The sequence below is a fragment of the Streptomyces litmocidini genome (genome assembly GCF_014649755.1).
GTDB classification, from domain to species: domain Bacteria; phylum Actinomycetota; class Actinomycetes; order Streptomycetales; family Streptomycetaceae; genus Streptomyces; species Streptomyces litmocidini.
In genome coordinates, this window is record NZ_BMTQ01000010.1 from 1 (window position 1) to 57,671 (window position 57,671).

General features: G+C 72.6%; 46 protein-coding genes and 1 pseudogene (1 of these 47 running past the window's edge). 22 read left to right on the forward strand and 25 right to left on the reverse strand.

Translation table 11 applies throughout. The features are described from left to right. The first annotated feature begins 413 nt into the window (after positions 1-413). The 3 genes from IE180_RS21315 (at position 414) to IE180_RS21325 (ending at position 4,782) form a co-directional block, all read left to right on the forward strand. Positions 414-1,685: a PP2C family protein-serine/threonine phosphatase gene (locus IE180_RS21315; protein WP_190158521.1), complete on the forward strand. Its 1,272-nt coding sequence runs from the start codon at positions 414-416 to the stop codon at positions 1,683-1,685. Between the two features lie 446 nt (positions 1,686-2,131). Beyond that, the gene (locus IE180_RS21320) at positions 2,132-3,151 is read left to right on the forward strand and encodes a DUF389 domain-containing protein (protein WP_190158522.1); all 1,020 of its coding nucleotides are present in this window, start codon (positions 2,132-2,134) and stop codon (positions 3,149-3,151) included. 434 nt (positions 3,152-3,585) lie between these two features. After that, positions 3,586-4,782, forward strand: coding sequence for a globin domain-containing protein (locus IE180_RS21325; protein WP_190158523.1), 1,197 nt, complete (start codon positions 3,586-3,588; stop codon positions 4,780-4,782). Between the two features lie 624 nt (positions 4,783-5,406). Here IE180_RS21325 and ppdK read toward each other — a convergent pair. Next, the gene (gene ppdK / locus IE180_RS21330) at positions 5,407-8,109 is read right to left on the reverse strand and encodes a pyruvate, phosphate dikinase (RefSeq protein ID WP_190158524.1); all 2,703 of its coding nucleotides are present in this window, start codon (positions 8,107-8,109) and stop codon (positions 5,407-5,409) included. 932 nt (positions 8,110-9,041) lie between these two features. Between ppdK and IE180_RS21335 the strand changes: the two genes are divergently transcribed. The 3 genes from IE180_RS21335 to IE180_RS21345 all read left to right on the forward strand — a co-directional run bounded on the left by IE180_RS21335 (position 9,042) and on the right by IE180_RS21345 (position 11,657). Beyond that, positions 9,042-9,755: a molybdopterin-dependent oxidoreductase gene (locus IE180_RS21335; protein ID WP_229860723.1), complete on the forward strand. Its 714-nt coding sequence runs from the start codon at positions 9,042-9,044 to the stop codon at positions 9,753-9,755. Continuing rightward, positions 9,739-10,407 (forward strand): cytochrome b/b6 domain-containing protein, encoded by a 669-nt coding sequence (locus IE180_RS21340; protein WP_190158525.1) that lies wholly within the window; start codon positions 9,739-9,741, stop codon positions 10,405-10,407. Before IE180_RS21335 ends, IE180_RS21340 begins: the two co-directional genes overlap by 17 nt. A gap of 380 nt (positions 10,408-10,787) precedes the next feature. Further along, a complete protein-coding gene (locus IE180_RS21345) occupies positions 10,788-11,657 on the forward strand; it encodes a universal stress protein (protein ID WP_190158526.1) in 870 nt (289 codons plus the stop codon). A 216-nt stretch (positions 11,658-11,873) separates the two neighbouring features. Here the strand turns inward: IE180_RS21345 and IE180_RS21350 are convergent, their stop codons facing one another. Then, on the reverse strand, positions 11,874-12,599 hold the full coding sequence (locus IE180_RS21350) for a response regulator (protein WP_190158527.1): 726 nt from the start codon (positions 12,597-12,599) through the stop codon (positions 11,874-11,876). 389 nt (positions 12,600-12,988) lie between these two features. On the opposite strand from IE180_RS21350, the gene IE180_RS21355 reads away from it, so the two are divergent. Together IE180_RS21355 and IE180_RS21360 are read left to right on the forward strand one after the other, a co-directional pair. After that, a complete protein-coding gene (locus IE180_RS21355; RefSeq protein WP_190158528.1) occupies positions 12,989-13,315 on the forward strand; it encodes an STAS domain-containing protein in 327 nt (108 codons plus the stop codon). A gap of 143 nt (positions 13,316-13,458) precedes the next feature. Then, the gene (locus IE180_RS21360; RefSeq protein ID WP_190158529.1) at positions 13,459-13,923 is read left to right on the forward strand and encodes a pyridoxamine 5'-phosphate oxidase family protein; all 465 of its coding nucleotides are present in this window, start codon (positions 13,459-13,461) and stop codon (positions 13,921-13,923) included. 165 nt (positions 13,924-14,088) lie between these two features. Here IE180_RS21360 and IE180_RS21365 read toward each other — a convergent pair whose 3' ends face one another. After that, positions 14,089-15,813, reverse strand: a complete 1,725-nt coding sequence (locus tag IE180_RS21365) for a sensor histidine kinase (RefSeq protein WP_444545783.1) — start codon at positions 15,811-15,813, stop codon at positions 14,089-14,091. A gap of 249 nt (positions 15,814-16,062) precedes the next feature. Further along, positions 16,063-16,338, reverse strand: coding sequence for a hypothetical protein (locus tag IE180_RS21370; protein WP_190158530.1), 276 nt, complete (start codon positions 16,336-16,338; stop codon positions 16,063-16,065). A gap of 217 nt (positions 16,339-16,555) precedes the next feature. Here IE180_RS21370 and IE180_RS21375 point away from each other — a divergent pair. Both IE180_RS21375 and IE180_RS21380 read left to right on the forward strand, forming a co-directional pair. Beyond that, a pseudogene (locus IE180_RS21375) lies at positions 16,556-16,984 on the forward strand (zinc-binding dehydrogenase); the annotation flags it as partial. A 163-nt stretch (positions 16,985-17,147) separates the two neighbouring features. Continuing rightward, positions 17,148-17,795 carry a CBS domain-containing protein gene (locus tag IE180_RS21380; RefSeq protein ID WP_229860725.1) on the forward strand — a complete coding sequence of 216 codons (648 nt, stop codon included), beginning with the start codon at positions 17,148-17,150 and terminating at the stop codon, positions 17,793-17,795. Between the two features lie 252 nt (positions 17,796-18,047). On the opposite strand, the gene IE180_RS21385 is transcribed toward IE180_RS21380, so the two are convergent. After that, the gene (locus IE180_RS21385) at positions 18,048-20,447 is read right to left on the reverse strand and encodes a phosphoketolase family protein (protein WP_190158532.1); all 2,400 of its coding nucleotides are present in this window, start codon (positions 20,445-20,447) and stop codon (positions 18,048-18,050) included. Between the two features lie 1,049 nt (positions 20,448-21,496). Here IE180_RS21385 and IE180_RS21390 point away from each other — a divergent pair. Continuing rightward, positions 21,497-22,864 carry an MFS transporter gene (locus IE180_RS21390; protein ID WP_190158533.1) on the forward strand — a complete coding sequence of 456 codons (1,368 nt, stop codon included), beginning with the start codon at positions 21,497-21,499 and terminating at the stop codon, positions 22,862-22,864. A gap of 63 nt (positions 22,865-22,927) precedes the next feature. Here the strand turns inward: IE180_RS21390 and IE180_RS21395 are convergent, their stop codons facing one another. The 6 genes from IE180_RS21395 to IE180_RS21420 form a co-directional block, all read right to left on the reverse strand. Then, positions 22,928-24,823 carry a helix-turn-helix domain-containing protein gene (locus IE180_RS21395; protein WP_190158534.1) on the reverse strand — a complete coding sequence of 632 codons (1,896 nt, stop codon included), beginning with the start codon at positions 24,821-24,823 and terminating at the stop codon, positions 22,928-22,930. A gap of 68 nt (positions 24,824-24,891) precedes the next feature. After that, positions 24,892-25,731: a 3-hydroxybutyrate dehydrogenase gene (locus tag IE180_RS21400; protein ID WP_229860726.1), complete on the reverse strand. Its 840-nt coding sequence runs from the start codon at positions 25,729-25,731 to the stop codon at positions 24,892-24,894. Positions 25,732-25,786: 55 nt separating this feature from the next. Next, complete coding sequence (locus IE180_RS21405; RefSeq protein ID WP_190158535.1) at positions 25,787-26,269, reverse strand: NUDIX hydrolase; 483 nt, start codon at positions 26,267-26,269, stop codon at positions 25,787-25,789. A 60-nt stretch (positions 26,270-26,329) separates the two neighbouring features. Then, complete coding sequence (lnt, locus tag IE180_RS21410; protein WP_190158536.1) at positions 26,330-27,928, reverse strand: apolipoprotein N-acyltransferase; 1,599 nt, start codon at positions 27,926-27,928, stop codon at positions 26,330-26,332. A gap of 93 nt (positions 27,929-28,021) precedes the next feature. Next, positions 28,022-28,594 carry a hypothetical protein gene (locus tag IE180_RS21415; RefSeq protein ID WP_190158537.1) on the reverse strand — a complete coding sequence of 191 codons (573 nt, stop codon included), beginning with the start codon at positions 28,592-28,594 and terminating at the stop codon, positions 28,022-28,024. 143 nt (positions 28,595-28,737) lie between these two features. Continuing rightward, positions 28,738-29,532: a glutamate racemase gene (locus IE180_RS21420; RefSeq protein WP_190158538.1), complete on the reverse strand. Its 795-nt coding sequence runs from the start codon at positions 29,530-29,532 to the stop codon at positions 28,738-28,740. Between the two features lie 58 nt (positions 29,533-29,590). Here IE180_RS21420 and IE180_RS21425 point away from each other — a divergent pair, with 58 nt between their 5' ends. Both IE180_RS21425 and IE180_RS21430 read left to right on the forward strand, forming a co-directional pair. After that, a complete protein-coding gene (locus tag IE180_RS21425) occupies positions 29,591-30,772 on the forward strand; it encodes a glycosyltransferase (protein WP_190158539.1) in 1,182 nt (393 codons plus the stop codon). Between the two features lie 421 nt (positions 30,773-31,193). Further along, entirely contained in the window at positions 31,194-33,200 is a 2,007-nt protein-coding gene (locus tag IE180_RS21430; protein WP_373302804.1) for an ATP-binding protein, read from the forward strand. Positions 33,201-33,278: 78 nt separating this feature from the next. On the opposite strand, the gene IE180_RS21435 is transcribed toward IE180_RS21430, so the two are convergent. From IE180_RS21435 to IE180_RS21445, 3 genes are all read right to left on the reverse strand, one after another. Then, a complete protein-coding gene (locus IE180_RS21435; RefSeq protein ID WP_373302812.1) occupies positions 33,279-33,503 on the reverse strand; it encodes a sigma factor-like helix-turn-helix DNA-binding protein in 225 nt (74 codons plus the stop codon). An 87-nt stretch (positions 33,504-33,590) separates the two neighbouring features. After that, positions 33,591-34,289, reverse strand: a complete 699-nt coding sequence (locus IE180_RS21440; protein WP_190158541.1) for a class F sortase — start codon at positions 34,287-34,289, stop codon at positions 33,591-33,593. Positions 34,290-34,404: 115 nt separating this feature from the next. Beyond that, positions 34,405-35,238 (reverse strand): DUF4397 domain-containing protein, encoded by an 834-nt coding sequence (locus tag IE180_RS21445; RefSeq protein WP_190158542.1) that lies wholly within the window; start codon positions 35,236-35,238, stop codon positions 34,405-34,407. A 627-nt stretch (positions 35,239-35,865) separates the two neighbouring features. On the opposite strand from IE180_RS21445, the gene IE180_RS36620 reads away from it, so the two are divergent. Next, positions 35,866-36,309, forward strand: a complete 444-nt coding sequence (locus tag IE180_RS36620; RefSeq protein WP_268255481.1) for a peptidoglycan-binding domain-containing protein — start codon at positions 35,866-35,868, stop codon at positions 36,307-36,309. On the opposite strand, the gene IE180_RS21455 is transcribed toward IE180_RS36620, so the two are convergent. Together IE180_RS21455 and IE180_RS21460 are read right to left on the reverse strand one after the other, a co-directional pair. Next, positions 36,276-36,746, reverse strand: coding sequence for a UBP-type zinc finger domain-containing protein (locus tag IE180_RS21455; RefSeq protein ID WP_308434430.1), 471 nt, complete (start codon positions 36,744-36,746; stop codon positions 36,276-36,278). The two genes, IE180_RS36620 and IE180_RS21455, sit on opposite strands and share 34 nt — an antisense overlap. Continuing rightward, a complete protein-coding gene (locus IE180_RS21460) occupies positions 36,689-37,072 on the reverse strand; it encodes a DUF6479 family protein (RefSeq protein ID WP_190158544.1) in 384 nt (127 codons plus the stop codon). The genes IE180_RS21455 and IE180_RS21460 overlap by 58 nt, the downstream gene beginning before the upstream one ends. 781 nt (positions 37,073-37,853) lie before the next feature. Here IE180_RS21460 and IE180_RS21465 point away from each other — a divergent pair. From IE180_RS21465 to IE180_RS21485, 5 genes are all read left to right on the forward strand, one after another. Then, a complete protein-coding gene (locus IE180_RS21465; RefSeq protein ID WP_190158545.1) occupies positions 37,854-40,016 on the forward strand; it encodes a SpoIIE family protein phosphatase in 2,163 nt (720 codons plus the stop codon). A 604-nt stretch (positions 40,017-40,620) separates the two neighbouring features. Continuing rightward, a complete protein-coding gene (locus IE180_RS21470) occupies positions 40,621-41,574 on the forward strand; it encodes an ABC transporter ATP-binding protein (RefSeq protein ID WP_190158546.1) in 954 nt (317 codons plus the stop codon). Further along, a complete protein-coding gene (locus IE180_RS21475; protein ID WP_190158547.1) occupies positions 41,571-42,368 on the forward strand; it encodes a DUF2705 family protein in 798 nt (265 codons plus the stop codon). Before IE180_RS21470 ends, IE180_RS21475 begins: the two co-directional genes overlap by 4 nt. Before the next feature lie 35 nt (positions 42,369-42,403). After that, on the forward strand, positions 42,404-43,000 hold the full coding sequence (locus IE180_RS21480) for a TetR/AcrR family transcriptional regulator (protein WP_190158548.1): 597 nt from the start codon (positions 42,404-42,406) through the stop codon (positions 42,998-43,000). Between the two features lie 289 nt (positions 43,001-43,289). Next, the gene (locus IE180_RS21485) at positions 43,290-43,538 is read left to right on the forward strand and encodes a hypothetical protein (RefSeq protein ID WP_190158549.1); all 249 of its coding nucleotides are present in this window, start codon (positions 43,290-43,292) and stop codon (positions 43,536-43,538) included. A gap of 286 nt (positions 43,539-43,824) precedes the next feature. Here the strand turns inward: IE180_RS21485 and IE180_RS21490 are convergent, their stop codons facing one another. Next, positions 43,825-44,868 carry a zinc-dependent alcohol dehydrogenase family protein gene (locus IE180_RS21490; RefSeq protein WP_190158550.1) on the reverse strand — a complete coding sequence of 348 codons (1,044 nt, stop codon included), beginning with the start codon at positions 44,866-44,868 and terminating at the stop codon, positions 43,825-43,827. A gap of 108 nt (positions 44,869-44,976) precedes the next feature. Between IE180_RS21490 and IE180_RS21495 the strand changes: the two genes are divergently transcribed. Both IE180_RS21495 and IE180_RS21500 read left to right on the forward strand, forming a co-directional pair. Then, a complete protein-coding gene (locus tag IE180_RS21495; RefSeq protein WP_190158551.1) occupies positions 44,977-45,939 on the forward strand; it encodes a LysR family transcriptional regulator in 963 nt (320 codons plus the stop codon). 272 nt (positions 45,940-46,211) lie between these two features. Beyond that, a complete protein-coding gene (locus IE180_RS21500) occupies positions 46,212-47,087 on the forward strand; it encodes a MurR/RpiR family transcriptional regulator (protein WP_190158552.1) in 876 nt (291 codons plus the stop codon). A 99-nt stretch (positions 47,088-47,186) separates the two neighbouring features. Here IE180_RS21500 and IE180_RS21505 read toward each other — a convergent pair whose 3' ends face one another. From IE180_RS21505 to IE180_RS21535, 7 genes are all read right to left on the reverse strand, one after another. Beyond that, entirely contained in the window at positions 47,187-48,140 is a 954-nt protein-coding gene (locus tag IE180_RS21505) for an ABC transporter substrate-binding protein (RefSeq protein WP_190158553.1), read from the reverse strand. Positions 48,141-48,225: 85 nt separating this feature from the next. Beyond that, positions 48,226-49,089, reverse strand: coding sequence for a MurR/RpiR family transcriptional regulator (locus IE180_RS21510; RefSeq protein WP_190158554.1), 864 nt, complete (start codon positions 49,087-49,089; stop codon positions 48,226-48,228). A gap of 107 nt (positions 49,090-49,196) precedes the next feature. Beyond that, complete coding sequence (locus IE180_RS21515) at positions 49,197-50,489, reverse strand: cyanophycinase (RefSeq protein WP_190158555.1); 1,293 nt, start codon at positions 50,487-50,489, stop codon at positions 49,197-49,199. A 132-nt stretch (positions 50,490-50,621) separates the two neighbouring features. Further along, a complete protein-coding gene (locus IE180_RS21520; RefSeq protein ID WP_190158556.1) occupies positions 50,622-51,839 on the reverse strand; it encodes a M20 family metallopeptidase in 1,218 nt (405 codons plus the stop codon). Next, positions 51,836-52,600 carry an amino acid ABC transporter ATP-binding protein gene (locus IE180_RS21525; RefSeq protein WP_308434431.1) on the reverse strand — a complete coding sequence of 255 codons (765 nt, stop codon included), beginning with the start codon at positions 52,598-52,600 and terminating at the stop codon, positions 51,836-51,838. Before IE180_RS21525 ends, IE180_RS21520 begins: the two co-directional genes overlap by 4 nt. Beyond that, complete coding sequence (locus IE180_RS21530; protein WP_190158557.1) at positions 52,597-53,559, reverse strand: amino acid ABC transporter permease; 963 nt, start codon at positions 53,557-53,559, stop codon at positions 52,597-52,599. Before IE180_RS21530 ends, IE180_RS21525 begins: the two co-directional genes overlap by 4 nt. Positions 53,560-53,561: 2 nt before the next feature. Further along, positions 53,562-54,506 carry an ABC transporter substrate-binding protein gene (locus tag IE180_RS21535; RefSeq protein ID WP_190158558.1) on the reverse strand — a complete coding sequence of 315 codons (945 nt, stop codon included), beginning with the start codon at positions 54,504-54,506 and terminating at the stop codon, positions 53,562-53,564. A 310-nt stretch (positions 54,507-54,816) separates the two neighbouring features. On the opposite strand from IE180_RS21535, the gene IE180_RS21540 reads away from it, so the two are divergent. Continuing rightward, positions 54,817-56,244 carry a pre-peptidase C-terminal domain-containing protein gene (locus tag IE180_RS21540; RefSeq protein ID WP_229860728.1) on the forward strand — a complete coding sequence of 476 codons (1,428 nt, stop codon included), beginning with the start codon at positions 54,817-54,819 and terminating at the stop codon, positions 56,242-56,244. 97 nt (positions 56,245-56,341) lie between these two features. Here the strand turns inward: IE180_RS21540 and IE180_RS21545 are convergent, their stop codons facing one another. Continuing rightward, positions 56,342-57,671, reverse strand: partial view of an aspartate ammonia-lyase gene (locus tag IE180_RS21545; RefSeq protein ID WP_190158559.1) — the 3' portion only. 68 nt of this gene lie beyond the right edge of the window; only the last 1,330 of its 1,398 coding nucleotides appear in the window; its start codon lies off the right edge, out of view; the stop codon is at positions 56,342-56,344.

A 57,671-nucleotide genomic window follows, 5' to 3' on the forward strand; every position in this document is an offset into this window, starting at 1 on the left:
CTCACCGGCGACCCCGCCGACGCCGCCGGCGTCGGCCTCACCCTCGAACCCACCGGAGGCTCCCCCCGGCCCACCACCGACCCCCTGCTGCTGATGGCCCTGCCCACCTGACCGGCCCCCCCGACCACCGGGGTGCCCGCACCGAACGGTGATCGAGGTTCCCCACCGGCACGGCTCCCCCGCCGGAGGCACGTCGCCTCCCCAGGTACCGCCCACCACCTCGGCCGCGCAGCGAGGCCGCCCGACCACCCGAACCAGCAGGCCCCCGCCCTCCGCTCCCCCGTCGATCCCGATCCGTCCGCTCGTCCGCGTCCGGAGCGAGGCGGGCAGGCCCCGGCCGAGGGTCGAACGGCCCGTACCGGCGCACCACGACAGGCCCACAGCCCGCGCACGTGCCATGGTGGAAGCAACCCATGACCGACGAGAGCCGCAGGTACGCGGCAGGTGACAGCGTGAACGGACCCGGGCACGACTACCACGCCGTCTTCCAGGCCCTTCCCGCCGGTGCGGCACTGCTGACGCCGGACCTGGTGTACGTGGACGTCAACGAGGCATATCTTCTCCTGTCCGGCCGGACCCGGAGCCAGCTCATCGGCCGTTTCCTGTTCGACGTCTTCCCCGACAACCCCGGCGACCCCGCCGCGACCGGCACGCGCAACCTGTACGTCTCACTGCGCCGGGTGGCGGCCACCGGCGAACGCGACACGATGGCCCTGCAGCGCTACGACGTGGAAGACCCTGAAAGACCCGGGGTGTGGCAGGAGCGGTACTGGAGCACCATCAACGTCCCCGTCCTCGCCCCCGACGGCAGCGTGGCCCTGCTGCTGCACCGGGTCGAAGAAGTCACCGAACTCATCCGCGCCCGCGGCGGCCGGTCGGGCGGGGACCGCGCGCGGGTCATGGAAGCCGAGCTCTACACCCGCGCCCGCGAACTGCAGGAGGTCAACGAGCGCCTGCGCAAGGCCCACGCCCGCGAGCGCGAGGTCGCCCTCCACCTGCAGGAGGCGATGCTGCCCACCCCCCGGCCGCTCGGCCACCATCGCGCCGCGGTGCGCTACCGGCCCGCCATGGGGGCGCTGAACGTGTGCGGCGACTGGTACGACCTCGTCGACCTGCCCGACAGCGGCCGCACCGCTGTCGCAGTCGGTGACGTCGTCGGCCACGGCCTCCGCGCCGCCGGCGTCATGGGCCAGCTCCGCAGCGCCCTGTCCGCGGCCTCCCGGGTGGCCACCGGCCCCGCGCAGGCCCTGGAGGTCCTCGGCCGGTACGCCCGCTCCGTCGACGACGCCGAATCCACCACCGCCGCATCCGTCTTCATCGACTGGAACACCCACACCCTCACCTACAGCAGCGCCGGCCACCCCCCGCCCGCCCTGTGCCGTCCCGACGGCGAGGTCGCCTTCCTCGACCAGGCCACCGATCCGCCGCTCGGCGCCCGGCCCGAACACGGCCCCCGTCCCCAGGCCCAGACCGCGTTCACCGACGGCTGTGTGCTCGTCCTGTACACCGACGGGCTCGTCGAACGCCGCCACGAGGACATCGACACCGGCCTCGCCCGCCTCGCCGACTCGATCGCCCGACACCACGCGGCTGACCCCGACGTCCTCGCCGACGCCCTCCTGGCCGACCTGATCCCCCCTGCGGGTCTCACCGACGACACCGCCTTGATCGTCATGCGGCTGTGACGCAGGCCTGCGGGCCGTACGGGCAGCGAAACCCGCCCTCTCGCCGTACGGGGCCCACGGCGCTCCGGACGCGCGACGCCCTGGGAGCGTTCCCGGACTCCGCGCCCCCTCACTCCCCGGTAGCCCCGGGGCGCCGACGTACTCGCGGGGCCCACGATCGAACCGTACGACATGACGCCTCCCGTGAGAGGGACCGCGCTGAAGGACTCGCATCCTCAGGAAAGGTGACGGATGGCGTTTCGGGTCCTCCGTACGGGCGCGTTCGCGGGTCCGGCCCCCGTGCCTCCGGTGGTCGCGTCCGGTCCGGTCGGGGCCCTGCCGACCGGCCTCGTGCGGAAACGCCTCTGCGGGGCCGTGCCCCCGCATGGCGGCGTGACACGGCCGGACCGCGCCCTCGACGATAAGGACCGGCACACGCACCACACCCCAGGAAGGGGCGGTTCCCCTTGAGCAGCGTCGACGCGGCCGCTGCCCGGCGAATGGCGGACTCGCTGTTCATCGAGCGCGCCTGGCACAGTCCGAGTTCGTCCCGCTTCTGGGTCCTGCTCGTGCTGGCGTCCGTCATCGCGGGTGCCGGCGTGGTCGGGGACTCCACCGCCACGGTGATCGGCGCGATGATCGTCGCCCCGCTGATGACACCGATCCTCGGGACCGCGCTGGCCCTGGTCCTGGCCGACCGCCCGCACGTCGTGCGCAGCGCGCTGCTGGTACTGGGCGGCGCGGTGGCGGTGGTGTGCATCGGGATGCTGCTGGGCTGGATCGTCTCGTCCCCGGACGCCTTCGCCTCCAACAGCCAGGTGTCCTCCCGGATCAGCCCCCGCCTGATCGACCTGCTCGCCGCCCTGGCGACCGGAACCGTCGGCGCGTTCGCGCTGGTGCGCACCGACATCTCCGACGCCCTGCCCGGCGTCGCCATCGCCATCTCGCTCGTGCCGCCGCTGGCCGTCACCGGCCTGCTGCTCACGGTGCACCGGTACCACGACGCCGGGCAGTCCGCACTCCTCTTCGCCACCAACGTCGCCGCCATCGTCACGACCGGCACCCTCGTCTTCCTCGCCTACCGCGTCCGGGACGCCGCCCGCGCGGCGGGGCTGGCCGTGGGCGCCTTCCACGGCCGGACCCTCGCCGCGATCGCCGTGGTCCTGCTCCTCGTCGCCGTCCCCCTGACCACCGGGACGATCTCCGTCGCCCGCGACCGCTCCCTGGCGGCTGACGCCCGGCCCGTCGCGGACCGCTGGGCCTCGGCCGGCGCCTGGCAGGTCGCCTCCGTCGACGCCCGCAACGGCGTCGTCCTCGTCGACGTCCTCGGCCTGCCGCCCCAGCCCGCCCCCACCGCCCTGCGCGCCGCCCTGGACCGGGCGGGCATGAGCGATGCCGACCTTCAGCTGCGCCTGGTCGGCGGACGCACCCACTGGTGCCCCGCGGGCACCACCACCTGCACGGTGGAGAAGACCCGCACCGGCTGAGACCGTCGAGGGGCACCGCGTCACTCGCCTGCCCGGCCTGGCGGGTCGGCCGGTGGGTGATCAGCAGGCGATCGGGCGGGCGAGTGCCGGTCTCGCGGGGGGGGCGGGCGGAGCGGTCGGAGTCCAGGCCGGCGATCACGAGGTCGGGTCTCGGCGCAGCTCTCGCGGCGGCCGGTGAACCGCTGCGGCGGCCGAGGCTGCCTGAACTCGCCGGAGGCACGGCCCGAGCGAGCCCGACTCGGTCGTCGTGTCCCGCGCGGGGGCCGCTGGTCCCGGCTCGTGCGGCCCGGACCGGACCGGAAGGCCCTGACCACCGGGACCATGGTCCCGCGTCCTGCGTGCGAGAGGGGCGAAGCGGTCGTGAGCTGTTAGACCAGAGGGTGCCTGCCGCTGCCCAGCGGCGACTCTTCTCCGCTTCCTCTCTCAGGAGTGTCATGCTGTCTGCCGAGTCGGCCTCGCTGATCCGGGCCACCCTGCCTGCCGTCGGCGGGGCACTGGATGAGATGACCACCCGCTTCTACGCCACGATGTTCGCCGAGCACCCCGAACTGCTGGACGGGATGTTCAACCGCGGAAACCAGGCCAGCGGCGCACAACGCCGCGCGCTGGCCGGGTCGATCGCCGCCTTCGCCGGAGCGCTCCTGGCCGACCCCGGCACCCGACCGGACGCCCTGCTCGCCCGCATCGCCCACAAGCACGTGGCCGTCGGCGTCACCGAAGACCAGTACACGATCGTGCACAAGTACCTGTTCGCCGCCATCGCGGACGTCCTGGGCGAAGCGATCACCCCGGACGTCGCGGCCGCCTGGGACGAGGTCTACTGGCTGATGGCCGGGGCCCTCATCGCCCAGGAAGCGCGCCTCTCCGTCGAAGCACAGGTACGCCCCGGACACCCCTGGCGGCAGTGGACCGTCGTCGAACGCCGCCAAGAGACCCCCGACACCGTCTCCTTCCTGCTGCGCCCCGCCGACGGCGCCCCCGCTCCTCGCCCCCGGGCCGGGCAGTACGTCAGCGTGCGCGTGCGGATGCCCGACGGAGTGCACCAACTCCGCCAGTACAGCCTCTCCTCGGCCCCCGGCGACCAGCTGCGCCGCATCACCGTCAAGCGCGTGACCGGCGGAGGAGCCCCCGACGGCGAAGTGTCGAACCTGCTGCACCGCACTGTCGAGACCGGTGACGAGCTCACCCTTTCCGCCCCCTTCGGTGACATCGTGCTGGACGATTCGGACACGCCGCTGGTACTGGTCTCCGCCGGTATCGGCTGCACCCCGATGGTCTCCATGCTCGAGCACCTGGCGTCCGTCACGCCCACCCGCGCCGTCACGGTCCTGCACGCCGACCGCTCACCCGCCGACCACGCGCTGCGCGCCGACACCCGTCGGCTGATCGACACGCTGCCGGATGCGCGCGCCACGTTCTGGTACGAGCACGGCGCGGTGGAAGAGCCCGGCTCCGAGGCGGGGTTGATGGACCTCGGTGCGCTCGAACTGTCCGCCGAGGCGAGCGTGTACCTGTGCGGTCCGCTTCCCTTCATGCGCGAGGTCAGGGCGCAACTGCTGCGCGGCGGAATCCCCGCCCGCAACATCCGTTACGAGGTCTTCGGCCCCGATCTGTGGCTGGCCGACGCCTGACGACCGCCGACCGCCACGGGACGGAGAACGGTTCCACCGCCGACATCGCCCGTGTCGTGGCCTCCGTGCCGGGGGACGAAGGACTGGAGACGGGCCCGCGGCCGCCCTCGGAGGTGGCGGACGCGGCGCCCTGCGAGGCGGTTGTGATCGGCGGTGCCCTCTACGTCGTGCGGCGTCGTACCGACGCCCGCGGCCGCTGCGCGGGACGGGAACCGGATGTTCGGCTGCTGCCCGATCCGGGCGGACCCGGAACGCCGGCCGTGATCACGGCGGGATCCCTCCTCGACGGCCGGCTGCCCGCAGATGCTCGTCCGGCTGGGCCACGGCCCTGGGGTTCCCGCGCCCCGCCGTCCGGTGCGAGACGCACTCGTCCTCGCCCGAGGCGTCACGACCGGTGCGTCACCGGTGGTGGTCGACGATGTGACGCCCGGTCACCCGGCCGGGCGTCGGAGGTCCGAGCGCCCCGGGCCCTACGCCCGCGGGCGGGGAAACCGGTCTGCGGCCGGTCGGGCATGACAGCCCACTCCCTTCGCCTGCGGTGAGTCCGGCGGCTCGGGCTCCCGGTCGTGCACCCGTGCGTTCTCACGCCAGGCACCGGTCTTCTTGCCGCACGACGAAGAAGGGTCAGCGACTGTCCCCGCCTGTCGTCGTCGGCAGGGCGGCGCGCCCGGCTTCAAGACGTGCGACGGGGACGCGGAAAGGCGAGCACGAGACGTAGTCCAGGCCGGCGTCGTGGAAGAAGTGGACGGACTCGGGATCTCCGCCGTGTTCTCCGCACACCCCGATCTTCAGCTCCGGCCGTGCGGCGCGCCCTTCGGCGACCGCGATCCCGACCAGTCGGCCCACGCCTTCGCGGTCGATCGTCTCGAACGGGGAGGTCGGGAAGATTCCCTTGTCGAGATAGGCCGAGAAGAAGGCGGCCTCGACGTCGTCGCGGGAGAAACCCCAGGTCGTCTGGGTCAGGTCGTTCGTGCCGAACGAGAAGAAGTCCGCGTCCTCGGCGATCCGGCCGGCGGTGAGAGCGGCCCGTGGGAGCTCGATCATCGTGCCGACCGGGCAGTCCACGGTGATGCCGCTGCCGGCGGAGACGCGCTCCAGCACGTTCTCCACTTCCGCCCGCACCAGCCGGAGCTCCTCCACCGTGTCGACCAGCGGCACCATGATCTCGGCCCGGGGGTCGCCGCCGGCCCGTCTGCGGGCCACGACGGCCTCGGCGACGGCGCGTACCTGCATGGCCACGAGCCCGGGAACGACGAGGCCGAGCCGTACGCCGCGCAGCCCCAGCATCGGGTTCTCCTCGTGCATCCGGGTGACCGCCGAGAGCAGGTCGATCTCCCGCGGATCGGGCGTCCCGCCCAGGGCCTCCTGCCGGGCGAGGCGTACGGACAGCTCGGTGAGGTCGGGCAGGAACTCGTGCAGGGGCGGATCGAGGAGCCTGATGGTCACCGGCAGGCCGTCCATCGCCTCCAGGATGCCGATGAAGTCCTGGCGTTGCAGCGGCAGGAGGGCGTTCAGGGCCGCTTGCCTCTCGGTGTCGTCGCGCGACAGGATCATCGCTTCGACCAGAGGACGGCGCTCTCCGAGGAACATGTGCTCGGTGCGGCACAGACCGATGCCCTGAGCCCCGAACCGCCGGGCGCGCGCGGCGTCCTCGGGTGTGTAGGCGTTGGCCCGCACCGCCATGCGCCGGGCCTGGTCCGCCCGTCCCATCAGCCGGTGGACATCGTGCACGACCTGGGGGGCCGACGTCCCGGGCGGGCGCCCTCCGTCCTCGAAGTACCGCATCACCGCAGAGTCCACGAGGGGCACGGCGCCCAGGTACACCGTGCCCTCGGACCCGTCCACGGAGACCACGGTGCCTTCCCGCACGGTGACCGAGGACGTCGAGAAGAGCCGCTGCCGGGGGTCGACGGTCAGGCCCTCGGCTCCGCACACGCAGACCTTGCCCATGCCCCGGGCGACGACGGCCGCGTGGCTCGTCTTGCCGCCGCGGCTGGTGAGCACGGCCTCGGCGGCGATCATGCCGGGCAGGTCGTCGGGGGTCGTCTCCTGGCGTACGAGGACGACCTTCTCCCCGTCTGCGGACCGGCGGACCGCTTCGGCGGAGTCGAACACGACCGCCCCGACGGCGGCACCGGGCGAGGCGGGGATTCCCCGGGCGAGCGTCTCCCGAGTACGGGAGCTGTCGAAGCGGGGGAACATCAGCCGCGCCAGTCCTTCGCCGTCGACCCGGGCCAGCGCCTCCTGCGGGGAGATCAGCCCCTCGTCGACCAACTGTCCCGCGATGGCGAAGGCGGCCTGGGAGGTGCGCTTGCCGACGCGCGTCTGCAGCATCCACAGGGTGCCGCGTTCGATGGTGAACTCGATGTCGCACAGGTCCCTGTAGTGGGCCTCCAGCCGCCGCATGCAGTCGCGCAGCCCGGCCAGCGAGCGGGGGTCCAGGCTTTCCAGCTCTTGGAGGGGCACGGCGTCGCGAATGCCGGCCACGACGTCCTCGCCCTGGGCGTTCTGCAAGTAGTCGCCGTAGATGCCGGGCTGTCCGGTGGCCGGGTCACGGGTGAAGGCGACACCGCTGCCCGAGTCGGGGCCGAGGTTGCCGAACACCATGGTCTGGATGTTGACGGCGGTGCCCAGGTCGTCGGGGATGCGTTCGCGGCGCCGGTAGATCCGCGCCCGTTCGCCGTTCCACGAGGTGAAGACGGCGCCGATGGCCCGATGGAGCTGCTCGGCGGGGTCCTGGGGGAACTCCTCGCCGGTCTCCTCCAGGATCAGGTCCTGGTACGTGTCGACGAGTCTGATCAGGTCGCAGGTGTCCAGCTGGGTGTCGTCGGCGGCAAGGTGCTGCTTCTTGATCCCGGCGAGGACCGCTTCGAACCGAGCGCCGGGGACCCCCATGACCGTGCTGCCGAACATCTGGACGAGACGGCGGTAGGAGTCCCAGGCGAAGCGCTCCCGTTCGGGGGTCTTGCCCAGGCCGAGCACGGACAGGTCGTTGAGGCCGATGTCCAGGATGGTCTCCATCATGCCCGGCATGGAGAACCGGGCGCCGGAGCGGACCGAGAGCAGCAGCGGGTCGTCCACCTGGCCGAGACGCCGCCCCGCCGCGTGTTCGAGCGCGGCGAGGTGCTCGGCCACCTGACCCTCCAGTTCCGGCGGGACCTCACCGGTCTCGAGGAAGATCCGGCAAGCGTCCGTGGTGACGGTGAATCCGGGTGGCACGGGCAGACCCATGCGGGCCATCTCGGCGAGGTTGGCGCCCTTGCCGCCCAGCAGGTCGGCCATGTCCCGGCTGCCCTCGGCGAAGTCGTACACGTACTTCGGCTCCATCACACCGTTCCCTTTCTTGATGGCGGCCGGGAGTCCCCGGATGCCCGGTCGATGCGGTTCGGCTGTCCCCGGGGGCGGGGGCGGGCCGCCGCGCGGTGCCGTACGGAACGGGCCATGGGCCGCTGCGGTCCCCCAGCCGCGCGTGCCGGTGCCGGAAGCCGACCACGGCAGCTGAACTCCGCCGCCTCGACCGGGCACCACGCCGCGCGCTCCGCCTCCTCACGGCGCTGCCGCCCGCGCGCAGGGACATCGCGGACGCCTACGGGGGCCCCGCCAGGGCCGGGGGCATGCCTGCTGCGTTCATGGTTCTCCTGAGACCCGTGCGAACCGGTGGTTTCAGGCTGACACGTGACCGGCCGGGGCCGCAGGGCTGCAGGGGGCAAGGCCCGGGGCCAAAGGTCCCGCCGACCGGCCTCGGGGAATCCGGTCGGGCCTTCGGCGGCGGCCCGGCGTGGGCGCGCCTCGCTCCGGAGGACGGCCGCACCTCGCCGGAGCTGCGGCCGGAGGTCCTTGCTCGGGGCGAGGCCGCGCCGAGCCCGGCACCGTTCCCGGCCGCGCGGCGCCCCGCCCCGCACCCCGCCTGTCTCGTCCACGGTGGCCCCGGCGCGTCCAGCGCCCTGCGTGACCGCGTCGACCACGAGCCGGGCCGGACGGAGGTCGTCCCCCGCTCCGGTGAGGCCGTCCTGGTCGGCTGACCGGGGCGCCCGGCCGGTGGCGTCCGCGCGATGCCTTCGTCCCGTTCGCCGCCCGCCCGGCGCGGGCCGGTGAGGGAGCGGTGGCCAAGAGGGCGGGGAGGCCTGGCGTGGGCACGGCGGGTGCGGCTCTCATCGATCATGGAGTTCCTGACGCCCTGTGATCGTGGAGATGACGAAACTCTGACGGACCGGCGCCGACCCTGGCCGTGAGCGAGGAGAACTGGTCGTATCGGGGGCGTGAACAGCTCAGTGGAACACTCCCGAGGCACCCCCGTGGGCCGCCGCGTCGTGCTCGGCCTGCTCGGGCTCGGCGCCGCCGGCGTCGTGGCGGGGCCGTACCTCCAGCAGGCGCAGAGCGCTGTCGCCGCCAAGGACCCGACCGGGCTGACCGGTCTGCTGCCGGGCGGCGGCGGCTTCCGGTACTACTCCGTGGTCCCCTCCGTGCCGACGCGCACCGAGCAGACCTACGAGTTGACCGTGGACGGCCTGGTCGAGCGCCCGGCCCGCTTCCGCCTGGCCGACCTGAGGGCCATGCCGCAACGCCGCATCGTGCGCGACGTGCAGTGCGTAACCGGCTGGCGGGTGCCGGAGACACCGTTCGAGGGCGTGTCCCTCGCGGACCTGCTGGACGTCGCGGGGGTCCGGGCCGGGGCCGGGGCGGTCCGCTTCACCTGTTTCGACGGCACGTACACCGAGAGCCTCACCCTCGACCAGGCACGTCGTGACGACGTCCTGGTGGCGCTGCGGATGCGGGATGCTCCGATCTCCCATGCGCACGGCGGGCCGGTGCGGCTGTACGTGGCGCCGATGTACTTCTACAAGTCCGCCAAGTGGCTGTCGGGCATCACGGTCACCCCGACGGTGCGGCCGGGCTATTGGGAGCGGTACGGGTACGACGTCGACGCCTGGGTCGGCCGGTCGAACGGGCGGGACGATGCGCCGACCGCCTGACCCTGACCGCCTGCTCCGCTTCGCCCGCCCCGTGCGCTGGACACATCGCACCACCGCCGCCCTGATGCTGACCTGCCTGGCCACCGCCGCCTGCCTGTACGTGACGCCCCTGGCCGAACTGGTCGGGCGCCGCCGCCTGATCGTAACGGTGCACGTGTGGTGCGGACTGGCGCTCCCCGCGCCCTTGCTGTGCGGGCTGGCCTTCCGGACGCTGCGCGCGGACGCCACCCGGCTCAGCCGGTTCACCCCGCTCGACCGGGTGTGGCTGAGGGCGGTGAGGGCGCGTGCCCCGTACCGCCCGGCGGGCAAGTTCAACGCCGGGCAGAAGCTCTTCGCGCAGTGGACGCTCGGAACGATGCTGGTGATGCTCGGTACGGGGCTGCTGATGTGGCTCCCCCACCTCGCGCCGCCGTCGTTGCGGACCGGTGCGACGTTCGTGCACGACTGGCTCGCTACGGCCGTCGCCGCGGTGACGGCCGGGCACGTCTGGATGGCGGCGCGCGATCCGCAGGCCCGGCTCGGGATGCGTACCGGACGGGTGGACCGCGACTGGGCCGCGCGGGAGCACCCGCAGTGGCGGCAGGGAGGCCCGACGGAGCTGACGCGGCATCAGCCTCCGCGGGCGGATCCCCGGAGGGACGCCCCCCGGTAGCCCGGTGCGGCCGCCCGCCACACAGCCCCGGCTCGCCCGTGGCCTCGGCGGGAAACGCCTCGGCTCCGCCGTGTGCTCGCGGCGTCTTTCGTCCTTGCCGCAGGAGGCGGGAAGTACCCGCTGGGGTGGCTCGGCCGCCCCGCCCGTCCTGGGCGAACGCGGTCGGTCCGGAGGTTCCGCGCAGGGGGCCGGAGGCCCCGGTCGTGGGCCGGTGGACCTCGCGGTCGCCCATCACCGGCCGGACGGCGACGACGCCGTGGCCGAACGGCCAGGAGACAGGGCCGATGGGCCCTCGGCGGATCGCGACCCCTCGCGGATGCTGAGGACAGGAAAGGGCGGCCGGAGCGGCCAGTCCCGTCGAACCGTATGGAGGCACCCCCATGACCAGCGCCATCACCGTAGGAGTGGACGGTTCCGCGGAGAGCCTGGCGGCGGCCGACTGGGCGGCGCGCGAAGCCGTACTGCGCGGGGTGCCACTGCGCATCGTGCACGCCTGGCTCTGGCAGCCGCTGGACGTCTCCGTCGTCCAGGACGGGGAGAGGCAGGCCGAGTACGCCCGCACGGTGCTCCGCGAAGCCGGGACGCACGTCGCGGAACGGCACTCGGCTCTCCAGGTCACCGCCGAAGTGGTCCAGGACACCGCGGTGGCCGCTCTGCTGAGGGAGGCCGAAGCGTCCGGGATGCTGGTGCTCGGTTCGCGGGGACACGGGGCGTTCGTCGGATTCCTCCTCGGCTCCTGCGGCCGGCAGGTGATCGCCGCCGCGAAGCGGCCCGTCGTCTCCGTGCGCACCCGTGACGGGCTGACGCGGACGGAGGGCGGCGAGGTCGTCGTGGGCCAGCAGGGCACGCCGGAGGACAGCGACGCGGTGCTCGGCTTCGCCTTCGAGGAGGCGGCCGCACGCGGCGCGGCCCTGCGGGCGGTACGGGCCTGGAGCCTGCCGCCGGTCTTCGCCTGCAGTCCCGGCTCGATGATCGCCGCGAACGAGGCCGGAGCGCTGGAGCCGTTCGAGGAGAAGGCCCTGGCGGAGGCGCTCGCCCCGTGGCGCACCCGGTTCCCCGACGTCCCGGTGACCGGGCACGTCGAGATCGGCAGCGCGGGACAGGTGCTGCTGTCGGCCGTGTCGAACGCGCAGCTGCTCGTGGTCGGCCGGCGGACGCGCCGCGCGCCCGCCGGTACCCGCATCGGATCGGTCGCCCACGCAGCGCTGCACCACGCCCCCTGCCCCGTCGCCGTCGTTCCGCACGACTGAGCACCCCGCTGCGGAGCGTGCCGCGGCCGGGACGGCACGCGGTGACGCCGCCGGACGGCCGGTACGTGAAGGGGCCCGACGGTTGGCTGCCGGGCCGGTGACGTCCCTCGTACGCGGTACGCGGGGGACGCACGCATCAGCCCCCGCCCGGCACCCGACGGGTACCGGCCAGGGGCCGCGTCGTCGGCTCGTAGCCGTGTGCGGGGGCGGTCGGCGTCAGCTCCGCCGCCGGCCGTCGCGCCCGGCCGAACCACCCTGGTCGCCGTGGGCGGCCAGGGCCTGGGTGGCGATGACAGCAGCCTGCACGCGGCGTTCCACGCCCAGCTTGGCCAGCAGCCGGGAGATGTTGTTCTTGACCGTCTTCTCCGCCAGGTAGAGCCGCTTGCCGATCTGTCGGTTCGTCAGCCCCTCCCCCACCAGTGCGAGGATCTCCCGCTCCCGGTCCGTCAGTCCGGGAAGTCCTTGCGGCCGCTCCTCCCGAGGGGATCCGCCACGAAGCCGGGCCATCACCCGGGCCGTGGCGCCGGGATCCAGCATGGACTGGCCGGAGGCCACCGTACGGACGGCGGTGACCAGGTCGGTGCCGGTGATCTGCTTGAGGACGTAGCCGGACGCGCCGGCCATGATCGCGTCGAGCAGCGCCTCTTCGTCGTCGAACGACGTCAGCATCAGGCAGGCCAGATCGGGCATGCGCGAGCGCAGCTCGCGGCAGACGCCGACGCCGTCCCCGTCGGGCAGGCGCACGTCGAGGACGGCGACCTGCGGGCGCAGCGCGGGCACCCGCACCAGCGCCTGCTCGACCGTGCCGGCCTCTCCGACCACGGTCAGATCGGGCTCGGCGTCCAGCAGATCATGCACGCCGCGGCGCACCACCTCGTGGTCGTCGAGAAGGAAGACCCTGACCGGTTCCTTCTCGGTGAGGCCGCCGCCGCTGTCTGTCATCGCACACTCCGTGTTCGCCGAACGCTCCGCCCCGAAGGACTCCCCACGCATCGTGCCGTGCGCGCGGGACCGTCGCCCAGGGCCGGATGGCCCTCATACCCCGGCCGGGATCCGCGAACGCCCCACCCGATGCCGCGAAGCCCCGTGCCGGGGCCGACGATCGCGGTCCGAACGCGACGGCGGGCACCCGTCGGCGCCACCGTCGCGTTCGGCCCCATGTTCCCGCCGACACGACGGGGCACGGCCACGAGGGACCTTCGGCCCCCTGGGTACGGGCCCGCTGGACCTGCTGCCCTCACTCGCGCCCTGATGGACTTCCTCGCGTCGGCACGGCCGGGCCAACCGGGGCCCCGGGACGCCGCCTGGACCGAGAAAGCAGGGCTGCCGCCATGACGACGCCCCAGATCAGCCTGATCACGACTCCCCTGGACCACAGCACGACGGCAGTCGCCCTGGCCGGGGAACTCGACGTCTGCACCGTCGCCCACATCGAGGAGACGCTGACCCGCCTCACCGGGGAGACCGGGCGCGAACTGCTGCTCGACCTGGCGGACGTCACCTTCTGCGACAGTTCCGGCGCCGCCCTGTTCCTGCGTGTCCACCGCCGGTGCGCGGCGGCCGGCGTGCGCCTGAGCCTCTGCCGCATCCAGCGGCTTCCCGCTCGCGTCATCCGCGGCCTGGGCGTGGACCGCGCCGTGTCCTGCTCCTTCGCCTGACCCGTCGGACGGATCCGGCCCGGGCGATGGCGGAACCGCACGCTGAAGGGTCCGTTCGGCCCTACTGGGACGGCGTGCGGCGGGAGACGCTGGCTGGAGGCGGCGGGACGACCAGGACCGAGCCGGAGCAGAAGGTGGGCACGATGAAGGACGAAGCCACGCGCACCACGGTGGAGGACCACCGTGAGAAGGTGGCGCCCCGGCGGATGGGACGGCTCGACCGCGCCGAGGCCCTGCGGCTGCTCGGCAGCGTCTCCCTCGGGCGCATCGTCTTCACGCAAGCGGCCCTCCCCGCCATCCGCCCGGTCAATCACCTCATGGACGGCGAGGACATCATCGTCCAGCTGCACGACGGCGCCACGCTCGCCTCCATCGTGACGCCCACCCAGGCCACCGGCGTCGTGGTGGCCTACGAGGCGGATGCCATCGACCCCGAGACGCACATCGGCTGGAGCGTGGTGGTCACCGGATACGCCCACCGGGTCACCGACGAAGGCCAGCTCGCCCGCTTCGCCGCCCGTCTGCGCCCGTGGGTGCGACACCCCGCCGTGAACTCCGCGTTGCGCATCCGGCCGGACCTGGTGACGGGCTTGCGGCTCACCGTATAGGGGTCGGCCCGCCCGTCGTACCGGATGACCGGGTCCTGCGACGGCGGATGCCGTTTCCGCCGCGATCGTGCATCCGCTCCGCGGCCGGGCCGGGACACCGGGCGGGACCTCGAACGCGTCCCGCGCCCGGTCGCGTCCACTGCGCCCCGGCGGCACGGCCGGTGGTCACCCAGCGGGTCCGGAGGAGAGGGGCGCGCGCCACACCAGCCGGCTGCCGCCCCCGTCCGGGCGCCCGATCTCCAGGGTCCCGCCCACGCCGCGGGCCCGCTCTTCGAGGTTTCCCAGGCCGCTGCGCCTGCCGTCCGCGGGAATGCCCCTGCCGTTGTCCGTCACGGTGAGGACGACTTCGTCGGAGGTGGCGTGCAGGGCGACCTCGACCCGCGTGGCGTGCGCATGACGCGCGACGTTGCTGAGCATCTCGGTCAGGGCCGCCGCGACGTGATCGGCCACCTGCGGGGGGACGTCGGTGTCCAGCAGCCCCTCCATGCTCAGGCGGGGCGGGAACCCGAGCGCGGTCGCCGCCTCACCCACGGTGCGGGCCACGCGTGCGCGCAGGCTCGGCCCGGTGTCCTCCTCGCGGGCGCGCAGGCCGAAGATCGTGGAACGAATGATCTTGATGGTTTCGTCGAGGTCCCCGACGGCCCGCGAGACCCGTTCGGCGGCGCCCTCGTGCTGCACGAGGCGCGCCGCGCTCTGCAGCGTCATGCCGGTCGCGAACAGACGCTGGATGGCCAGGTCGTGCAGGTCCCGGGCGATGCGGTCGCGGTCCTCCAGGAGCGCGAGCTGCTCGGCGTCGCTGCGGCGCTCGGCCAGCTCGAGGGCGAGCGCGGCCTGTCCGGCGAAGGCCAGCAGCGGCTCCAGCTCCGCTTCGGTGAAGACCGGGCCTCCTTGGTGCCGGGCCAGCAGCAGGACACCACGGGTGTCCTTGGCGGCGGTGCCCAGGGGCACGGCGACCGCGGGGCCCAGTCCGTCGAAGCGGCGGGGCCCGGCGGTGTACCGGTCGTCCCCCGCGAGGCCGGCGGTGGTCACGGGCGTACCGTCCTGGTAGGCGGCACCGGAAAGGGTGCCTTCGACCGGTACCACCAGGCCGCGGCGCGTTTCGCCGTCGACGCCGATGGCCAGCTCGACGACGAGGTCGTCCGTCCCGGTGACGGGCACGGAGACGTCGGCGAGTGCCGCTCCGGTGATCTCCTGGGCGCGGCGGGCGATGAGTTCCAGCACCGCCAGTCGCGGGCTGCCGGAGAGCAGGCTGTTGGTGATCTCCGCGCTCGCCCGCAGCCACCGCTGCTGGCGCTGCGACGCCTCGTACAGGCGCGCGTTGTCGATGGCGACCCCGGCGGCGACGGACAGCGTGGAGATGACCGACTCGTCCTCGGCGTCGAAGTCCGCGCCCCCGTGCTTGTCGGTGAGGTAGAGGTTGCCGAAGACCTCGTCGCGGACGCGGATGGGCACACCCAGGAACGTCCGCATGGGCGGGTGGTGGGCGGGAAAGCCGTAGGACGCCTCATGGGCGCCGAGGTCCGTCAGGCGCAGCGGCTCGGGGTTGCGGATCAGCTCGCCCAGGATGCCGTGTCCGGCCGGCAGGGGACCGATCTCCGCGATCTCTTCCTCGGTCAGGCCGACGGTGAGGAACTGCGACAGCGTCCGGCCGTCGGGCCCGATCACTCCGAGCGCCGCGTACTGGGCGTCGACGAGCAGCGCGGCGGCTTCCACGATGCGCCGCAGCACCTGTGAGAGGTCCAGTTCGCGGCCCACCGAGACGACGGCCTCCAGCAGGCTGTGCACCCGGTCCCGGGTGCCGCGTGCGGCGTTGATGCGCGCCTGCAGCTCCTCCAGCAACTCGTCGAGCCGCATCTGGGGCATCCGCGACAGCGGCTCCTCCACGCCCACTGGGCCTCCTCCGTCGCTCACCCGCCCGTGCCGTGACAGCCTAACGGCCGAGCGGGGGGCCCGGGGCGTCAGATCGAGGGCAGTGGCCGGGGTCCGGCGCGGTGGGCGGTGAGCACGATGTCCTCCATGCCGTCCGGCGTCGGCGCACGCGGGGCGGCGGGTGCGCACTGGTCCTCATCGGCGTCCGGTGCCTGTCCGGGAAGAGCCGTGGCGAAGGCCGTCTCGTCGATGCCCGGGGCGCGTTGGAGATCACGTGGTCGAGCAGCGGGTCATGGGGGTACTCGTCGGCCCCATGACGATCGTGGCGTCCACGTCCTTGCCCGGAACCGGGAGCAGGCCCTTGCGCGCTCCCGCCCTCAGGTGCGGGCCGGCGTCGTCCCGCGTGCGGAAGCGGCCGGCGGCCTCGACGACCACGTCCAGGTCCAGGTCCACGTCCAGGCCTACGTCCACGTCCACGTCCAGGGTCTTCCGAGGCAGGGCCGCCGGGTCGCGTTCGGACACGACGGTGATGCGGTGCCCGTCCACCGTGAGGGCTCCCGCCCGGCCCGCGGCAGGGGTCGAACGGAGGGGTGTGCCCCGGTGCCGTGGGGCCCCCGTCTCCTGCGCGCCGAGTGGCCCGCCGGAACACGGGCCGAACGGCCCGCGGTACAGGACCTGACCGGTTCTGTCCCCTCCTCGCCCCTCCCACCACTCTGGGAAGCGACGGCACACAGGAGGAGCGAGCCATGAAGGCTGCAGTACCGACGTCTCCGACGAGAAGTCGCGGCTCGCCGCCGACCCGGGCGCGGACATCCTCGTCGACGCCCGCGAGGAGGACCCGGCCGCGGTGCTCCAGCGGCACGGCGGAGCCCACGCGGCCCTGGCGCCGGCGGTGAACGGGGAGAGCTTCGCGCCCGCCCCGGCCGGCCTGCGGCGTGGCGGCAGGCTCGTCATGGTGGCCCTCCCCGCCGACGGCGTCGTCCAGGCACCGGTCTTCTCCACCGTGCTCGGCGGCGCGTCGATCAACGGGTCGATCGTCGGCACCCGGCAGGACCCGGCCGGGGTGTTCCGGCTGCACGCCGCCGGACGTACCCGGGTGATCGACGAGACCCGGCCGCTCTCGTCCGTCGACGACTGCATCGACGAGGCCCTTCACGGCCGGGTCAAGGCCCGCATCGTCTTCGCCGTGTGAAGCGCCCCAGCGTCCCGAGGCAGCCGCCTCGACGCGCCGACGGTCGAGAAACGCGTCTCGGAGGCGCGCTGGGAACGACGGGGCTGCCGCGGGCGGCGGCCGAGGACCACCCGAACGAACGGAGATGAGAGCCGTGGTGAAGCACCGGACCGTGGGCGAAGTGATGACCAGCGAAGTGGTCCAGGCGCGCCCGGACACCCCGTTCGAAGAGCTGGCCCGCCTGCTCACGTCCCACCGCATCAGCGGTCTGCCGGTGGTGGACGACGACGACAAGGTCATGGGCGTGGTCTCCCGGACCGACCTGACCCGGCGACAGGCGACTCGCGGCCGGTCCGGATCCGGCCGCGGCCGCGTGCTCCGGGCCCTGGGGCGGGTCGGCCGCGTTCACCCCGGCGTCACGCTCCCCCTGACGGCCGGCGGGCTGATGTCGAGCCCCGCGGTCACCGTGCATCCCGAACAGCGCGTGGTCGACGCGGCACGCATCATGGAACGCCGCCGCATCGGCCGGCTGCCCGTGGTGGACGAGGAAGACCGTCTCATCGGCATCACCACACGCCGCGACCTCTTGCGCGTCTTCCTGCGCACCGACGAGGAGGTCCGCGAGGACGTGGCCGGCGCCGCCTGCCTCCACAGTCCCGCCCACGGCGCCGGCGAACTCCGCATCGACGTCCGGGACGGGATCGTCACCATCGAGGGCGCCGCCGGGCCGGAGATCGACACCACGGCGCTGATCCGGGCCGCGTGGCGGGTCGACGGCGTCGTCGGCGTGGTCAGCTCCGACGCGGGGGTGGAGCCCGCGGTGGATCCGTGACGACCGGCTGGTCGCCCGCGCACGCGTACCGGACCGGCAGGATCACCTCCCGGCCGGTACGAGGTGCCCGGAACGCCAGGACACGCGGGCCAGGAAGCGGCCCGTGCCGGCGCGCGAGGAGGACGGCCGGCACCAGGCCGTCCGCCAGAGCGTGCGGCGGGCTCCGTTCCCGACCCCGACCGGTCCCGCGGATCGGGCGAAACCGCGCCGGGGCGCTGCGACGGCCTGTCCGATCCGCCGGGAGGGGTGGGCTCATGCCGGGTGCCGGTCGTCGCTCCAGGTCCAGTCGGTGACTTCGGGCATGTCGGTGCCGTGTTCGCGGATCCACGAGTGGTGACGGGCGCGGGCGTCCGCCATGGCCTGACGCACGCCCACGGCTCGTACGCCGAGCCCCGGCACGCGGTCGATCACGTCCATCACGAGGCGGTAGCGGTCGAGGTCGTTGCGCACGACCATGTCGAAGGGGGTCGTGGTGGTGCCCCTCTCCTTGTAGCCGCGCACGTGCAGGTGGGGGTGGCCGGTGCGGCGGTAGGCCAGACGGTGCACGAGCCAGGGGTAGCCGTGGTAGGCGAAGATCACCGGCTTGTCGCGGGTGAACAGGGCGTCGTACTCCGGGTCGGTCATGCCGTGCGGGTGTTCCTCGTGGGGCATGAGCCTGGTCATGTCGACGACGTTCACCACGCGTACGGCGAGCTGGGGCAGATGGTGCCGCAGGAGCCCGGCCGCCGCGAGGATCTCCTGGGTGGGTACGTCGCCGGCGCAGGCGAGGACGACGTCCGGGTCGCGGCTCCCGTCCTCGGTGCCCGCCCATTCCCACGCTCCGGCCCCGCGGGCGCAGTGCACGCGGGCCTCTTCCGAGGAGAGCCAGTCGAAGCACGGCTGCTTGCCGGCGACGATCACGTTCACGGAGTCGCGGCTGCGCAGCGCGTGGTCGGCGACGGACAGCAGGGTGTTGGTGTCCGGCGGCAAGTAGACGCGGACGACCTCGGGGCTCTTGTTCAGGACGTGGTCGACGAAGCCGGGGTCCTGGTGGGAGAAGCCGTTGTGGTCCTGCCGCCACACATGGGAGGTGAGCAGGTAGTTGAGGGAGGCGACAGGTGCGCGCCAGTGCAGGGCGCGGGAGGTCCTGAGCCACTTGATGTGCTGGTTGACCATGGAGTCGACGATGTGGACGAAGGCTTCGTAGCAGGAGAACAGCCCGTGCCGGCCGGTCAGCAGATAGCCCTCCAGCCAGCCCTGACAGGTGTGCTCGGAGAGGATCTCCATGACCCGGCCGTGCCGGTCGAGGTGCTCATCCGTGTCCAGGACCGGGGACTGCCATGCCTTGCCGCTCGCTTCGTACACGGCCTGGAGGCGGTTGGAGGCGGTCTCGTCGGGGCCGACGAGGCGGAAGTCGCGGCGTTCGCCGGTGCGCGCCATGACGCTCTCCAGGAACTGTCCGAGCACCCCGGTCGGCTCGTGGCGGGTCGCGCCGGGCCGGTCCACGGGCACGGCGAAGCGTTCGAGGGGCGGCAGGGGCAGGTCCCGCAGCAGCAGGCCGCCGTTGGCGTGCCGGGTCGCGCCGAGCCTCCGTTCGCCCTCCGGCACGCATTCCAGCACCTGTGGGCTCGGCCGGCCGGCCTCGTCGAAGAGCTCCTCGGGACGGTACGAGCGCAGCCACGCCTCCAGCTGGGCCCGGTGTCCGTCGTCGTCGCGGACGTGCGTCAGGGGCACCTGGTGGGAGCGCCAGGTGCCCTCGACGGGCAGGCCGTCGACCTCGGCGGGGCCGGTCCAGCCCTTCGGCGTGCGCAGGACGATCACCGGCCAGCGCGGCCGTTCGGCGGGAGCTCCGGCACGGGCTTGCCGCTGGATGTGCCGGATGCGGTCGAGGGCCGTGTCCATCGCGGCGGCCATGGCCCGGTGGACCTGGTGCGGGTCGTCACCCGTGACGTGCAGCGGGTCGTGGCCGTAGCCGCGCAGCAGCTCGTCGAGCTCCGTCTCCGGCAGCCGCGCGAGCACGGTGGGGTTCGCGATCTTGTATCCGTTGAGGTGGAGGACGGGCAGGACCGCTCCGTCGTGGACGGGATCGAGGAACTTGTTGGAGTGCCAGGAGGCGGCGAGCGGGCCCGTCTCCGCCTCGCCGTCGCCGATGACGCACGCCACCAGCAGGTCCGGGTTGTCCAGGGCCGCGCCGTAGGCGTGCGACAAGGAGTAGCCCAGTTCGCCGCCCTCATGGATCGAGCCGGGGGTTTCGGGCGCCACATGACTCGGCACCCCGCCGGGGAAGGAGAACTGCCGGAACAACCGGGCCATGCCCTCCTCGTCCCGGCTCACGTCCGGGTAGGTCTCGCTGTAGCTGCCCTCCAGCCAGGAGTTGGCGAGGACGGCCGGCCCGCCGTGTCCGGGACCCCAGACGCACAGCGCGTCGACGCCGTGCCGCTTGATGACCCGGTTGAGATGGGTGTGCACGAGGTTGAGGCCCGGGGAGGTGCCCCAGTGGCCGAGCAGCCGCGGCTTGAGGTGCGCCGGTTCCAGCGGCTTCTTCAGCAGCGGATTGTCCATCAGGTAGATCTGGCCCGCCGACAGGTAGTTGGCGGCCCTCCAATGCGCGTCGAGCGCACTGAGCTCCTCGTCGGTCAGCGGTACGCCGTCCGGACTCTCGTCCTTTCGCATGCTTCCTCCGTCGTGTGGGGTCCCGGGCGCGGGGCCGGCCGGTCGAAGCGTGCGACGCCCCGCGTCGCGGGGATCGAACCGCCTCGGCCGCCCGGGGCCCGGGGCTTCCCGCGATTCCGCGGGTCCCGGGCCCTGGGGTCTGGGGCCTGGGTCCCATGGTCGTAAGTGCACCCGTCGCCCAAGACGCTGACACAGCAGAAGCGTCGCGATAAGGGCCGGATGGACCACTTCCGCAGCCCGCCCTCGCGCCGACCCGGCAGACCACGGGCCACGCGCCTCCCTGCTCCGTGCTCGTCCCCGGGCCGTGGGCCGAACGGCCTTTCCGGACGCCCGTACGTCCCTGATGGACAGGCACTGCGGGGACCGGTCGCCCCGGGGCGGCCCGGACGGCTCTGCCGGGAGCGGTCGGCGCCGGACAGGCCGAGAGCGGCAGAGGAGGAGTTCCCACGAGCGGTCTCGAAACCGGCCGGGCAGTCGACGTCCAGGTCCGCAGCCGGGGGCGGGCGCCAAGAACCTGCAGATCGAGAACAACACCTTCGACGGCTCCTGGAACACGGGGAAGGGCGGCAACGGCCACCTGCGCGGCTCACGCGTCCGGGACTCCCTCGACTCCCTCTACGCCTTCAACACCACCCGTAACCTCCGCCACTTCACCTTCCGGTCGCCGTCCCCGGGCACCTTCCAGTCGTCGTCCTCGGGCAACAAAGCGGTCAAGTGGTCAGGATCCAGCGGTCCCCAGAACACCTTCTCCCACGACGTCCTGTCCAAACAGACCGCGGCGTCCGGCCCCCACGTCCCTTGTCGGCCCGGTTACGAAACCAGCACGGGAGCCAGCACGGCGGCGTCAGAACACCCCGGTCGGTGCAACACGGGCAGGCGCTTGTCCGGCCGCTCCACCGGGGTCAGCGAGGCCGCGGAGCAGGGTCATGGCGGCCGGGCGCATGCAGGAGCGCCGAACTATGGTGTCCCACCACATACGCCCCTGACCTGCGCCTTCCTACGGTATGGCGACACCGAAACGTCCCCGTACCTGCCTGGAAGTGGTGCACATGGCCGCCGCAACAACCGCTCCCACACCCCCCGGTTCCCTCAAGCGCATCGTCGCCGCGAGTCTCATCGGCACCACCATCGAGTGGTACGACTTCTTCCTCTACGGGTCGGCCGCCGCGCTGGTGTTCAACAAGCTGTTCTTCCCCGAGTCCGATCCGCTGGTCGGGACGCTGCTGTCGTTCCTGACCTACGCGGTCGGGTTCGCCGCGCGACCGCTCGGCGCGCTCGTCTTCGGGCATTACGGGGACCGGCTCGGGCGGAAGAAGCTGCTGGTCCTGAGCCTGCTCATGATGGGCGGGGCGACGTTCGCGATCGGGCTGCTGCCGACGCACGCGGCCGTCGGATCCGCCGCTCCGGTGCTGCTCACCGTGCTGCGGCTGGTCCAGGGCTTCGCGCTCGGTGGTGAGTGGGGCGGGGCCGTCCTGCTCGTGTCCGAGCACGGCGACGCGAAGCGGCGCGGGTTCTGGGCCTCCTGGCCGCAGACCGGGGCGCCGGCCGGGCAGTTGCTCGCGACCGGCGTGCTGTCCGCGCTGACCGCGCTGCTCTCGGACGCCGCCTTCGCCTCCTGGGGCTGGCGCGTCCCCTTCCTGCTCTCCGGCGTCCTGGTGGTCGTCGGCCTGTGGATCCGGCTCTCGGTCGACGAGTCGCCGGTCTTCAAGGCGGCGCTCGCGGCCGCCGAGGAGCGCAAGGAGGTCGCCGGGCAGGCGGAGAAGATGCCGCTGGTGGCGGTGCTGAAGCACCACTGGCGGGACGTGCTGGTCGCGATGGGCGCCCGCATGGCGGAGAACATCTCGTACTACGTCATCACCGCGTTCATCCTCGTGTACGCGACCACGCAGGTCGGCCTGAGCAAGCAGACCGCCCTGAACGCCGTCCTCATCGCCTCCGCCGTCCACTTCGCCGTCATCCCCGCCTGGGGCGCGCTCTCCGACCGGATCGGCCGCCGCCCGGTCTATCTGATCGGCGCGGTCGGCGTCGGCGCCTGGATGTTCCCGTTCTTCCTGCTGATCGACCACGGCGGCTTCGGTTCCCTGCTGCTCGCCGTCACGGTCGGCCTGGTCCTGCACGGGGCGATGTACGCGCCGCAGGCGGCCTTCTTCTCCGAGATGTTCGCGACCCGGATGCGCTACTCCGGCGCCTCCATCGGCGCCCAGTTCTCCTCCGTGGCCGCCGGCGCACCCGCCCCGCTCATCGCGACCGCGCTCCTCGCCGACTACGGCAGCTCGACGCCGATCGCCCTGTACGTGATCGCCGCCGCGCTGCTCACCGTCGTCGCGATCGCCGCCGCCCGCGAGACCCGCGACCGGGACCTCGGCGAGATCGACGACCGCAGCCCCGAGGACGCCCGGGTCCGCGCCGACGTCTGATCCGGGAGGACGGAGGGCCCCGTGTCCCGCTCGATCCGAGCGGGACACGGGGCCCTCCGTGCGTCACGTGCCCGTGACGGCGTCCGACAGGGCGTGCAGGCGCAGGGCGAGCTGGATCTCCAGGGCGCGGGCCGGGGACTGCCAGTCGGGGCCGAGCAGCCGGCCGACGCGTTCCAGGCGCTGGGCCACCGTGTTGACGTGGACGTGGAGTTCGTCCTTGGTGCGGGCCGGGCTCATGCCGCTGGCGAAGTAGGCCTCCAGGGTGCGGACCAGTTCGGTGCCGCGCCGTCGGTCGTACGCGACGACCTGGCCGATCGTCCGGCCCACGAAGCCGTCGATGTCCCGGCCGTCGGCGAGGAGCAGGCCGAGGAAGCCGAGGTCCTCGGCGGCCGCGCCCTGCCCCGAGCGGTGCAGCAGGACGAGCGCGTCCAGGCAGCGGCGGGCCTCCTGGTAGGCGACGGCGACCTGGTCCGGTCGGTCGAGAGGCGTCCGTACGGGCGCGGAGGCACCGACGGTGACCGGCTCGCGCAGGGTGCCGCCGAGGTGCCGGGCGGTCTGCCGGGCGAGGTCGGCGGCGCTCTCCCCCGGGCCGAGCGGCAGCAGCAGGACCGTCCCGCCGTCGCGGGCCGAGGCGAGCCCGTGCCGGGTGGCGGCCAGGTGCGAGGCGGCCGACCACAGGCGCTGGCGGTCGGCGCTCTCGCGGCCTCCGGCGTCGGCTTCGGAGGCGTCGTCGGTGGCCCGGTCGATGCGGGCGGCGAGCACGACGTGCGGGGCCTCGGTGTCCGTACGGAGCCGGGCGGCGCGTTCGCGGAGCAGCCGGCGGTCCCGGTCGGGGGCGTCGAGGAGGTCGTCGAGGAGTTCGCCGCGCACCCGCTGCTCGGCCTCGCCGGCCGAACGGCGGGCGAGCAGCAGCAGGGAGGTGACGAGGGCGGCGCGCTCCAGCGTGCGCTGGTCGACGGGGTCGAGGTCGGGCTGGCCGTGGAGCACGAGGGCGCCCAGGGTCTCGCCGCCGGCCGACACGGCGGCCACCCAGTCGTCGCCCTCGCGGACCGCGTGGCCCCCGGCGCGGCGGGCGGAGCCGGCGCCCGCCTCGGTGAACTCGACGGTGCCGCCGAGGACCTCGGAGACGGCGTCGGCGACGTCGTGGACGCCGCCGCCGTGCAGGACCAGTTCGGAGAGCCGGTCGTGGACCTCGGAGGCCCGCTCGATGACGCCGCTGTGCTCGCGGATGATGTCGTTGGCCCGCTCCAGCTCGGCGAGGGCCGAGCGGGTCTCGGCGAGCAGGTTGGCGGTGTCGATGGCGACGGCGGCGTGCGCGGCGAAGGAGCCGAGCAGCGCGACCTGTTCGCGCTCGAAGACCCTGGCCCTGCGGTCGGCGGCGAACAGCACGCCGATGACCTGGCTGCCGAGGCTGAGCGGCACGCCGAGGATGGCGACGAGGCCCTCGTCCCGTACCGCCGCGTCGATGGTGCGCGTGTGCTGGAAGCGCGGGTCCTCGAAGTAGTCCTCGGTGACGTACGGGCGGGCGGTCTGGGCGACGAGGCCGCCGAGCCCCTCGCCCATGCCGAGGCGCACCTGCTGGAACCGGGCGGAGACCGAGCCCTCGGTGACCCGCATGTACGTGTCGCCGGCGGCCGGGTCGTTGAGGCTGAGGTAGGCGACCTCGGTGCCGAGGAGCGAGCGGGCGCGCTGGACGATGGCGCGCAGCACCGCGTCGAGGTCGCGGAGTCCCGCGAGGTCGTGGGCGGTGGCGAAGAGCGCGGAGAGCTCCGCCTCGCGGCGCCGCCGCCCCTCCAGCTCGGCCCGGACCCGCAGCGCGAGCTGCTTGGCCTCCTCGAGCCCGGCCAGCTCCTCGGGGCCCGCGCCGCTCGCGCGGGCGAGCAGCACGGGCCGGTCGTAGGCCTCCGTCCCTGCTCCCCGGGCAAGGAGTTCCAGGTAGGAGACGTGTTCGTGGGACATGGACACAGGGATACCTGCCGTACGTGTGGTCGCACCACCCCTGTGGACGAGCTTCACGGGGGACCGTCTCAGTGGGCGGTCCAGCCGCCGTCGAGGGTGAGGGAGGTGCCGGTGATGAAGGAGGCCTGCGGGGTGCAGAGGTAGAGGACGGCCTCGGCGACCTCCTCCGGTTCGATGAGCCGCTTGAGCGCCGAGTCCTTGAGGAGGACGTCGGCGAGGACGCGCTCCGGCGGGATGCCGTGGGCGGCGGCCTGGTCGGCGATCTGCCGTTCGACGAGCGGGGTGCGGACGTAGCCGGGGTTGACGCAGTTGGAGGTGACCCCGTGCGGGGCTCCTTCGAGGGCGGCGGTCTTGGAGAGGCCCTCCAGACCGTGTTTGGCGGCCACATAGGCGGACTTGAAGGCGGAGGCGCGCAGTCCGTGGACGGAGGAGAGGTTCACGATCCGCCCCCACCCCTGGCCGTACATGTGGGGCAGGGCGCCCCGGATGAGCCGGAAGGGCGCCTCCAGCATCACGGTGAGCACGGTGTGGAAGACGTCCGGCGGGAACTCCTCGATGGGACGGACCAGCTGGATCCCGGCGTTGTTGACGAGGATGTCGGTGCCGGCGGCCACCGCCTCCGCGGCGTCCAGGTCGGTCAGGTCGAGGAGTCGCGGTTCGAGGTCGCCGGGGAGGGCGCCGGCCTCCTCGGCCAGGGTCTCCAGGCCCTCGGCGGCCCGGTCGACGGCTCTGACCCGGGCGCCGGCGGCGGCGAGCCGCAGCGCGCAGGCGCGCCCGATGCCGCCGGCCGCGCCGGTGACGAGCGCGGTGCGGCCGGTGAGGTCGAGGGCGAGCCCCGCGGCGCGGGGCAGGGGCGAGGCGACGTCGGCACCGGGCTCGGTGCCGGAGACGGTGATGGGGGCGCTCATGCTCCGCACCCTATGAACGGGCCCCTCCCCCACCGATGTGCGCCGGGCCCATAGTTCAGCTGGTTGCTGTGGTGCGGAACCATGTGGGTTCGTCGGCGAGCGCCTTCTCGATCCGCAGGTACGAGAAACGCTTCATCTCCGGCAGCTCGTCCACCCCGAACCAGCCGACCTCGGTCGACTCCTCGTCGTTGACCCGCGCCTCGCCCCCGATCGCCCGGCAGCGGAACGAGACGTCCATGTACTGGCAGACGTCGCCGTTCGGGTAGACGACGGGCTTGCGCAGGGTCTCCACGATCACGACCCGCTCGGGCACGCAGCGCACGGCGGTCTCCTCGAACACCTCGCGCACCGCGCAGTCGGCGGGCTGCTCCCCCGGGTCGACGATGCCTCCGACGACCGACCAGAAGCCGTTGTCGGCCCGCTTGCCGAGCAGGACGCGACCCCGGTCGTCGAAGACGACGGCGCTGACGCCCGGCAGGAAGAGCAGTTGGTGGCCGGCCGTCTCGCGCAGTTCGCGGATGAAGTCAGGAGTGCCCATGCCCCGACCCTAGATCATCCACGGGTCGGGGCACGGGCCCGGAGTCGGACCCCGCAGGGGTCAGGCCGCCGGGGTCCGGCGGGCGCGCACCGCGCGGGCGCCGGCCCAGCCGAGCCCGGCCGCCGCGAGCGCCGCGAGCAGGCCCTCGGGCAGGGTGCCCAGGCGGGTCGCGGGGGTCTGCGAGGAGCGCAGCGGCACCTTCTCGACGAGGACGTCCGGGGTGAACATCTTCGTCTGGGAGACGATCTCGCCGTCGGGGCGGATGATCGCGCTGACGCCGCTGGTCACGGGCACGACGACCGACCGGCTGTGCTCGACCGCGCGCACCCGGCTCATCGCGAGCTGCTGGTAGGTCATCTCGCTGCGGCCGAAGGTGGCGTTGTTGCTGGGGACGGAGATCAGCCGGGCACCGTGGGTGACGGTGTCGCGCACGGCCCAGTCGAAGGCCGCTTCGTAGCAGGTCGCCAGGCCCACCTTCGTACCGGCGAGGTCGAAGACGCCGACCTCGGTGCCCGCGCCGAAGTCCCGGCTGACCCGGTCGACGTTGCTGTTGAAGATCCGTACGAAGGAGCGCATCGGGATGTACTCGCCGAAGGGCTGGACGTGCCGCTTGTCGTACGTGGCGACGGGACCGCGCTCGGGGTCCCACTGGATGAGCGTGTTGCGGAGCTTGCCGGTCTCGGGGGTGACGACGGCGCCGATCACGGTGGGCACGCCGATCGCCTTGACGGCGCCGTCGATGACGTCGGCCGCGTCGGCGTTCGCGTACGGGTCGATGTCGGAGGAGTTCTCCGGCCACAGCACGAAGTCGGGCTGCGGCTCGCGGCCCTCCTTGACCGCCCGGGCGAGCTCGCGCGTACGGGCCACGTGGTTGTCGAGGACGGCCCGGCGCTGGGAGTTGAAGTCCAGGCCCAGGCGGGGCACGTTGCCCTGGACGGCCGCGACGGTGGCGGTGCCGTCCTCGGCGGAGTCGTCGACGAGCGGCAGCGCGGCGAGGGCGCCGGTGACCGGGAGGAGGACCGCGAGCGCCGCGGCGGCGAGCGGGCCGCGCGGGACGGTGCCGGTGGCCCGGTGCGCGCGGAGCCGCCGGCACGCCTCGTACAGGCCGAAGCCGCACAGGGCGACCGCGAAGCCGAGCACCGGGGTGCCGCCGACGGCGGCGAGCGGCAGGAAGAGGCCGTCGGCCTGTCCGAAGGCCACCTTGCCCCAGGGGAAGCCGCCGAAGGGCACGCGCGCGCGTGCCCCCTCGGCGAGGATCCACACCCCGGCGGCGAAGAAGGGCCACCAGGGGAGCCGGGAGACGGCCGCGATGCCGAGGCCGGCGGCGGCGACGAAGAGCGCCTCGACGGCGGCGAGGGCCAGCCACGGACCGGCGCCGACCTCCTCGCCGGTCCACACGAGGAGCGGGAGCAGGAAGCCGAGCCCCGCGAGGTAGCCGAGGCCGAACCCTGCGCGGAGCCGGCGGCCCCCCAGGGTCCAGCCGAGCAGCCCGAAGGCGGGCAGCGCGAGCCACCACAGGGGACGCGGGGGGAAGCTCAGATAGAGCAGGAACCCGGACAGCAGAGCCGCGCCGGGCCGCGCGAACCGCCGCAGCCGGGCGGCCGGCGTGGGGGCGGTGTCGGGTCCGGGCGCGTCGACGGGGGTGATGGTGGCGCTCACCCAGCGGAGTCTACGGGGCGTTCCCGTCCCCCAGGAGGGCGGTACGGGTCGGCCCGGAGCCCGCGCGGCATCCCGTGGCGGCCGGGAACGGCCTCACGCACCGGTCGGGGCGGGCGGGACCGGAGGGGCGGGGCGGCGGAGGCGGGCGCGGATGACACGGACCGCGGACTCCGCGTCGTCGACGGTCACCGTGAAGCTCAGGCCGTCGCCGAGGCGCAGGACCAGGCCCTCGCCCCGGCGGACGATCACGGCCGTGCCCTTCTCGGGCCGCCAACGGTAGCCCCAGCCGCCCCACTGGCGCGGGGTGACGCTCGGCGCGAAGTCGGCGCCGACGACGTGGGCGAGCGGGATGCGGCGGCGCGGCACGCCGATGTGGCCGCAGCGGACCTCCATGGCGCGGTCGTCGACCTTCACGGCGACGTGGACGAAGGCGAGGGTGCCGAAGAGGACGAGCAGTCCGGCCGCGACGCAGCCGATCACCGCCATGAGGAGGGCGGCGATGCCGGAGGTCCACGCGGACTCGACGGCGATGGCGATGCCCAGGGCCATGCAGGCGGCACCGGCGACGGCGGCGACCCACTGGAAACGGTTGGTGGCGCGACCGGTCCAGACGACGGGCACCAGCTCGTCGGCGCGCGGGTTCCGGTCCCGGGAATGCTCCCTCATAAGAGGGAGGGTACCCAGGATCGCCGGGGACAGCGCGCCGGAACGCGGCCGCCCGGTGACGCTCGGTGAAAGGGGAGGACGGCCGTCCGCCGAATGCCCGGCGGAGGGGCGGCGCGAGAGGCGCGGCGCGAGGAGCCCGCTCCTCAGTGCGCGGCGGCCGTGGCCGCCAGGGTGCGGCCTTCCGCGTACGCGAGGGCCGGGGCCGGGAGCCGGCCGGGGCGTCCGCTGAGCAGGACGGAGAGGGTGCCGGTGGGGTCCGCGTCGGGCGCGGGTTCGGCGCCGATCCGGCGCAGCGCCTGGGCGGCGACGGCGTCGGCGGAGCCGTGGAAGACGATCGGCGGCAGTCCGGCCCGGCGGCGGGCCTCCAGGGCGGCGAGGATCCGGTCCTCGACCAGTTCGTAGTGGGTGCAGCCGAGGACGACGGCGCGGACGTCGGTCGGGGTGAGCTCGGCCGCCGCGGCGACGGCGGCGTCCACGGCGTCCTGGTCGGCGCGCTCGACGGCGTCGGCGAGCCCCGGGCAGGGCACCTCGGTGACCTCGGCGCCGGCGGCGAAGTCACGGATGAGTCCGCGCTGGTAGGCACTGCCGGTCGTGGCGGGGGTGGCCCAGATGGCCACCTTGCCGCCGGTCGCGGCGGCGGGCTTGATCGCGGGCACGGTGCCGATGACGGGGACGTCCGGTTCGAGGGCGGCGCGCAGGGTCGGCAGGGCGTGCACGGTGGCGGTGTTGCAGGCCACGATGAGCGCCTGCGGGCGGTGCTCGGCGGCGGCGAGGGCGACGTCGAGGGCACGCCCCGTCAGGTCCTCGGGGGTGCGGGGGCCCCACGGCATGCCGTCGGGGTCGTTGGAGAGGAGGATGTCCGCGTCCGGCCGGAGCCGGCGCACCGCGGCCGCCGCCGGGAGGAGGCCGATTCCGGAGTCCATGAGCGCGATCTTCACCCGGTCACCCTAGCCGATGAGCCGTTCGTCCCCCGCGATCTGGGGCAGACTGCCGCGAATGAGCACCCTTGCCTGGTTCTCGATCGTCTCGCTGGCCGTCTGGCTCTGGCTGCTCCTAGGCCAGGGCTTCTTCTGGCGCACCGATCAGCGGCTGCCGCGGGGGCGACGGCCGCCCCCGGAGCGGTGGCCGAGGGTGGCCGTCGTGGTGCCGGCGCGGGACGAGGCGGAGGTGCTGCCGATGAGCCTGCCGTCCCTGCTCGCGCAGGACTATCCGGGGGAGGCGGAGGTCTTCCTCGTCGACGACGGGAGCACGGACGGGACGGGGAAGCTCGCCGTCGAGCTGGCCGGCCGGGACGCCGGGCTGCCGCTGACCGTCGTGTCGCCGGGAGAGCCGGAGCCGGGCTGGACGGGGAAGCTGTGGGCGCTGCGGCACGGGATGGCGCTGGCACGCGCGCGTGGGCCGGAGTTCCTGCTGCTGACAGACGCGGACATCGCGCACGAGCCGGACAGTCTGCGGCGGCTGGTGACGGCGGCCGTGGACGGCGACCTGGACCTGGTGTCGCAGATGGCACGGCTGCGGGTGGAGAGCGCGTGGGAGCGTCTGGTCGTCCCGGCGTTCGTCTACTTCTTCGCCCAGCTGTACCCCTTCCGCTGGATCAACCGCCCGCGCCGGCCCCTGGCGACGGCCGCCGCGGGCGGCTGCGTGCTGCTGCGGACGGAGACGGCGGTGGCGGCGGGGGTGCCGGAGGCGATCCGGCAGGCGGTGATCGACGACGTGTCGCTGGCGCGGGCGGTGCGGCGGGCCGGGGGGCGGATCTGGCTGGGTCTCGCGGAGCGGGTCGACAGCGTCCGTCCGTATCCGGGGCTCGGCGAGCTGTGGAGGATGGTGGCGCGGAGCGCGTACGCGCAGCTGCGGCACGACCCGCTGCTGCTCGTGGGGACGGTCGCGGGTCTCGTGCTCGTCTATCTGGTGCCGCCGGTGGCCCTGGTGGCCGGCGGCTGGGGCGGGGACGCGGTGGCCGCGTGGGCGGGCGGCGCCGCGTGGGCGGTGATGGCGGGGACGTACGTGCCGATGCTCCGCTATTACCGTCAGCCGCTGTGGCTCGCTCCGCTGCTGCCGTTCACCGCGTTCCTGTACCTCCTGATGACGGTGGACTCGGCGGTGCGGCACCACCGGGGCCGGGGTGCGGCGTGGAAGGGCCGGACGTACGCGCGCCCGGAGGCGGCGCCGGACCGGTGAGCGCCCCGAGTTCCGTGGCGGCTTCACGGAAACGGCTTTCCGGCTCCGCCGGTACGGCGCCTCACACGGACCGCCGCCGGCCTCGGCGCACCCGTCGGCACCGCCCGCGCCTACGTCGAAGCCGCCGCCGAGCACCTGTCCCGGACGGCCGCCCTCCGGGGCGTCCTGCGCGAGACCGGTCCCGGCCGCGTTCGGCGTCACCGCCGGCCGGTCCGGCGAGCAGGGCGGCCGGCCCGGCGAGCAGGGCGGCCAGCCCGGCGAGCAGGGCGGCCAGCCCGGCCACGAATTCGCCGAGGACGCCCCGTGGACCGGCACGGCGCCGAGGCGGCCGGCCGGAGATCCCGTGGCAAGGGGCAGATGGATTTCCGGACTTCGCCGAACGCGTGCATCCGGACCTCCGCGCTGCCGGGAAACAGGGGGAATGAAGACTTGGATGCCTTCGGAGAGCGGGCCGTTCGTCGGACGGGTCCGGGAAGTCGAGCAACTGGCCTCCCTGTTGGAGGAGCGACGGCTCGTCACGCTGGTGGGCATGGGCGGGATCGGGAAGTCCCGGCTCGCCTCCCACGTGGCCGCCCGTCGCGGGCCCGGCGCCTTCACGAGCATCCACTGGGCTCCGCTCTGGTCGCTGACGAACGCCTCCCTGCTCACCTCCCTGGTCGCCGACGCCTGCGGGCTTTCGGACCATTCCCTCGGCGAGCCGGTCGACACGCTGGCCGACTGGATCGGCGCACGCCGCGTCCTGCTGGTCCTCGATTCCTGCGAGCACCTCGTGGCGGCGTGCGCGGCACTGGTGTCGGTCCTCCTCGCCCGCTGCCCGCAGCTCGTCGTGCTGGCGACCGGCCGGGAACCGCTGGGCACGGAAACGGAGTTCCTGTTTCCCGTCGGCCCCCTGCCGGTCGACTCCGACTCGATGGAACTGTTCGCCGCCCGTGCCGACGCCGTCGGTGCCCGCTGGACGCGACCCGAGGACTTCGTCGCCGCCGCCGAGGTGTGCCGTTGGCTGGAAGGCATACCCCTGGCGCTCGAACTCGCCGCCGCGCAACTGCCGGAGAGGCCGCTGCCCACCATGGCGCGGCTCCTGCGCGGCAGGCTCTCCCTCACCGAGAAGCCCGGGAGCCGGGTCCAGCCGTCGCGTCACCGTGCGCTGCGCACCACCATCGGCTGGAGCCACGAACTGTGCGAACCGCGGGAGCGGCTGCTGTGGGCGCGCCTCTCGGTGTTCCGCTCGGGTGCCACCGTGGACGACGCGGTACGGGTCTGCAGCGGCGGACCGCTCACCGAGGCCGCCGTGGCGCGGGCTCTGGAAGGACTCGCCCGCAAGAACGTCGTGACCCTGTCCGGTGACCGCCTGCGCCTCTTCGACACGGTGCGCGAGTACGGGGCGCTGTGGCTCGCGGAGCTCGGCGAGACCCGCAGGACGGCCGACAGGCACGCGCGGCGCTTCCACGAACTGGCTCTCGCGGCCGAGGACTTCTGGTGGGGCCCCGGCCAGGTGACCGCCTACAGGCGGCTGAGCGGCTGCCACGGCGACCTGCGCGCGGCACTGGAGCACCTGTTGGCCACGGATCCCCCGGCCGCCGCGGAGCTGGCGGGGGCGCTCGGCTTCTTCTGGGCGTGCTCCGGCAGTCTGCACGAGGCGGCCCACTACCTGGAGGAGTGCGTGCAGCTGGTCTCCGGGCCCGAGGCCGTCGTGGGCAAGCTGGTATGGGCGCTCGGGGTGGTCCGCTGCCTGCGGGGCGAGTACGACATCGCGGCCCGACTGGCCGGCCGCGCCGACGCGTGCGCGGTGCGCGCGCGGGACACGACGCTCCTCGTCGACGCCGCCTGCCTGCGGGGCCTGGTGATGCTGTTCCGCGGGGACCCACGGGACGCGCTGGCCGTCGCGGACCGCGCTCTGGCGGAACAGGGCGCGGCGGCGCCCGCGGTGGCGCGGTGCCGGCTGATGAGGGTCTTCGCGCTGACAGCGTCCGGTCGTCTCGGGGAGGCCCGCGCCGAGGCCGGGAGACTGCGGCTCGACTCGATGTCGGCGGGCGAGCACTGGACGCGGTCCTACGCCGAGTACCAGCTCGCGGTGGTGGCGCTGCGGGAGCGGCGCCCGGCCGACGCCGCCGACCACGCCCGGGCCATGCTGCGGGACAAGCTCCTGATCGGTGACGTCTTCGGCCTCGGCCTCGGGCTCGACCTCCTCGCGATCGCCCTGTCGGCACTGGCCAGGGGCGAGGAGGCGGCCTCGGCGTGCGGGACGGGCCAGGTGTTCTGGCAGATGGCCGGGCATCCGCAGCGCGGCACCCCCGAACTGCGGCCGCTGCGGCAGAACGCCGAGTTGTCGGCCCGGAAGCAGATCGGGGACGACGCGTACGACGCCGCGTACCGCCTCGCCACGCTGACGGACCCGTTCACCGCGCTGGAGACGATCCTCATGGGGTGAGGAGGGCGCGGGGACGCGCCACACGCCGGTTGCGCGTGGGGGTCGGTCCGGTCCTGTCCGGTCGGCACCGGGACTTCCTCATCGGCGTGCTTCACCGTCCGCCCCCGACCTCTTCTCGGGCCGCATCAGGCCACGTCGCGTACGGCTTTTGACCGTTCCGAGCGGCAGTCCGGCGCGTTCGGTGATCTGCGACTGGGTCAGGTCCTCGTGGAAGGCCGTCTCCAGTACGAGCCGCTGCTGATCGGGCAGGCTTCCCTCTCCCGTGTCAGCACCGTGCGGTCCAGCGGCGCCCCGGTCACGGATCGGGGCTGTGCGGAGGCGTACGCGGCCGCCGTGACGGCAGCGAGGACCGCACCGGCGGCCGGCACGCGTGGGCCGCCCGCACCGCTGTCACTTGGTCGCCTCCGCCGTGACGACCAGATTGTTCTGGTACCCGCCCGCGTCGGGCAGATAGGGACCGGTACAGGTGATCAGCGTCAGTACCGCTCGGCCGTCCCGGCGGAACGCTTCCGAGTCGGCGAGGGCCTCCTTGTCCACGGTCCGACGGGCGGTGACCTCGTAGGCCACCGTGCTGCCGTCCTTCCGTCCGATCAGCACACGGTCGCCCTGCCGCACCTCGTTCAGGGCGTACAGGACACCGAGGCCGCGCCCCTTGGCGTCCACATGACCGACGATCACGGAGGAACCGGCGGCGGAGCCCGGCGCGGGTGAGAAGCGGTACCAGCCGACCCGGACGGGGTCCGGCGGGACCTCCGTCCGGCCGTCGTCGGCCACGCCCACCGAATCGACGGGGGCGCGCAGGCCGAGCCGGGGGAGCGACAGTTCCCGCGGCTCCGGGACGCGGAGGGATCCGGGGCGGTCCGACGCCTCCGTCGTGTTCGCGGGCGCGGCCTCGGGCGGCGTCACCGGCTCCGGTGACCGGGGCCGGGTCGCCGGTTCCGTGGTCGTCGTCGGCGGCGGACCGAAGTCGGCGGCCCGCGCGGGCTCGTCACGCCGGACGGCGACGACGAGCATGGTGGAGAGGACGACGCCGATGAGCGCCACGACGGCCCCGAGAACCCTGCTGTGCCCTGTCCGGCGTGTGCTCATCGTCCGGCGTGTGCTCATCGTGGTCGGCCTTTCGCCGTAGGGGATCTCCGGGCGCGTCCGGCCGGGCCGGCCGGGCGCGCCCGGAGATCGGTACGGAATGAGGTCGTGCCGTGGGTCAGACGGCGTCGGTGCGCCGGCGCAGGAGGTAGCCGCCGGTGCCCAGGGCGAGGACCGCGCCGGCGGCCAGGGCGCCCAGGGCGGCGTCGTTGTTCCCGCCCGCGGCCTGTCCGGTCTCGCCGGCGGGCACGCCGTCGGGCGCGGAGTGCATGCCGGTGACGGTCTGGGTCTTCAGGGCGAGGTTCTTGTCCGTCGCGCTGCCCCAGGCGTAGACGATCGTGTTGCTGCCCTCGGCCAGGTCGAGGGCTGCCGGGCCGATCGCCACGGTGTCGGTTCCGGCGAGGACGACATCGGCGTTGACGGTGCCGGCCGCCACCTCGCCCTTGGCCTCCTTGGGGTTCTCCAGGCCCTTGAAGACCGCGGTGCCGTCGGCCCGGACGTCGACGGCGGGCGCGGCGGCGACGTGGCGGACGGTCAGGCGCGCCTTGCCCGCCGGCACCTTCGAGGTGTCGTTCACGAAGGCGTCGAGGGTGGGCTTGCCGTCGGGCGTGAGGTGGGCGACCAGCGTCGCGTTCGCCCCGGCGGGCACCTCGACCGTCTTCTCGATCGCCGGGGTGCCCTCGGGGCCCTCGCCGTCCTTGAAGACCTTGATGTCGTAGGAACCTGCGTCCAACTTCATCGGATCGGTGAGCGTACCGGGCTCGAAGTCCGGCAGCAGTTCCTTGCCCCCCGCGAACACGTCCACGGTCAGGCCCGGCACCGCGTGCAGCACCGACACCGTGGCCTGGTCTCCGGCGGCCCGGGACTGGGCGAACGCGGGAACGCCGGCGGTGACGGACAGTGCGACGGTGATGCCTGCGGTGAAAGCTGCGCCTGCGGTACGAACGGTCATGGCGATCATCCCCATCATCCGGTCGAGAAGGTCTCGAAGCCCTGTGTGAAGAGGCCCGTGTGAAGAGGTGTTCCGCCGTCGTGGGCGGAACGGTTTCACCTGGTGCTTGAAATCTTTACTTCGCCTCGGTCGGCGACCTGACGGGACGCCACGTCAAGGGGCCCGCCGTTCGACGCCGGGGTCGGCACGGTCGTCGGGAGGCCGCGTGGGGCGATCGACGGGGCGGTGAGGCGGAGGGCGCCACGACGGGGCCCCTTTCGCGTCCGGTCGGCCTCATCGCCTCTTCTCGCGTCCGGTCGGCCTCGCCGCCTCTTCGCCCACAGCGACACCGCCGCGACCACGACGACGAGTGCGGTCACGACGGGCACGCCCAGGGTGACCACGCGCTGGAGGAAGCTCGCCGCCGCGTAGCCGGCACCGGTCTCGGCTGCGGCCCACAGGAGCGCGGCGACCGCGCTGTACGGGGCGACGGCGCGGTAGGGCAGACGGAATCGCGACCACCACTCGACCGACTGCCCGGGCAACCTGTACGCCCGGGTCCTCAGCGGCGAGGTCAACCCCGGCGGCGGCCCCCTGCCCCACCCCGGGGTCGGTTTCCGTCAGCCCCCGGCCACCGTGCACGCGAGTGTGGCGACCTGGCAGTACCGGATGAACAGCGCGCACGGCTACTCCCTCACCGTGGACGGCCAGTACGGTCCGGGCTCCGACGCGGCCTGCCGCAGTTTCCAGTCGAGCAGGGGGCTGGGTGTGGACGGTGTCGTCGGGCCGGCCACATGGGGTGCCACGTTCGCCCAGGAAGTCGTGACACCGCCCGACGGGATTTCGGCGGGCGGTGATCCTCCCGTCCCCGGCCTGCGGCAGGTCGGTCTCCTTCGGCCGGGGCGGCGGGCCTGGTCGGTGGGGGCACCGTGTGCGGTGACGCCACCGGCCTCGCCGGGATCCGGCTCGCCCTTCCGAACTCCCGGTGGCCGACGGCCGGTCTCCCCTCGCCTCGTGGCGACGGGACTTGCGGGACGGGGCGGCAGCACGTACGGGCGTCACGCCTCGGTCAGAAACACTTCGTCGACGTAGCACCAGGCCCATGACTCGTCATGCGCCAGCGAAAGGACGACCGGATGACCCGTGGCCTCGTAATGGGCGTTCGCGTGTCGCCCTCGAGAGCTGTCGCAGCACCCGACGGTTCCGCAGGTCGCGCACCGACGCAGGCGGACCCAGTCGTGACCGAGGGCCACGCATGCCGAGCAGACAGCGTGCGACGCGGTGACCGGTGGGCGCGCGAGCGTCGAGACGTGGGTGCACACCGAACCCTGCGGACGGCCGCCGTCGGGGGCGACGCCCCACGCCGGCGCCGAGGACGCCGTGGTGTCCTCAGCCGGGACCTCCCGTTCGTCCGACGGCGTCCCGTGGATTCCGTCCATGATCGATCCGCCTCCGTGTCGCGTGGCCTTCGTCAGTCGCCGTGACCCGTTCCACCGCTGCCGAAGCCACCGCTGGAAATGCCGCGCCATTTGCGTCGCTCCTCGCTCTGGGGTTCGGGGTCGGCCTCACCCGAGCTTTTGAGGTTGTAGGGCATCAATCGGTGCTCCCCGTCCGTGTACGGCATTTCCGCGGGCCTGCGGTACTCCGCGACCTCGCCCGGCAATCTGTCCGTCTCGGGCCGATGCGGCTGGGACTCGGGGGCGGGAGGAGGAAGCTCCTTGTTCTTGACGCGGATGCCGAGCGCGAAGGCTCCGATGAGAACAACGACGACGACCAGTCCGCCGAGCACCTGCGCGAGTCCTGACTGCCAGACGCCGGCGGCCAGCATCGGCTCTCCGATGTGATTCACGTCCATGAGGAGCTCCGTTCGTGTGACCGTGTCTCGGCGGCACGGGCCTCGGAGGCACGGTGGTCAAGAGCGACAATCCTGGTTTCCGCACGAGGACCGGCGGTGGATGCGCACACCGTTCAGACGGACATCGCGGAAACGGTATCGGCCCCGACGCGCCTTCCCGCCCGCGTGTCGCGGGGCCGCGTGAAGGGCCGGTCGGCGTTCTGGCGAGTCACCACGGTTTCCGCACTGCCCCGATCTCCGCCGAACACGTGGAGCAGAGGAGGCGGGAATCGAAGTCTTCCGGGGGACGACACGGACTCCGAGCCCGAGAGGGATGCCGGGCGCCTGGGTGACGACCGCGGACGAAGAGGAGCTCTCGGTGGGGCAAGCGGATGTGGCACTGCACGCGGACATCATGAGCTTCGACGGTGTCCCTGGGGCAATCCGCCGACCGGAGAGCCCGGGCCTCGTCACCGTGGCGAAGCAGGCCGATGAGCACGGCCGGATCATCGCTCCTGAGGGCACCGGCCGGGGAAGCCGACGTGCGCGCTCTCGGTCCGGAGGGTCGCGAGCGGATCTTCGGCTCCTATGGGCAGGGCCCGCGAGGAAGCGCACAGGACCGCCCTCGCGGTGACTGGTCGCCCCCGACGAGGGCCCCTGGATTCCCGAACGGCAGCCGGCCGGGGTTTGCGTTCGACGCGAAGCGCGGCCTGTCTTAATTTCGAGGGCGAGACAGCAAGGGCCGAGCATGGGAGAACCGGACCAGTCAGACGCCGTCGACACAGCGAAGAGGCATTCCGTCGTGACAGATGGGTACGGATCGGGAGCCGGCCCCGCGGGGGCGGACCTGGACAGTGCGCTGCTGGACGCCCTGTTCAGCCGGTCTCCGGTGAGTCTGCACGTGTACGACCGGCACCTGCGTCTGGTGCGGGTGAATTCCGCCGCCCGGCTCATGCGCGAGTTCCCCGTGCACGACATGGTGGGGCGGACGCTTTCCGAGGTCCTTCGGGCTTTCGACGTCGCGGAGCACGCCCTCATCGAGCGAACCGCGCATCAGGTCCTTCACACCGGCCGGCCGGCGTTCGACCTGGACGTCCGGCTCCGCAGCCGGTCCGACCCCGCCGTCGAGGCCGTCGTGTCGGCCGCGGTGCTGCGACTCCAGGGTCCCGACGGGACCGTGGTCGGAGTCGCCGCCGCGCTGACCGACATCAGCGCCCGCGTACGAGCCGAGGCCGGTCTGCGGTTGCTGAACGAAGCGGCGACCCGGGTCGGCACCACTCTGGACGTGTTCCGCACCGCCGCGGAGTTCTGCGACCTGGCCGTCCCCCGTCTGGCGGACACCGTGACGGTCGACGTCTACGACTCGGTCCTGCGCGGTCACGCTCCCACGCCGGACTCCCGAGAACGGGGGGCGGCCCTGCGACGGGCCGGCTTCCGATCCGCCGCGGGGCCCGAACAGCAGGGCGTGCCGAGCGTGGGAAAGGTCGACACCTACCCGTCCGCGACGCCGTACCGAGCGGCCCTGGACACCCTCGCGCCCAAGCTGCTCCGGCACCTGCGCCCGGACACCTCCTGGCTCGACCCTCGCCGACGGCGTGACGCCCGGATCCTGGCGGCCGGCGCGCACTCGATGATGCTCGTCCCGATCCGGGCCCGAGGCCTCGTACTGGGGCTCGCCTGCTTCTACCGATGGCGCAACCCGGTGCTGTTCGACCACAAGGACCTGGCCTTGGCGGAACAGCTCACCACGCACGCGGCTCTCTGCCTGGACAATGCCCGCCAGTACAGCCGCGAACGCTCTGCCGCCCGCGTCCTCACCGGCACCCTCGGCGTCGCCGAGGCGCCCAGCGCCGCCGCGGCCGACCTCGCCCACACCTACCTGCCCGCCGGGTCGGGCGGCGCCTGGTTCGACGTGTTCCCCCTGTCGGGCGCCAGGATCGCGCTCGTCGCGGGCGACACCTCCACCGAAGCGGGGGAGAGCGCCCCAGGGGCCATGGGGGAATTGCGAGCCGCGATCGAAGCCTTGTCCACCCTCGACCTGCCGCCCGAGGACATCCTGGACCGCCTGCACGACCTCGCGAGCCGCCCCCAGCCCGTACCCGCCGGCTCCCCCCGCCTCCCCGCGCACGACACGGTCCGTGCCCGTTGCCTCTATCTCGTCTACGACCCGGTCACCCGCGTTTGCACGGCAGCGAGCGCGGGGCACCCCGCACCCGCGCTGGTCCACCCGGCGGGAGGTGTCGAAGCCCTCGACATCGCTCCAGGACCTCCGCTGGGAGAGGGCATCAGCCACTACCGGGCGACCGAACGGGCCCTGCCCCCAGGAACCACGCTGTTGATCTACAACACCGGCCTGCTGCCCGATTCACTGCTCGCGACACGGCTCCCGGACCTGCTCACCGGGACCCGTCTCCTCACCGCGGCCGACGCGCCCCTCCAGGCGGTGTGCGACTCACTGGCCCACGACCTGGGCCCCGAACCGCTTCACCACGACGCCTTCCTCCTGTTGGCCCGCACCCGCGCGCTGGGCTCGGACCGGACGAACGCCTGGACCTTCCCCAACGATCCCGCGATCGTCTCCCAAGCGCGTAGGGCCGCGGTCACCCAACTGGAGGAGTGGAACATCGCCCCCGACGTCGCGGACAGCACCGCGCTCATCATCAGCGAACTCGTGACGAACGCCGTCCGGTACGCCACGGGCCCGATCCAGCTGCGCCTGATTCGTGGCGACAGCCTGATCTGCGAAGTCACCGACGACAGCAGCACGGCCCCGCATCTTCGCCGGGCCCTGACCACGGACGAGAACGGGCGCGGCCTCTTCATCACCGCGCAACTCACCCGCCGCTGGGGCGTCCGGAGCGCCCCCCGGGGCAAGACGATCTGGGCCGAGCAGGACCTCGGCCCCTCTTCCCGGCCGGCCCCTCCGGACCTGTCCGCGTCCGGCAGGACGGCCGAGGCGCGCTGACCCCGGGCCCGTGGGGCGTCCGTGACCGGCGCGCGCGACGTGCGACTGCGGCACGTCTGCTCAGGTGCGTTCGGACGCCGTGGCCCTGCGCCGCAACCGGCTCCCGTCGATCCCCTCCGTCGAGCGGCCGTCGAGGGGCGCCGGTCCGCGTACGGCCGATGATCCACGCGTACGGCGTCGGGGCGCTGACCACCCGCACGCCTTCGGCGGACCGGAGCCGGGCTTCGTGTCCGCCCGCTCCCCGCTCGTGCCTGCCGCCGGCGCCCCGGCGCGTACGGGCGTTCCTGACCGGTGGCGGACTCCGTCCGCGTCGCCGGTGGCGGGGGCGGCCGAGGAGCGCGGCGGCTGCGGGCGGTGCGGTTCGGGGGGCCGTCCGGTACGCGGCCGCTGACGCGGAGGGCTGGTCCCGGCCTTCTTGAGGGGCGTCGAGTACGGCCGCGTTCGCGGCGTGGTCCGGATCTCGCGGCGCACGTTTCCCTCGGCCGGCCCCGTCTTCGCCCTTCGGCCCCGCGGAGGCCGGCGGCCGGCGGTCGGCCGTCTTGTTTGACAGCGGAATTCCCTCGACCCACTATGTGAGTGAGCGCTCACACGCTTTGGAGGAACGATGAGTGTGATCAAGACGGCTGGACTGACCCGCCGTTTCGGTGAGGTCACCGCCCTGGACGGGCTGACGCTGGAGTTGCCGCGGGCGGGGGTGATCGGCCTGGTGGGCCCGAACGGGTCGGGCAAGTCGACCCTCATCCGCATGCTGCTCGGCCTGATCGCGCCGACCTCGGGAACGGCCGAGGTGCTGGACGAGCCGATCGGCGCACCGGGCCGCTATCTGGGCCGGGTCGGAGCCCTGGTGGAGAACCCGGCCTTCGTGCCCGGACTGTCGGCGAGGGCGAACCTGATGTCCCTGGCCAGGCTCCGCGGCCTGCCGGCCCCGCGGGTGGACGAGGTGCTCCGGACCGTCGGCCTGACCGGGCGTGACGCCGAACCCGTCAAGCGCTTCTCACTGGGCATGAAACAACGTCTGGGCATCGCCGCGGCACTGCTGCCCGATCCCGAACTGCTGATCCTGGACGAGCCCACCAACGGTCTCGACCCTTCGGGCATCGTCGAGATCCGCGGGCTGCTGGCGGACCTGGCCCGGGCGGGCCGGACCGTCATCGTCTCCTCGCACCTCCTGGCCGAGATCGAGACGGTCTGCGACTTCCTGGTCGTCATCCGCTTCGGCCACCTGGTCTACTCCGGACCCGTCACCGACCTGCTCGCCCGCACGGGGCAGCGCATCGAGATCGCGGCGGAACACGCGCGGGACACCTCGTCGCTGCTCGCGCTGCTGGCGGCCGACGGCTGGCAGGTCGAGCACGCGTCCGAGGACCGGCTCAGCGTGACCGCCGAGGAGCGCCAGGGTGCCGAGCTGAACCGGTGCGCCGCCCGCGGCGGCATCACCCTCACGTCCATGACCCCGGTGCGCGGCAGCCTGGAGGAGATCTTCCTGGAGATGACCGGCACCAGCGACCAGGACCTCACGGCGGCCCGCGCCGCGGCCGCGGAACGGAAGGCGTCATGATCAACACCCTGCGCAGCGAACTCCTGCGAACCCGCCGCAAGGGCGTCGTCATCGGCTGGTTCGGCCTGACGATCCTGTTCACCGTCATGATCAACATGGTGATGGCGCAGGTCGTCGGCTCGTCCAACGCGCAGCCCGAAGGCGGCCCCGGCGTGTCGTTCCCGACGCTCGACCAGTGGCAGGCAGCCGACGGCATCACCGCGGGCCTGTCCTCGGCCGCCGGCATGTACGGAGTGGTCGCCCTGTCGTTCTGGGCGATCGTGACGGCCGGCGACTACAGCAGCGGCCTGATCCGGCTGACCGCCTCCGCCCAGCCCGACCGCGTCAAGCTGCTGCTCGGCAAGGTCGGTGCGCTGGTCCTGTGGACCGCCGCCGTCACGACGGTGGCGCTCATCGCCGACCTGGTCATCGCACCCGTGGCGGCACGGAGCGCGGACCTGGACGTCTCCGCCTGGGGCCGGGACGCCCTGCCGACCCTGGCCGGTGCGTGGTTCAACCTGTTCGCCACCCTGCTCGTCTGGGGTGTCATCGGACTCGTACTGGCGCTGGTCACCCGTTCCGCGGCCATCTCGATCTCGGTCGGCGTCGGCTACGTCCTGGTCGTCGAAGCGGTCATCACCGCCGCCCTCGACGCAATCGCGGACTGGACGCCCGGAGCGACCCTCGGTGCGCTGGCCCAGGGCGGCACCAGCGCCATCCCCTACGGCACCGCCCTGACGCTCGGCGCCCTCTACACCCTTCTAGGCTTGGGCGTCGCGCTCGTCGTGTTCAAGCGCCGCGACATCACCGACTGACCCGACCCGTCAGACACCTTGAAGGGGAACGTGCCATGTCCTCGCGCGGCACCGCCACACGGACCAAACTCGTCGACACCACCATCCGGCTCGTCGGCGAACTCGGATACGCCAAGACCACCACCCGTGCCATCGCCCAGGCGGCCGGCGTCGCCGAAGGCACCCTCTACCGGCACTTCCCCGACAAGGCCACCCTCTTCGCCGAAGCGGTCCTGCGGCAGAACCAGCACGTCGTCGACTGGATCGAGACGCTGCCCGCCCGCGCCGGCACCGCAACCGTCGCCGCCAACCTCACCGACTGCCTCACCCGTCTCGCCGCCCTGCGCGCCGACATCCTCCCCCTGGAACTGGCCATCCTCACCGACCCCGAACTCGCCCGCGTCGCACCGCCCCCCGGTGCGCTGCCGGGCCCTCCGGGACGGCTCGCCGAGTACCTCCGCGCGGAACAGGACCTCGGCCGCCTGCGCGCCGACGCCGATCCGGACCACTGCGCCGTCGTCCTGCTCGCCCTGCTGTTCGGCATGGCCATGCACCCGCCCCTGCCGCCCGACCAGCATCCCCTTCCCGCGCTGCCCGGCATCGCCGACGCGGTCGACATCCTCCTCAAGGGCCTCGCGCCGAGGCCGGAGTGAGGCCCACGGCATCGGCGGCGGACACGCCGGGGCTCCCGTCGGGCGGCGCCCGCGCCCGACGGATGCCCGTGCCGCGACCAGGCCCCGGTCGAGGGTCTTCCCGGTGGACGTGAGCCCCTGGGGCCGCGTTCGACGCCGGTCCTGGGGAGACGCTCGACGCCGTTCGGGTCGAACCACCGTGTCGGCGCATCCGGAAGTGAACAAAGAGGGAAAAAGGGTACGTACTGTACTTTCCCCCTGGCGCGCCCCGGCGCTCAGGGTGTTCCTCACCGACGGATGGGATCGCAACATGATCGTCAAGAAGCTCCACGACGCAGGACTGCGCAGCGAGCACGCCTACCTGGCCGCTGTGGGATCGATCGGGTTGTCTCTCGCCTCATGGCTCACTTCCAGTCGGCGTGAAAACCTGGAACGCGCCGACCGGTGGGGCATCTTCGTCGGAGAGTGGGCGCCCACCTTCTTCACTCTCGGGCTGGCGTTGGCGAACTACGAGCGGGACGAGAACAAGGTCGTCGACCGCCAGGAGTCGTCCGTGTGATCATGCGCGGAGCCGGACGACCCGGGCCGCCGCGGCGGCGCCGAGGAAGCCGCGCCCGCGCCCACCCCGTCGGGCGGTCACGGAGCCGATGTGCGTCGAGCTCGCCGGCCGCCCGTTCGACGGTGTCGCGGAATCCGCCGCATCGTCCCGGACGAAGGGACCGGGCGCGCACCCGCCGAAAGCCCGGTGCGCCCGGCGGCCGGCCGCCGGGCGCACCGACGGGTGCCGCGGCCCGGTCCGGAACCGATCAGAGCGCCGCACGGCGTCCGGCCGGGCGGGCCGCACGTCAGAAGACGATGCGGACCTTCAGGGCCTCGCGGTCGTGCATGGCACGGTAGCCGTCCGGAACACCGCCGAGGTCGACGGTGCGGTCGAAGACCAGGCCGGGGTCGATCGCGCCGGACAGCACGTCCGGCAGCAGCTCGGGGATGTACGCGCGGGCCGGGGCGACGCCGCCGGCCAGCGAGACGTTGCGACCGAACATCTGGCCGATGTCGACGCCGGCGCTGCCGCCGTGCGGCACGCCCACGTAGCCGACCGCGCCGCCGTCGCGGGCGATGGAGATCGCGGTGCGCATCGACTGCTCGGTGCCGACCGCCTCGAGCACGGCATGCGCGCCCTGACCGCCGGTCAGCTCCTTGACCGCCTCGACAGCGGCTTCGCCGCGCTCGGCGACCACATCGGTGGCACCGAAGCCGCGGGCGATCGCGGTGCGCTGCTCGTGCCGGCCCAGCGCGATGATCCGCTCCGCACCGAGCCGCCGGGCGGCGAGCACGCCGCACAGGCCGACCGCGCCGTCGCCGACCACCGCGACGGTGGCGCCCGGTCGCACCCCGGCGGCGACGGCGGCGTGGTGACCGGTGCTCATCACGTCAGAGAGGGCGAGCAGGCCGGGCAGCAGCTTCTCCTCACCGGCGGTCTCCTCGGGCAGCCGCACCAGGGTGCCGTCGGCGAACGGCACCCGCACCGCCTCGCCCTGGCCGCCGTCGGAGCCGACCTCGCCCCAGAAGCCGCCTTGCGGGCAGGAAGTGTGCAGGCCCTCGCGGCAGAAGTCGCACACGCCGTCCGACCACACGAACGGGGCGACCACGAAGTCGCCGGGGCGGAAATCCCGCACCTCGGAGCCGACGGCCTCGACGATGCCGAGGAACTCGTGGCCGATCCGCTGGCCGGCCGTGCGGGAGGCCACACCGCGGTACGCCCACAGGTCGCTGCCGCAGATGCAGGCGTTCACCACGCGGACCACCGCGTCGGTGGGGTGCCGGACGACCGGGTCGGGCACCTGCTCGATCCGGATGTCGTTGGGGCCGTAGATCACGGTGGCGCGCACGGGACTCTCCTGGCACTGCTCGGGGCCTGGGCTGGGACAGCCAGGTTCGCCGTACACGTGTTCCCGTGTCCAGCTACATTCTCTACAGCACCTCTTTAAGATGATCTGATGCTCGATGTTCGACGACTCCTCCTCCTGCGCGACCTGGCCGCCCACGGCACGGTGACCGCGGTGGCCGAGCTCCACGGCGTCACGCCCTCCGCCGTCTCGCAGCAGCTTCGGCTGCTGGAGGACGAGACCGGGACGCGTCTCCTGGAACGCACCGGCCGCTCCGTCCACCTCACCGCCGCCGGGCAGCAACTGGCGAACGACACCGAGCACGTGCTCACCGCTCTCGAACAGGCCCGAGACCGGCTGCACGCAGCGGCGGGGGAACCGACCGGCCCCCTCCGTCTCGCCTGCTTCCCCAGCGCCCTCGCCCCCGTGGCCGCTCCCCTCGGGGAAGCCCTGGAAGGCACCCACCAGAACCTGAGCCTGCACATCGTCGAGGCCGAACCCGAAGCCGCCGTACGGCTCCTGCTCCGGCGACGCGTCGACGTGGCCCTGCTCTACCGCTACACCAACCTCGCCACTCCCCCGCACTCCGGTGTCGAGACCCGCGTCCTGCGGACCGATCCCCTGGTCGCGGTCCTGCGCCACGACCACCCAGCGGCTCGCCCCGAGAGGAACACGATCGACCTGCGGGAGCTCGCAGACACCTCGTGGATCTCCGCCCCGCCGCGCACAGCATGCGGGGACGCCGTCCTCCAAGCCTGCCGTTCGGCAGGCTTCACTCCCCAAGTGCGGCACACCTGCGCCGACTTCTCCGCCATGATCGCCCTCGCCGCGAGCGGCGGTCACACCGTCCTCGTCCCGCGCATGGCCGCAGCCCACCTCCCGCCGGCACTGACCGCACGGCCGGTGACCGACAGCGCCCTCACCCGCACGATCGAGACCGCCGTCCGGCCCGGCACGGCGCACGAACCGGGGATCGCCGCCTGCCTCGCCGCACTTCACGCTCCCGGGACCGCCGGGGAACCCCCGGCTCGATCGAGCACGAGGAGGTCGGGAGCCACCGCGAACCCCGGGTGACGCGGCGGCCTCCGCCTCGGCCCGCTCCTGCCCGCCTGCGGCGTTCGTCCGCTCGGGAGGACTCCGCACCTCCTTCCGGAACGATCAGCGAGTCGGCGCGGGCCGGTGCCCCGGCGGCTCTCGGCCGTTGCCCCGCAAGACTGTCCAGGTCTCGTAATAGGCGGTACATTCGTGTCCTGTAACTCCATGATCTGAAACACGGGAGGCGGGACGGCGCGGTCCCGAGGGCTGCACACGGTCTTCGGTGGTGTCCCGCCGCGGAAGGGAAATCCATGAGTCCCACGCTGGCCGACGAGATCCGCGGTCGGCTCGGAGAGCTGAGCCCCGCCGAACGCAAGGTCGCGCGGGTCCTGCTGGCCGGCTACCCCGCCGCGGTCTTCGAGACGGTCGCCACGATCGCGGAACGGGCCGGCGTGTCGGCGCCCACGGTGCTGCGGTGCGCGTCGCGGCTGGGCTTCAAGGGCTTCCCCGATCTACAGGCGGCCCTCCGCTCGGAGCTCGACGCCCGCAACGCCTCGCCGATCACCCTCTACACGGCCGCGGAGACCTCGGAGCGGGAGGCGACGGTCCCCCCGGGCTCCGCGGCCACCCCTCTCGGCGAGCGCTCGGCCCTCGTGCAGCAGGCGGTGTCCCAGACCTTCGAGGAGGTCGCCCCGCACGAGTTCGAGGAGGCGGTGAGCCTCCTCGGCGACCCCCGGCGCCGGGTGCACCTGGCGGGAGGAAGGTTCACGCACCTTCTGGCCGAGTACCTCGGCCTGCACCTGATGCAGTTCCGCGATCAGGTGAGTCTCCTGCCGCACAAGGACGTCGAGCGGACCTCCTTCCTCACGCAGCTCGCCCGGCGCGACGTCACCGTGCTGTTCGACTACCGGCGGTACGAGGCCGACAAGACGCTCATCGCCGAACTGGCCCGGGAGCGGGGCGGCAAGGTCATCGTGTTCACGGACCCCTGGCTCTCCCCCGCCGCCGCCCACGCGGACGTGGTCCTCATCACCCAGGTCTCCTCGGACTCCCCCTACGACAGCCTGACGCCGGCCCTGGCGATCGTCGAGTCCCTCGTCGCCGCCGTCCTCGACCGGATCGGCGGCACCGGCCACGAGCGGATGAAGGAGGCCGAGAGGATCGCCCGCCGCACCGGCCTCCTGTAGACGGCCCTCCCGGGACCGGGCCCCGGCCGCCCACGAGGGCCCGGCCTCCGCATCCTCCGCGCGCGAGGGGGGACGCGCGGAGGGGTTCCCCGGCAAGGGTCAGTCGAGGGCCCCGTTGACGGTCGCCTCCGCGATCCCGATCCCGGGGACCTGGTACTTCATGAGGATCCTGCGGTACGAGCCGTCGTCCATGAGGGACTGCAGGGCCGCCCGGACGGCCTCCTTGAGGCCCGGGTGGTCCTTGGACACCCCGATCCCCATCGGGGAGGCGCTGTACTCCCCCACCGCCTGACGTCCTGTCACCGTGGAGAACGACGTGCCGCCGTCAGCGGTGGAGGCGACGTACGCGGCCGTGACCTCGTCGAGGTAGTCGGCGATGACCTTGCCGCTGCGCAGGGCGAGTTGTGCCTCCGAGTCCTTCGAGAAGGCCAGGATCTCGATGGGCGGCAGGCCCTTCGCCTTGCAGAGCTCCTGACGCTGCTGCAGGAGCTTCTGGTGGTTCGTTCCGGTCTGGACCCCGACGGGCTTGCCGCAGACGTCCGTCACCACGGCGATCTTCTCGGGGTTGCCCTTCTTGACGAGCCAGCCGGGGCCGGCGTTGAGGTAGTCGACGAAGTCCACGGACTTCTGCCTGGCCTTCTTGTCCGTCATGGCCGACATGACGGCGTCGAACTTCCCGGCCTGCACGGCGGGGAGGATGCCGTCGAACTTCTGCGCCTTGAACTCGAACTCGACGCCGAGGCGGGCCCCGATGGCCTGGCCCAGGTCGTAGTCGATTCCGGTGATCCGGGTGCTGCCCTCCTTCGTGTACATCTCGAAGGGGGGATAGGGGACGTCGGTGGCGACGCGGACGGTGCCCGCGGCCCGGACGGTTTCGGGGAGCTTGGCGTGGAGCCGGGGATCCGGCTCGATGGTGAGGCCGGGCAGGACGGTGACGGGGCCGGCCGTCCGGGGCTCGGCCGGGGACGAGGCTCCGGACTCCGTGCCGCATCCGGACGCGAACAGCGCCAGGGCGGCGAGGGAGACGGCTGCGGTTCTGTGGCGGGCGGGCATGGGACGGCTCTCCTTCTGGGGATGGGGGACGGTGCGGGTACAGGGGCGCGAGTGGGTGAGCGGCACCGGCGTCGCCGGGTGCGGTTCAGACCAGGTCGATGCGGCGCGCGGTCTCCTCGCCGTGCTTCATACGCCGATGCGCCCGGTCGGCGAGGCAGGAGACGACACCCGCGACGAGGGTCTCCACGACGGCGAGCGTGGGAACGAGGCTGTCGTACGGAGAGGGAGCGTCTCCTCGGCTGGACAGCACGACAGCGGCATGGGGGGTGGCGGGGGAGAGCCAGGTGTCGGTGAAGACGATGACTTTCCCTCCGTTCTCCTGGGTGAGCCGTGCGATGGTGAGCTTGTCGTTCTCGTATCGCCGGTAGTCGAAGATCACCACTACGTCGCGTCTGTTGATCGCCGCGAGGGTGGCGGTGCGTTCGACGTCCCTGTCGGAGAGGAGGTGGACGTCGTCGCGCAGTTGCATGAGGTGCAGCCCCAGGTAGCGGGCGATGAGATGGGTGAACCTGCCGCCGGCGAGAACGATGCGGCGTTTGCGGTCGGCGAGCAGGGTGACCGCGGTCTGCAGGTCGTGGGGTGGGATCTCGCCGAGGGTCTGGGCGAGGGCGTCGCCGAACAGTGCGGTGCTGCGCTTCAGCAGACCGTCGGCCGAGCTCGTGCGGGAGGTCGGCTCCGCGGCCTCGTACAGGACGAGGGGCGAGGCGTTGCGGGCGCCGAGCTCGCGACGCAGCGCGGCCTGGAAGTCGGGGAACCCCTTGTATCCGAGGCGGCCCACGAATCGGAGGACGGTGGGGGCGCTGACGGCTGCGCGGTCGGCGACGGTGGCGACGGTCTCCAGTCCGGCAGAAGGGTAGGCGGCCAGGAGGACGTGGGCGACTTTGCGTTCTGCGGGAGTGAGGGTGCCGAGTCCGTGGCGGATGTCGTCGGCCGGCGAGGTGGTCGTCATGGTGGCTGGTCCGCTCGTCGAGGTGTCCGTGCCGTCGCGGGCGGTCCGGTTCGGGCGGTGGGCGGGACCGGCTCGTGGAGTGCCGGCCGGTCCCGCTCGCGCGGTGGCTACTGCGGCGCGATGTCGACGCGCAGACCGATCAGGGTCTGGGCGGTGGTGCCGTCGCCGGTGAGCGCGGTGAATCCACGAGGCTTGGTGAGGGTGACGGTGAACCGCGGTCCGGTCTCGAAGGTGGTGGCCGTCGCGGTGTTCTGCGCGCGGGTGGCGGCGAGCGCGCGGGCGGTGGTGCGGAAGGAATAGGGGGTGCCGTCGGGATGGGCGGCCGAGTGGAAGACGTCGTCGTTGACGGGGACCGGCGTCGTGCTGCCGGGTGTCAGGGGCCGCTTGCCGGGGGCGGGCCGGGGCGTCCAGGTACGGGCGTCGTACTGGTCGCCACCGGTGAGGTAGGTGTAGCGGGCGCGGCGGAGGGACCAGCCGTTCGCGGAGTCCTGTGCGCGGGCGTCGCGCAGGTCGAGGACGGCGACGCCGTTCGGGCCCAGGACGGTCATGTGCTCGCGGCTGGTGCCGGGCCGGTCGACGACCAGGGCGGTGTTCTCCTCGAGGGCGTAGACGCGGTCGTGGCCGGTGTCGGAGGCGAGGCGCAGCGCCCGGCCCTCGCGCCCGTAGGCACCGGTGTGGGTGTCGACGAGTCCGGAGCGGAGGAAGCCGAACCCGCCTTGGGGGATGTATCCGAGCCGGGTGGGGTCGTCGAAGTAGCCGGGTGCGCTGCCGTCCCGGAGGGCCTCGTAGGATTCGCCGCCGCTGACCATGTCGGGGCCGGAGACGATCTGGGCACCCGCGGAGGATCCGGACACCACGGCCCCGTGGGCGAGCTTGGCGCGGATGGCGGCCAGGACCTTGGAGTCCTCGTGTCCGTCTCCGCGCAGGAGGGTGGTGACGTAGCGGTACTGGTCGCCTCCGCCGAAGAAGAAGCCGGTCATGGACTCGACCTGCGCGACGACGGCGTCCGAGTCGGCGTCGGCCACGTGGTCGACGTCGAGGGGGATCCACTGGGCGTCCGCGGCGCCGTGGCGCTCGAAGAGGTCGGCGTAGTAGGCCCCGTTGCAGGCGGAGTTGTTGCAGAGGTCGGGATCACCGGCGTGGGGATCCTGGCTCTCGGGCACGGAGGCCGCGGTGATGACGCCGATGCGGGCGTTCGGCCCGCCCGCCCGCTTGATGATCTCCCCGTAGACCTCGGTGTTGTTCTCCTTCAGGCCACCGCCGACGAGGACGAGCGACCCGCCGGGGAGCCGGTGGCCGGAGGAGATCGCCTGCGCGGCCGGGGCGGCGCCGGTCAGAAGGGCGAGGGCGATGCTGCCGGCGAGAAGATTGCGGCGTGTGGTGCCGAGCTGCGCGCGCATGGTGCCTCCATACTTCTTCGGGTGAATGTGCGGGGCCGCCGGATCCTTTCGGTCCGGCGGCCCCGGCCTGTTCAGGCGGCAGTGACGGGAGCTCTGCCGCGGAACCACGGGGACGATCTGTGAGGAGCGGGGCTAGCTGCTGCTGTTCCTCGCATGGCCGAGTGCGGCGACGAGGGCGGCCAGGACGGCGATGCGGTGGGGAACGCTGGTGACGTCGAGCCATTCCTTCGGGGTGTGGTCGGCGCCTCCGATGGGCCCCAGGCCGTCCAGAGTGGGCACTCCCGTGCCGGCGATCAGATTCGCGTCGCCGACGCCGCCGGTGGCGGCGGCGCCCAGTTCGATTCCGACGGCACCGGCTGCGCCCCGAGCCGCCTCGAGCATGCGACGGGAGGCGGGGGTGTCCTCCATGGGCGGGCACAGGTCGAGCTGCTCGACGGTGACGGTGGTACCGGGCACGACGGGGTGGTCGGCGGCGTCCTGGATGGCCTGCCTGACGCGTCGGACGTCGGCGCTGGTCGCCGCCCGGACTTCGACGCGCAGTTCGGCCTCGGGGCAGACGATGTTGGCGCGGGTCCCGGCGCGCACGACGCCCACGTTGACGGTGACGTCGTCCCAGTGGCCGTTGAGTGCCTGAAGCTGAACGATCAGGTGCGCGGCGGCCAGTGCGGCGTTGGCGCCGCGCTCCGGTTCGATCCCGGCATGGGCGGCCCGGCCGGTGACGGTCAGGCGGAAGTCGGCCACGCCCTTGCGGGCGATGACCAGGTCACCGTTCTCGCGGGCGCATTCGAGGCCGATCCCGTAGTGCATGCCGCGGGCGGTGCGCTCGATGACACCCCGGCTGGCGGGGGAGCCGATCTCCTCGTCCGGGGTGGCGAGGAACACCAGCTCGTCGTAGGCGTCGGCGCCGTACTCGTCGAGTATCTCCAGGGCGGTGAGGCCCGCGAGCAGGCCTCCCTTGTCGTCGCTGACCCCCGGGCCGACGGCGATGGCCCCGTGGAGGGCGAAGGGACGCTCGGCCGCCGTTCCGTCCTCGAAGACGGTGTCCATGTGCCCCGCGAGCAGGACCTTGCGACCACCGTCGGCTTCGGTGAGGCCGCCCTTCTTGCGCGCGACGAGGGCATCGCCCGACCGGTGGCCGTCGTGCGGGGGGAACGGAATGCGCTCGACGGAGAAGCCGAGGCGGGTCAGCCGGTTCTGGAGCCAGTCGGCGACTTGGTTGACGCCGTCGGGCGAATAGGAACCGGAGTCGATGGAGACGAGGGTCTCGAGGTCGTCGAGGTACCGGGAGTGTCGGGCCTGGGCCAGGTCGAGCAGTTCTTCGGCCAGCTGCCGGCGGGTGGGGGCGCTCACAGGACCTTGGACAGGAAGGCGCGGGTGCGCTCCTGCTCCGGGTCGACGAGCACCTGGCGGGGATCGCCGGCTTCGACGACGACTCCTTCGTCCATGAAGACGGCGGTGTCGCCGACCTCGCGGGCGAAGCCGATCTCGTGGGTGACGACGACCATGGTCATGCCGTCGGCCGCGAGCTGTCGCATGACGTCCAGGACGTCCCCGACGAGCTCGGGGTCGAGAGCGGAGGTCGGCTCGTCGAAGAGCATCAGCTTCGGCTTCATGGCCAGCGCCCGGGCGATCGCCACGCGCTGCTGCTGCCCTCCGGAGAGCTGGGCGGGGTAGTGATGGGCGCGGTCGCCGAGCCCGACCCGTGCCAACAGCTCCTGCGCCTGCTCACGGGCGTCGCTCTTGGAGACCGACCCCACCTTCACGGGGGCTTCCGTGACGTTCTCGAGGGCCGTCATGTGCGGGAACAGGTTGAACCGCTGGAAGACCATGCCGATGTCCCGGCGGCGTTCGGCGACCTCGCGCTCGCGCAGCTCGTGGAGCTTGTCGCCCTGCTGGCGGTAGCCGACGAGTTCTCCGTCGACGGCGAGCCGGCCGCCGTCGACCTTCTCCAGGTGGTTGATGCAGCGCAGGAAGGTGGACTTGCCCGAGCCGGAGGGGCCGAGAAGGCAACAGACCTGGCCGCGTTCCACGGTGAGGTCGATGCCCTTGAGCACTTCGAGCCTCCCGAAGTGCTTGCGGACGCCTTCGGCGCGCACCATGGGGGTGCTCATCGGTTCTGCTCCTTGCTGTTCTTGCCGAGCCGCTCCACGGTTCCCCCGAGCAGGCGCCGGAACGGGGAGACGTGTCCGGCGCGGGTGGTGCCGCGTCCGTAGCGCCGTTCCAGCCATGCCTGGGGCACGCTGAGGAGGGTGACGAGGGCCAGGTACCAGATGCTGGCGACGACCAGCATGGGGATGACCTGGTAGTTCTGGGCGTACACGTCCTGGATGTTGGACATCAGGTCGTGGGCGGAGATGACCGAGACCAGGGCGGTCATCTTGAGCATGTTGATGGTCTCGTTGCCCATCGGCGGGATGATCACGCGCATGGCCTGGGGCAGCACGATCCGGCGCATGGTGAGCGCGGGCCGCATGCCCAGCGAGTGGGCGGCCTCCGCCTGACCGGGGTCGACGGACTGGATGCCGGCGCGGACGATCTCCGAGGCGTAGGCGGCCTCGTTCAGTCCGAGGGCGAGCAGGGCCGCGATCGCCGGGGTCAGCAGGGCGTTGGTCTCGGCCTGGAAGAACGTGATGTCGGTGAAGGGGACGCCGATCTTCACGTACTTGTAGAGCGCCGCGGCGTATCCCCAGAAGATGATCTGCACGAGCAGGGGGGTGCCGCGGAAGACCCAGACGAAGGCGTTGGCCAGGCCGTACAGGACGGGGCTGGAGGAGAGCCGCATGACGGCGATCAGGGTTCCCAGCGCCAGACCGAGGAGCATGGCGGCGGCGGTCAGCCAGAGCGTCGTGGTCAGACCGTCGAAGATGAGGTCGGCGAAGAGGTAGTCGCCGACGACGTCCCAGTGCAGGTTGTCGTTCTTGGCGAGGGATCCGACGAGGCCCACGAGCGCCAGCAGTGAGGCCGCCGCCGCGATCCAGCGGCCGTAGTTGCGGACGGGGACGATCTCCAGGTCACGGATGCTCGTCGCGCCGGTGGTCGTGCGGTCGGCGGGGGACTTGGTGTCGATCATGCTCAGTCCACCGACGCGTTCTTGGTGGCTTCCTTCACGAGGATGGAGCCGACGCCGTACTTGTTGTAGATCTTGAGAAGGGTGCCGTCGTCCATCAGGGACTGCAGGGCCTTCTGGATCGCGTCCGTCAGCTCGGGCTGCTGCTTGCTGATCGCGATGCCGTTGGGCGTGGCGTCGTAGCCGCCGGACGCGGCCGGGTCCTCGACCAGATCGAAGGCCTTGCCCGCGTCGGCGGTCTTGGCCACCCAGCCGGCGGCGGGCTTGGTCAGCACCTGGGCGACGACCTTGCCGGAGCGCAGGGCGAGCTGCGCGTCGGAGTCCTTGGGGAAGGTCTGGATGTCGATCTTCCCCTTGCCCGCCTTTCCGCAGGCGTCCTGATGCTTCTTCAGCAGGTCGAGCTGATGGGTCGCGGCCTGGACCGCGACCTTCTTCCCGCACAGGTCGTCGAGCGTCGTGATCTTGCCGGGGTTGCCGTCGACGACGAGAACGCCGGAGCCGGACTGGGAGTAGTCGACGAAGTCGACGACCTTCTGCCGGTCCTTGTTGTCCGTGATGGCCGACATCGCCGCGTCGAACTTGCCGGCCTGGATGGCCGGCACGATGCCGTCGAACTTCTGCGGGGCGAAGGCGAACACGACGCCGAGCTTCGCGCCCAGCGCCTGGCCCAGGTCGTAGTCCAGGCCGGTCAGTTCGGTCTCCCCCTCCTTCACGTACATCTCGAAGGGCGGGTACGGGACGTCGGTCGCGACGCGCACCTTCCCGGCCTCCTTGATCTTGGCCGGCAGCAGGTCGTGGAGGGCCTGGTCCTTCTTGATCACCACGCCGACGACGGTGGCCTCGTCGGCCCCGGCGGCGGGGGCGTCGGGGTCTCCACAGGCGGAAAGCGTCGCAAGAGCCGTGGCAGCCAGAGCAGCGGTCGCTGCATGGCGCGCGAGACGAGCGTTCATCGCGGTCGAACCTCTCAGGGGGAACTCTGCCGACGATGGAATCAGGCCGTCGGCCACACCCAGGAAGTTACATATCCGCGCAGCAGTTGACTAGATGTACTTCACATTACGTTCCCGTAACGCGCCACAGGAGCGTCAGGTAAGGGATGGTTTGCACCCTTTCGATGCGGCACTTTCTCGCGTCGTCGACGAGAAAACCTCAGATACCTGCCGTACATCTTCCCGTTTCAAGACTTGGCTTGTAAGTTCCGCTACCACCCCACCGGTCGCCACGACCGAGGGGCGTCAACCCCTCGTCCAGGAGTCATCGATGACGTCTCGTCACTCACGCAAGGCCGCATCCGCGGCGTTCGCCCTGCTCGCCCTGACCCTCACCTTCACGGCCCAGCAGCCGGCGCACGCGGCTGCGAACCGCATCCGGCTCGGAAGCGCCTCCGACGTCAGCCGCCCGTCCTGGAACGGACCGGCCTTCACCATGAACGGCGCGGGCGCGATCGTGCCCGCGTCGATGACACGCGCCATCGACGACATCCGTGGAGGGACCGGGAGCATCGACGTCGTCGTCCTCGCCGGCTCGGCACCGACGTCCGGAAGCAAGACGCCCGAGTGCGACGCCGTGATGGGCTTGACCGGTGTCAACTCCTGTACGACCTGGACCCTCACGGCCGCCAGCGACGGCAACAACAGCCAGGTGAACACCGACGTCCGCAACGCCGAGTTCGTCTACTTCGCCGGCGGCGACCAGTGCCGCTACGCCGCCTGGAAGGGGACCGCGCTGGAGGTCTCCGTCGAATCCGTGGTCGCGAAGGGCGGCGGCTCAGGAGGCGGCAGCGCCGGCCACCACATCAACAGCCCGATCGTCTACGACGCCTGTAACGGCAGCGTCACCAGCGCCGAGGCGCTGGCCAACCCCTACGACCGGTACATCAGCTTCACCACCGGCATGTTCGACTGGCCGAATTACGGTGGGGTCATCAACGACTCCCACTTCGTCACCCGCGACCGCATGGGCCGCACCATGTCCTTCCTCGCCCGCGCGGTGAAGGACGGCCTCGCACCCGGGGGCGCCGCCTGGGGCGTCGGCGTCGAGGAAGGCGGCGGCTCGCTGTTCGTCGACCGCAACGGAATGGCCACGCAGTACGGCAAGGACGCCTACGTCGTCCTCGCCGACCACCAGCCCGAACAGGCCGTCGACCGCAAGCCGCTCACCTACTCCGGCTACAAGATCTGGCGCCTGACGCCCGGCTCGACCTTCGACTTCAAGAACCGTCCCACCTGTGGCTACTACCTCCGCAGCGTCACCAACGGCGTCGCCGACGCCAACCTCTACAACGGGACGCCGGTCACCGACTGCTCCGCCCAGAGCGGCAGCGCCGTCGCCGAGAGCGAGCCGAACGACACCCGGGACACCGCCGACGACGCCACCGCGCTGCCCTCCACCGGTTCCGTCACCGGCAGCATGAAGTCCACCACCGACCGCGACTACTTCAAGGTCAGCCTCGACGGCGGACAGACCGCCTCCGTCAACTGCTCCGTGCCCGCCGCCTACGACGCCGACCTCTACTGGCTGGACTCCACGGGGAGCACGCTCGAGCGCTCCGTGAACAACGGCGCCGGCGTCGGCGAAGCCCTCGGCTTCACCCGGACCACCACCGGCGCGGGTACGTACTACATCGAGGTCGAGGCGTACAGCGGATCGGGGACCTCGGGGTACACCTGCACCATGACCAAGGGCTGAGCGCCACCGCACCGGTGCTCCCGCAGGACGATCCCTCCCAAGGCGTGGGCTGGGGCCGCGGACCGCACTCCGCGGCCCCAGCCGGCTGTTGCCGCCCTCAGCGTTCCGGGTGGGCGAGGCGCCACGGGTCGAGGAGCCCGTCGAGCTCTCCCGGCAGGAACGCCCCGCTGCTCGCCGCGAGTTCGCGGACCGGTCGACCCGTCACGATGCAGTCCCCGGCCAGCTGCGTCGCCTTCTGGTAGCCGATGACCGGGTTGAGCGCCGTGGCGAGACCGGCGGACCCCTCGACCAGGTCTCGAAGGCGCTGTTCGTTCGCCACGATGCCCCGCACGCAGCGCTCGGCGAGGATGCGGCAGGCGGCCTCCAGGCGGTTGAGCGAGTTGAGCAGGTGGTGAGCGATCAGCGGCTCGAAGGCGTTCAGCTGCAACTGACCCGCCTGAGCGGCGGCAGAAACCGCGGCGTCAGCGCCGATCACGTCGAAGCAGACCTGGTTCACGGCCTCCGGCACCACCGGGTTGACCTTCCCCGGCATGATGCTCGACCCCGCCTGCATCGGGGGAAGCCGTATCTCTCCCAGGCCTGCGCGGGGTCCTGAGGCGAGAAGGCGCAGGTCGTTGCAGATCTTCGACAGGCGCAGGGCGAACTGCCTGAGAGCGCCGGAAAGCTGCAGGAAGCCGCCCATGCCCTGCGTGCTCTCCACCGCGTCACGTGCCGCACGCACCTGGATCGACGCCACGACGGCAAGGTGATCGACGACCGCCCGGGTGAAACCCGGATCGGTGTTGAGGCCGGTTCCGATCGCGGTACCACCCAGGTTGACCTCGCACAGGGCTTGCGATGCCCGCTTCACGAGCAGGGCGTCGTCCTGAACGGTGAGGGCGAAGGCGTCGAACTCCTGGCCGAGCGTCATCGGAACCGCGTCCTGGAGCTGCGTCCGGCCCAGCTTCACGGTCTTGGCGAAGGCTCCGCCGCGCTCGACGAACGCGTTCGCGAGGATCGTCATCCCGTCCATCAGACGGCCCGCAGACGTGACGAGAGCGAGCTTGACCGCTGTCGGGTAGACGTCGTTCGTGCTCTGCGCCCGGTTGACGTCGTCGTTCGGGTGCAGCTGCTCGTAGTCGCCCTTGGCGTGTCCGAGCAGTTCGAGAGCGCGGTTGGCGATCACCTCGTTGGCGTTCATGTTGGCCGAGGTGCCGGCACCTCCCTGGAGGACGTCCACCACGAAATGCTCGTGAAGCCTCCCTGCGCGGATCTCCCGGCAGGCGGCCACCACGGCATCGACCCGGCTCCTCGGCAGCGTGCCCAGGTCGCCGTGCGCCAGGGCGGCCGCCTCCTTCACGCAGGCGAGGGCGTCGACGAGCTCAGGATGGGCGGACATCGGGATGCCGGAGAGCGGGAAGTTCTCGAGCGCACGCAAGGTGTGGATC

Bases quoted from the DNA above. Each gene is read 5' to 3' on its own strand.
- IE180_RS21315 (WP_190158521.1), top strand. From the start codon at position 414: ATGACCGACGAGAGCCGCAGGTACGCGGCAGGTGACAGCGTGAACGGA.
- IE180_RS21325 (WP_190158523.1), top strand. From the start codon at position 3,586: ATGCTGTCTGCCGAGTCGGCCTCGCTGATCCGGGCCACCCTGCCTGCC.
- ppdK (WP_190158524.1), bottom strand. From the start codon at position 8,109: ATGGAGCCGAAGTACGTGTACGACTTCGCCGAGGGCAGCCGGGACATG.
- IE180_RS21340 (WP_190158525.1), top strand. From the start codon at position 9,739: ATGCGCCGACCGCCTGACCCTGACCGCCTGCTCCGCTTCGCCCGCCCC.
- IE180_RS21345 (WP_190158526.1), top strand. From the start codon at position 10,788: ATGACCAGCGCCATCACCGTAGGAGTGGACGGTTCCGCGGAGAGCCTG.
- IE180_RS21350 (WP_190158527.1), bottom strand. From the start codon at position 12,599: ATGACAGACAGCGGCGGCGGCCTCACCGAGAAGGAACCGGTCAGGGTC.
- IE180_RS21355 (WP_190158528.1), top strand. From the start codon at position 12,989: ATGACGACGCCCCAGATCAGCCTGATCACGACTCCCCTGGACCACAGC.
- IE180_RS21360 (WP_190158529.1), top strand. From the start codon at position 13,459: ATGAAGGACGAAGCCACGCGCACCACGGTGGAGGACCACCGTGAGAAG.
- IE180_RS21380 (WP_229860725.1), top strand. From the start codon at position 17,148: ATGACCAGCGAAGTGGTCCAGGCGCGCCCGGACACCCCGTTCGAAGAG.
- IE180_RS21385 (WP_190158532.1), bottom strand. From the start codon at position 20,447: ATGCGAAAGGACGAGAGTCCGGACGGCGTACCGCTGACCGACGAGGAG.
- IE180_RS21390 (WP_190158533.1), top strand. From the start codon at position 21,497: ATGGCCGCCGCAACAACCGCTCCCACACCCCCCGGTTCCCTCAAGCGC.
- IE180_RS21395 (WP_190158534.1), bottom strand. From the start codon at position 24,823: ATGTCCCACGAACACGTCTCCTACCTGGAACTCCTTGCCCGGGGAGCA.
- IE180_RS21400 (WP_229860726.1), bottom strand. From the start codon at position 25,731: ATGAGCGCCCCCATCACCGTCTCCGGCACCGAGCCCGGTGCCGACGTC.
- IE180_RS21405 (WP_190158535.1), bottom strand. From the start codon at position 26,269: ATGGGCACTCCTGACTTCATCCGCGAACTGCGCGAGACGGCCGGCCAC.
- IE180_RS21415 (WP_190158537.1), bottom strand. From the start codon at position 28,594: ATGAGGGAGCATTCCCGGGACCGGAACCCGCGCGCCGACGAGCTGGTG.
- IE180_RS21425 (WP_190158539.1), top strand. From the start codon at position 29,591: ATGAGCACCCTTGCCTGGTTCTCGATCGTCTCGCTGGCCGTCTGGCTC.
- IE180_RS21430 (WP_373302804.1), top strand. From the start codon at position 31,194: ATGAAGACTTGGATGCCTTCGGAGAGCGGGCCGTTCGTCGGACGGGTC.
- IE180_RS21440 (WP_190158541.1), bottom strand. From the start codon at position 34,289: ATGAGCACACGCCGGACAGGGCACAGCAGGGTTCTCGGGGCCGTCGTG.
- IE180_RS21445 (WP_190158542.1), bottom strand. From the start codon at position 35,238: ATGACCGTTCGTACCGCAGGCGCAGCTTTCACCGCAGGCATCACCGTC.
- IE180_RS21455 (WP_308434430.1), bottom strand. From the start codon at position 36,746: ATGGCGCGGCATTTCCAGCGGTGGCTTCGGCAGCGGTGGAACGGGTCA.
- IE180_RS21460 (WP_190158544.1), bottom strand. From the start codon at position 37,072: ATGGACGTGAATCACATCGGAGAGCCGATGCTGGCCGCCGGCGTCTGG.
- IE180_RS21470 (WP_190158546.1), top strand. From the start codon at position 40,621: ATGAGTGTGATCAAGACGGCTGGACTGACCCGCCGTTTCGGTGAGGTC.
- IE180_RS21475 (WP_190158547.1), top strand. From the start codon at position 41,571: ATGATCAACACCCTGCGCAGCGAACTCCTGCGAACCCGCCGCAAGGGC.
- IE180_RS21480 (WP_190158548.1), top strand. From the start codon at position 42,404: ATGTCCTCGCGCGGCACCGCCACACGGACCAAACTCGTCGACACCACC.
- IE180_RS21485 (WP_190158549.1), top strand. From the start codon at position 43,290: ATGATCGTCAAGAAGCTCCACGACGCAGGACTGCGCAGCGAGCACGCC.
- IE180_RS21495 (WP_190158551.1), top strand. From the start codon at position 44,977: ATGCTCGATGTTCGACGACTCCTCCTCCTGCGCGACCTGGCCGCCCAC.
- IE180_RS21500 (WP_190158552.1), top strand. From the start codon at position 46,212: ATGAGTCCCACGCTGGCCGACGAGATCCGCGGTCGGCTCGGAGAGCTG.
- IE180_RS21505 (WP_190158553.1), bottom strand. From the start codon at position 48,140: ATGCCCGCCCGCCACAGAACCGCAGCCGTCTCCCTCGCCGCCCTGGCG.
- IE180_RS21510 (WP_190158554.1), bottom strand. From the start codon at position 49,089: ATGACGACCACCTCGCCGGCCGACGACATCCGCCACGGACTCGGCACC.
- IE180_RS21515 (WP_190158555.1), bottom strand. From the start codon at position 50,489: ATGCGCGCGCAGCTCGGCACCACACGCCGCAATCTTCTCGCCGGCAGC.
- IE180_RS21525 (WP_308434431.1), bottom strand. From the start codon at position 52,600: ATGAGCACCCCCATGGTGCGCGCCGAAGGCGTCCGCAAGCACTTCGGG.
- IE180_RS21530 (WP_190158557.1), bottom strand. From the start codon at position 53,559: ATGATCGACACCAAGTCCCCCGCCGACCGCACGACCACCGGCGCGACG.
- IE180_RS21535 (WP_190158558.1), bottom strand. From the start codon at position 54,506: ATGAACGCTCGTCTCGCGCGCCATGCAGCGACCGCTGCTCTGGCTGCC.
- IE180_RS21540 (WP_229860728.1), top strand. From the start codon at position 54,817: ATGACGTCTCGTCACTCACGCAAGGCCGCATCCGCGGCGTTCGCCCTG.